At 38.5% G+C, this 57,671-nt stretch carries 59 protein-coding genes and 2 pseudogenes (2 of these 61 only partly in view); 38 read left to right on the plus strand and 23 right to left on the minus strand.

The features are described 5' to 3' along the window. Positions 1-276, minus strand: the 5' portion of a protein-coding gene (locus CYG50_RS06775) for an outer membrane lipoprotein (RefSeq protein ID WP_036958672.1). 192 nt of this gene lie to the left of the window's left edge; the window shows 276 of its 468 coding nt (coding positions 1-276); it begins with the start codon at positions 274-276; the stop codon falls past the left edge of the window. Between the two features lie 532 nt (positions 277-808). Between CYG50_RS06775 and anmK the strand changes: the two genes are divergently transcribed. The 4 genes from anmK to pdxY all read left to right on the plus strand — a co-directional run bounded on the left by anmK (position 809) and on the right by pdxY (position 5,138). Next, positions 809-1,930: an anhydro-N-acetylmuramic acid kinase gene (anmK, locus tag CYG50_RS06780; protein WP_181489844.1), complete on the plus strand. Its 1,122-nt coding sequence runs from the start codon at positions 809-811 to the stop codon at positions 1,928-1,930. Positions 1,931-1,950: 20 nt separating this feature from the next. Beyond that, entirely contained in the window at positions 1,951-2,604 is a 654-nt protein-coding gene (gene pdxH, locus CYG50_RS06785; RefSeq protein ID WP_102139692.1) for a pyridoxamine 5'-phosphate oxidase, read from the plus strand. A gap of 161 nt (positions 2,605-2,765) precedes the next feature. Continuing rightward, positions 2,766-4,040 (plus strand): tyrosine--tRNA ligase, encoded by a 1,275-nt coding sequence (gene tyrS, locus CYG50_RS06790; protein ID WP_102139691.1) that lies wholly within the window; start codon positions 2,766-2,768, stop codon positions 4,038-4,040. Positions 4,041-4,274: 234 nt separating this feature from the next. Further along, a complete protein-coding gene (pdxY, locus tag CYG50_RS06795; RefSeq protein WP_102139690.1) occupies positions 4,275-5,138 on the plus strand; it encodes a pyridoxal kinase PdxY in 864 nt (287 codons plus the stop codon). A gap of 54 nt (positions 5,139-5,192) precedes the next feature. On the opposite strand, the gene gstA is transcribed toward pdxY, so the two are convergent. Then, positions 5,193-5,798, minus strand: a complete 606-nt coding sequence (gene gstA, locus CYG50_RS06800; protein WP_102139689.1) for a glutathione transferase GstA — start codon at positions 5,796-5,798, stop codon at positions 5,193-5,195. A gap of 304 nt (positions 5,799-6,102) precedes the next feature. Between gstA and CYG50_RS06805 the strand changes: the two genes are divergently transcribed. After that, positions 6,103-6,969 (plus strand): DUF817 domain-containing protein, encoded by an 867-nt coding sequence (locus CYG50_RS06805; RefSeq protein ID WP_102139688.1) that lies wholly within the window; start codon positions 6,103-6,105, stop codon positions 6,967-6,969. Positions 6,970-7,027: 58 nt separating this feature from the next. On the opposite strand, the gene sapF is transcribed toward CYG50_RS06805, so the two are convergent. The 7 genes from sapF to pspF all read right to left on the minus strand — a co-directional run bounded on the left by sapF (position 7,028) and on the right by pspF (position 14,831). After that, on the minus strand, positions 7,028-7,831 hold the full coding sequence (sapF, locus tag CYG50_RS06810; protein ID WP_102139687.1) for a putrescine export ABC transporter ATP-binding protein SapF: 804 nt from the start codon (positions 7,829-7,831) through the stop codon (positions 7,028-7,030). Beyond that, positions 7,832-8,827: a putrescine export ABC transporter ATP-binding protein SapD gene (gene sapD, locus CYG50_RS06815; RefSeq protein WP_004910464.1), complete on the minus strand. Its 996-nt coding sequence runs from the start codon at positions 8,825-8,827 to the stop codon at positions 7,832-7,834. After that, entirely contained in the window at positions 8,827-9,717 is an 891-nt protein-coding gene (gene sapC / locus CYG50_RS06820) for a putrescine export ABC transporter permease SapC (RefSeq protein WP_102139686.1), read from the minus strand. Before sapC ends, sapD begins: the two co-directional genes overlap by 1 nt. Beyond that, positions 9,704-10,669 carry a putrescine export ABC transporter permease SapB gene (gene sapB / locus CYG50_RS06825; RefSeq protein WP_102139685.1) on the minus strand — a complete coding sequence of 322 codons (966 nt, stop codon included), beginning with the start codon at positions 10,667-10,669 and terminating at the stop codon, positions 9,704-9,706. The genes sapC and sapB overlap by 14 nt, the downstream gene beginning before the upstream one ends. Further along, a complete protein-coding gene (gene sapA, locus CYG50_RS06830; RefSeq protein ID WP_102139684.1) occupies positions 10,666-12,351 on the minus strand; it encodes an ABC transporter substrate-binding protein SapA in 1,686 nt (561 codons plus the stop codon). Before sapA ends, sapB begins: the two co-directional genes overlap by 4 nt. Positions 12,352-12,716: 365 nt before the next feature. Further along, complete coding sequence (locus tag CYG50_RS06835; protein WP_102139683.1) at positions 12,717-13,322, minus strand: hypothetical protein; 606 nt, start codon at positions 13,320-13,322, stop codon at positions 12,717-12,719. A 492-nt stretch (positions 13,323-13,814) separates the two neighbouring features. After that, the gene (pspF, locus tag CYG50_RS06840; protein WP_102139682.1) at positions 13,815-14,831 is read right to left on the minus strand and encodes a phage shock protein operon transcriptional activator; all 1,017 of its coding nucleotides are present in this window, start codon (positions 14,829-14,831) and stop codon (positions 13,815-13,817) included. A gap of 279 nt (positions 14,832-15,110) precedes the next feature. On the opposite strand from pspF, the gene pspA reads away from it, so the two are divergent. From pspA to CYG50_RS06885, 8 genes are all read left to right on the plus strand, one after another. Beyond that, positions 15,111-15,776, plus strand: a complete 666-nt coding sequence (gene pspA, locus CYG50_RS06845; protein WP_004263893.1) for a phage shock protein PspA — start codon at positions 15,111-15,113, stop codon at positions 15,774-15,776. An 80-nt stretch (positions 15,777-15,856) separates the two neighbouring features. Then, complete coding sequence (pspB, locus tag CYG50_RS06850) at positions 15,857-16,087, plus strand: envelope stress response membrane protein PspB (protein ID WP_004263897.1); 231 nt, start codon at positions 15,857-15,859, stop codon at positions 16,085-16,087. Then, positions 16,087-16,443 (plus strand): envelope stress response membrane protein PspC, encoded by a 357-nt coding sequence (gene pspC / locus CYG50_RS06855; protein WP_004263899.1) that lies wholly within the window; start codon positions 16,087-16,089, stop codon positions 16,441-16,443. The genes pspB and pspC overlap by 1 nt, the downstream gene beginning before the upstream one ends. A gap of 344 nt (positions 16,444-16,787) precedes the next feature. Next, on the plus strand, positions 16,788-18,185 hold the full coding sequence (locus CYG50_RS06865) for a YcjX family GTP-binding protein (protein WP_102139680.1): 1,398 nt from the start codon (positions 16,788-16,790) through the stop codon (positions 18,183-18,185). Further along, on the plus strand, positions 18,182-19,237 hold the full coding sequence (locus CYG50_RS06870; RefSeq protein WP_102139679.1) for a YcjF family protein: 1,056 nt from the start codon (positions 18,182-18,184) through the stop codon (positions 19,235-19,237). The genes CYG50_RS06865 and CYG50_RS06870 overlap by 4 nt, the downstream gene beginning before the upstream one ends. Before the next feature lie 240 nt (positions 19,238-19,477). Next, positions 19,478-21,037, plus strand: a complete 1,560-nt coding sequence (tyrR, locus tag CYG50_RS06875; RefSeq protein ID WP_102139678.1) for a transcriptional regulator TyrR — start codon at positions 19,478-19,480, stop codon at positions 21,035-21,037. A gap of 5 nt (positions 21,038-21,042) precedes the next feature. Next, positions 21,043-21,468: a hypothetical protein gene (locus CYG50_RS06880; protein WP_102139677.1), complete on the plus strand. Its 426-nt coding sequence runs from the start codon at positions 21,043-21,045 to the stop codon at positions 21,466-21,468. Between the two features lie 226 nt (positions 21,469-21,694). After that, positions 21,695-22,069 carry an ATP-binding protein gene (locus CYG50_RS06885; RefSeq protein WP_102139676.1) on the plus strand — a complete coding sequence of 125 codons (375 nt, stop codon included), beginning with the start codon at positions 21,695-21,697 and terminating at the stop codon, positions 22,067-22,069. A 79-nt stretch (positions 22,070-22,148) separates the two neighbouring features. Here the strand turns inward: CYG50_RS06885 and tpx are convergent, their stop codons facing one another. Continuing rightward, a complete protein-coding gene (gene tpx / locus CYG50_RS06890; protein WP_102139675.1) occupies positions 22,149-22,652 on the minus strand; it encodes a thiol peroxidase in 504 nt (167 codons plus the stop codon). A 752-nt stretch (positions 22,653-23,404) separates the two neighbouring features. On the opposite strand from tpx, the pseudogene CYG50_RS06895 reads away from it, so the two are divergent. Then, positions 23,405-24,994, plus strand: a pseudogene (locus CYG50_RS06895) (peptide ABC transporter substrate-binding protein). A 342-nt stretch (positions 24,995-25,336) separates the two neighbouring features. Next, complete coding sequence (gene zntB / locus CYG50_RS06900; RefSeq protein WP_102139674.1) at positions 25,337-26,320, plus strand: zinc transporter ZntB; 984 nt, start codon at positions 25,337-25,339, stop codon at positions 26,318-26,320. 260 nt (positions 26,321-26,580) lie between these two features. On the opposite strand, the gene ttcA is transcribed toward zntB, so the two are convergent. Both ttcA and CYG50_RS06910 read right to left on the minus strand, forming a co-directional pair. Then, complete coding sequence (gene ttcA / locus CYG50_RS06905) at positions 26,581-27,495, minus strand: tRNA 2-thiocytidine(32) synthetase TtcA (protein WP_102139673.1); 915 nt, start codon at positions 27,493-27,495, stop codon at positions 26,581-26,583. A gap of 249 nt (positions 27,496-27,744) precedes the next feature. Beyond that, positions 27,745-27,903 (minus strand): annotated as a pseudogene (locus tag CYG50_RS06910) (IS3 family transposase); the annotation flags it as partial. An 836-nt stretch (positions 27,904-28,739) separates the two neighbouring features. Here CYG50_RS06910 and CYG50_RS06915 point away from each other — a divergent pair. The 3 genes from CYG50_RS06915 (at position 28,740) to CYG50_RS22885 (ending at position 31,339) form a co-directional block, all read left to right on the plus strand. After that, positions 28,740-29,927, plus strand: coding sequence for a NupC/NupG family nucleoside CNT transporter (locus CYG50_RS06915; RefSeq protein ID WP_231068364.1), 1,188 nt, complete (start codon positions 28,740-28,742; stop codon positions 29,925-29,927). 23 nt (positions 29,928-29,950) lie between these two features. Continuing rightward, complete coding sequence (locus tag CYG50_RS06920) at positions 29,951-30,874, plus strand: nucleoside hydrolase (protein ID WP_102139671.1); 924 nt, start codon at positions 29,951-29,953, stop codon at positions 30,872-30,874. Between the two features lie 324 nt (positions 30,875-31,198). Next, positions 31,199-31,339 carry a hypothetical protein gene (locus CYG50_RS22885; protein WP_166265209.1) on the plus strand — a complete coding sequence of 47 codons (141 nt, stop codon included), beginning with the start codon at positions 31,199-31,201 and terminating at the stop codon, positions 31,337-31,339. A 90-nt stretch (positions 31,340-31,429) separates the two neighbouring features. Here CYG50_RS22885 and catA read toward each other — a convergent pair whose 3' ends face one another. The 3 genes from catA to CYG50_RS06935 all read right to left on the minus strand — a co-directional run bounded on the left by catA (position 31,430) and on the right by CYG50_RS06935 (position 33,528). Beyond that, on the minus strand, positions 31,430-32,071 hold the full coding sequence (gene catA, locus CYG50_RS06925; RefSeq protein ID WP_102139670.1) for a type A chloramphenicol O-acetyltransferase: 642 nt from the start codon (positions 32,069-32,071) through the stop codon (positions 31,430-31,432). Positions 32,072-32,262: 191 nt separating this feature from the next. After that, positions 32,263-32,505: a helix-turn-helix domain-containing protein gene (locus tag CYG50_RS06930; RefSeq protein ID WP_102139669.1), complete on the minus strand. Its 243-nt coding sequence runs from the start codon at positions 32,503-32,505 to the stop codon at positions 32,263-32,265. Between the two features lie 327 nt (positions 32,506-32,832). Next, the gene (locus tag CYG50_RS06935; protein WP_102139668.1) at positions 32,833-33,528 is read right to left on the minus strand and encodes an aspartate/glutamate racemase family protein; all 696 of its coding nucleotides are present in this window, start codon (positions 33,526-33,528) and stop codon (positions 32,833-32,835) included. Between the two features lie 288 nt (positions 33,529-33,816). On the opposite strand from CYG50_RS06935, the gene CYG50_RS06940 reads away from it, so the two are divergent. The 8 genes from CYG50_RS06940 to CYG50_RS06975 all read left to right on the plus strand — a co-directional run bounded on the left by CYG50_RS06940 (position 33,817) and on the right by CYG50_RS06975 (position 39,189). Next, positions 33,817-34,227 carry a hypothetical protein gene (locus tag CYG50_RS06940; RefSeq protein ID WP_181489840.1) on the plus strand — a complete coding sequence of 137 codons (411 nt, stop codon included), beginning with the start codon at positions 33,817-33,819 and terminating at the stop codon, positions 34,225-34,227. A 382-nt stretch (positions 34,228-34,609) separates the two neighbouring features. Continuing rightward, positions 34,610-34,798, plus strand: coding sequence for a stationary-phase-induced ribosome-associated protein (sra, locus tag CYG50_RS06945; RefSeq protein ID WP_102139667.1), 189 nt, complete (start codon positions 34,610-34,612; stop codon positions 34,796-34,798). Positions 34,799-34,999: 201 nt separating this feature from the next. Next, entirely contained in the window at positions 35,000-35,800 is an 801-nt protein-coding gene (locus CYG50_RS06950) for a YaeF family permuted papain-like enzyme (RefSeq protein WP_256372925.1), read from the plus strand. A gap of 329 nt (positions 35,801-36,129) precedes the next feature. Continuing rightward, positions 36,130-37,059, plus strand: a complete 930-nt coding sequence (locus CYG50_RS06955; protein WP_102139717.1) for a Gfo/Idh/MocA family protein — start codon at positions 36,130-36,132, stop codon at positions 37,057-37,059. 80 nt (positions 37,060-37,139) lie between these two features. Then, a complete protein-coding gene (locus CYG50_RS06960; protein ID WP_102139665.1) occupies positions 37,140-37,577 on the plus strand; it encodes a VOC family protein in 438 nt (145 codons plus the stop codon). Between the two features lie 115 nt (positions 37,578-37,692). Then, entirely contained in the window at positions 37,693-38,121 is a 429-nt protein-coding gene (locus CYG50_RS06965) for a universal stress protein (protein WP_102139664.1), read from the plus strand. A gap of 125 nt (positions 38,122-38,246) precedes the next feature. Next, positions 38,247-38,582 (plus strand): hypothetical protein, encoded by a 336-nt coding sequence (locus CYG50_RS06970; protein WP_102139663.1) that lies wholly within the window; start codon positions 38,247-38,249, stop codon positions 38,580-38,582. Positions 38,583-38,751: 169 nt separating this feature from the next. Then, the gene (locus CYG50_RS06975) at positions 38,752-39,189 is read left to right on the plus strand and encodes a universal stress protein (RefSeq protein WP_102139662.1); all 438 of its coding nucleotides are present in this window, start codon (positions 38,752-38,754) and stop codon (positions 39,187-39,189) included. A 53-nt stretch (positions 39,190-39,242) separates the two neighbouring features. On the opposite strand, the gene CYG50_RS06980 is transcribed toward CYG50_RS06975, so the two are convergent. Further along, on the minus strand, positions 39,243-39,536 hold the full coding sequence (locus CYG50_RS06980) for a DUF5339 family protein (RefSeq protein ID WP_036958707.1): 294 nt from the start codon (positions 39,534-39,536) through the stop codon (positions 39,243-39,245). A 243-nt stretch (positions 39,537-39,779) separates the two neighbouring features. On the opposite strand from CYG50_RS06980, the gene CYG50_RS06985 reads away from it, so the two are divergent. After that, positions 39,780-40,181: a hypothetical protein gene (locus CYG50_RS06985; RefSeq protein WP_229597572.1), complete on the plus strand. Its 402-nt coding sequence runs from the start codon at positions 39,780-39,782 to the stop codon at positions 40,179-40,181. Here the strand turns inward: CYG50_RS06985 and CYG50_RS06990 are convergent. Then, positions 40,178-40,819 carry a TetR/AcrR family transcriptional regulator gene (locus CYG50_RS06990; protein WP_102139660.1) on the minus strand — a complete coding sequence of 214 codons (642 nt, stop codon included), beginning with the start codon at positions 40,817-40,819 and terminating at the stop codon, positions 40,178-40,180. The genes CYG50_RS06985 and CYG50_RS06990 overlap by 4 nt on opposite strands. A gap of 200 nt (positions 40,820-41,019) precedes the next feature. On the opposite strand from CYG50_RS06990, the gene CYG50_RS06995 reads away from it, so the two are divergent. From CYG50_RS06995 to phoH, 4 genes are all read left to right on the plus strand, one after another. Further along, positions 41,020-41,832, plus strand: coding sequence for a threonine/serine exporter family protein (locus tag CYG50_RS06995; RefSeq protein ID WP_102139659.1), 813 nt, complete (start codon positions 41,020-41,022; stop codon positions 41,830-41,832). Next, on the plus strand, positions 41,823-42,293 hold the full coding sequence (locus CYG50_RS07000; protein WP_102139658.1) for a threonine/serine exporter: 471 nt from the start codon (positions 41,823-41,825) through the stop codon (positions 42,291-42,293). The genes CYG50_RS06995 and CYG50_RS07000 overlap by 10 nt, the downstream gene beginning before the upstream one ends. Before the next feature lie 276 nt (positions 42,294-42,569). After that, positions 42,570-43,544: an endonuclease gene (locus CYG50_RS07005; protein WP_375373118.1), complete on the plus strand. Its 975-nt coding sequence runs from the start codon at positions 42,570-42,572 to the stop codon at positions 43,542-43,544. Between the two features lie 492 nt (positions 43,545-44,036). Continuing rightward, a complete protein-coding gene (phoH, locus tag CYG50_RS07010) occupies positions 44,037-44,822 on the plus strand; it encodes a phosphate starvation-inducible protein PhoH (RefSeq protein WP_102139656.1) in 786 nt (261 codons plus the stop codon). 71 nt (positions 44,823-44,893) lie between these two features. Here the strand turns inward: phoH and zinT are convergent, their stop codons facing one another. The 5 genes from zinT to CYG50_RS07035 form a co-directional block, all read right to left on the minus strand. Continuing rightward, positions 44,894-45,538: a metal-binding protein ZinT gene (gene zinT, locus CYG50_RS07015; protein WP_102139716.1), complete on the minus strand. Its 645-nt coding sequence runs from the start codon at positions 45,536-45,538 to the stop codon at positions 44,894-44,896. 218 nt (positions 45,539-45,756) lie between these two features. Then, positions 45,757-46,596, minus strand: coding sequence for a siderophore-interacting protein (locus CYG50_RS07020; RefSeq protein WP_102139655.1), 840 nt, complete (start codon positions 46,594-46,596; stop codon positions 45,757-45,759). Positions 46,597-46,810: 214 nt separating this feature from the next. Then, positions 46,811-46,942: a DUF2474 domain-containing protein gene (locus CYG50_RS07025; protein WP_306821397.1), complete on the minus strand. Its 132-nt coding sequence runs from the start codon at positions 46,940-46,942 to the stop codon at positions 46,811-46,813. A gap of 4 nt (positions 46,943-46,946) precedes the next feature. After that, on the minus strand, positions 46,947-47,957 hold the full coding sequence (cydB, locus tag CYG50_RS07030) for a cytochrome d ubiquinol oxidase subunit II (protein WP_102139653.1): 1,011 nt from the start codon (positions 47,955-47,957) through the stop codon (positions 46,947-46,949). Further along, positions 47,947-49,284: a cytochrome ubiquinol oxidase subunit I gene (locus CYG50_RS07035; protein ID WP_102139652.1), complete on the minus strand. Its 1,338-nt coding sequence runs from the start codon at positions 49,282-49,284 to the stop codon at positions 47,947-47,949. Before CYG50_RS07035 ends, cydB begins: the two co-directional genes overlap by 11 nt. Before the next feature lie 246 nt (positions 49,285-49,530). Here CYG50_RS07035 and CYG50_RS07040 point away from each other — a divergent pair, with 246 nt between their 5' ends. Both CYG50_RS07040 and CYG50_RS07045 read left to right on the plus strand, forming a co-directional pair. Beyond that, complete coding sequence (locus CYG50_RS07040) at positions 49,531-50,955, plus strand: aminotransferase-like domain-containing protein (protein ID WP_102139651.1); 1,425 nt, start codon at positions 49,531-49,533, stop codon at positions 50,953-50,955. A gap of 95 nt (positions 50,956-51,050) precedes the next feature. After that, the gene (locus CYG50_RS07045) at positions 51,051-51,617 is read left to right on the plus strand and encodes a HutD/Ves family protein (protein ID WP_232368186.1); all 567 of its coding nucleotides are present in this window, start codon (positions 51,051-51,053) and stop codon (positions 51,615-51,617) included. On the opposite strand, the gene CYG50_RS07050 is transcribed toward CYG50_RS07045, so the two are convergent. Further along, positions 51,614-52,225, minus strand: coding sequence for a LysE family translocator (locus tag CYG50_RS07050; RefSeq protein WP_102139649.1), 612 nt, complete (start codon positions 52,223-52,225; stop codon positions 51,614-51,616). The two genes, CYG50_RS07045 and CYG50_RS07050, sit on opposite strands and share 4 nt — an antisense overlap. A 160-nt stretch (positions 52,226-52,385) precedes the next feature. On the opposite strand from CYG50_RS07050, the gene CYG50_RS07055 reads away from it, so the two are divergent. The 5 genes from CYG50_RS07055 to CYG50_RS07070 all read left to right on the plus strand — a co-directional run. After that, complete coding sequence (locus CYG50_RS07055; protein ID WP_102139648.1) at positions 52,386-52,859, plus strand: Lrp/AsnC family transcriptional regulator; 474 nt, start codon at positions 52,386-52,388, stop codon at positions 52,857-52,859. Between the two features lie 572 nt (positions 52,860-53,431). Further along, positions 53,432-54,517: a radical SAM protein gene (locus tag CYG50_RS07060; protein WP_238706827.1), complete on the plus strand. Its 1,086-nt coding sequence runs from the start codon at positions 53,432-53,434 to the stop codon at positions 54,515-54,517. A gap of 34 nt (positions 54,518-54,551) precedes the next feature. Beyond that, positions 54,552-54,797, plus strand: coding sequence for a hypothetical protein (locus CYG50_RS23430; protein ID WP_238706828.1), 246 nt, complete (start codon positions 54,552-54,554; stop codon positions 54,795-54,797). Continuing rightward, entirely contained in the window at positions 54,787-55,476 is a 690-nt protein-coding gene (locus CYG50_RS07065; RefSeq protein WP_102139647.1) for a TorD/DmsD family molecular chaperone, read from the plus strand. The genes CYG50_RS23430 and CYG50_RS07065 overlap by 11 nt, the downstream gene beginning before the upstream one ends. Positions 55,477-55,505: 29 nt before the next feature. Continuing rightward, a protein-coding gene (locus tag CYG50_RS07070; RefSeq protein ID WP_102139646.1) for a molybdopterin-dependent oxidoreductase crosses the window boundary here: on the plus strand, positions 55,506-57,671 show its 5' portion. It continues 417 nt past the right edge of the window; only the first 2,166 of its 2,583 coding nucleotides appear in the window; the start codon lies at positions 55,506-55,508; the stop codon falls past the right edge of the window.

Below are 57,671 nucleotides of genomic sequence, written 5' to 3' on the forward strand. Positions count from 1 at the left end.
AGCACCTGCAGCTGTTGCTAATGTGTTACCTGTACCACCACCGATGGTGTTACCTAATAACCCACCAAGAACAGCACCACCAATTGCGCCAATTACGTTACCGTCTTCACCAGCTTGAATAGTCACAGGGCGAGCATTCAGAACAGTACCATAAGTCACAGTCTGTACCTGTTTCGCATCCTTGGCAGAAATAGTATCACCAGAAAGCGTACTGGTATTGACACAGCCTGATAAGGCTGCAACTGCTACAACACCTACAAAAACTTTCTTAAGCATAAGAACTCCTATGAGATTTGCTGTCTGTGGCACTAACATAGCATCGTATATTTGTTTTCACCATAAATACAACAAGTATCAAAATAATGGTATTAAAAAGCGATGGTTAGATTACCGATTCTGATTTAAATAGAGCGTAAACACTAGGTAAAATATCTCAAATTCGTGATTATTTCATTCAATAAGGCACTCTTTGTTAAATATTCACATAGGGTAGTCAATTCATGAGCATCATTTCGCACAAGTTGCCAAACAGGGTAAGGCTTTAAACTTTAACTGAAGCGCGAAACAGTTATGCTGAGCTGATCAATGCATTATGTACCATAATATTGAAAATGAAAATTTCAGACATTAAAAAACGACTTTTTTATTTGGTTTGTCTAGCAATTTTTAGTTTTAAAGTACTTATTTATTATTCCTGCGAAGCGCTCCGAGAAATTGCATCGAATTGTTGACAAAATTTGTCATCAAAGCACAATCTTTTGTAGCTGAATATTGTAAAGTTAATGTGCACTCTGAAGGAACAAGAATAATGATGAAATCGGGTCGTTACATAGGCGTTATGTCAGGAACTAGCCTAGATGGTGTTGATGTCGTTCTTGCCGCAATCAGTGACAAATTTGTCGCAGAGCAATCCAGTTTGAGTGTTGCGTTTCCCATCGAGTTAAAAAAACGAATTCTAGATATATGCCAAGGGCAGGCAACAACGCTATCAGAGGTTGGTAAAATTGATAGAGAGCTTGGCTCTTTATATGCAGATGCGATAAACCAACTTCTTATTCAAACAGGGCTAACAGCCGAAGATATCATTGCGATTGGTTGTCACGGTCAAACTGTTTGGCACGAACCTGATGGCGAACAGCCTTTTACTATACAGTTAGGTGATAACAACCGTATTGCAGCTTTAACAGGGATCACAACGGTAGGGGACTTTCGCCGAAGAGATATGGCTTATGGTGGGCAGGGAGCGCCTTTAGTTCCCGCATTTCACTTAGCTGTTCTAGGGCATTCTACAGAAAAGCGAATTGTACTGAATATTGGTGGAATTGCTAATGTGACAGCTTTATTACCAGGGGCTTACGTCAAAGGCTACGATACAGGACCGGGAAATATGTTAATGGATACCTGGAGCTGGCGTATCCAACAAAAAGCATTCGATAAAGATGGTGAATGGGCAAGTCGTGGTCAAGTTAACCATGTATTACTAAAAGCCATGTTAAGTGACCCATATTTTAGACGTTCCTCGCCGAAAAGTACGGGGCGTGAATATTTTAACATGCAATGGTTAGAACAGCATTTAGTTCATTTTCCATCAATCTCAGCGGATGATGTGCAAGCAACTCTGTGCGAATTGACTGCGGCCTCTATCGCAGAGCAAGTATTACTATGTGGTGGTTGTGAGCGCTTAATAGTCTGCGGTGGTGGAGCAAAGAATACTTTTTTAATGCAACGAATGGCCGCTTTGCTCCCGGGAACTGAAGTGGCGCCAAGTGATAAGTTTGGTTTAAGTGGGGATGATATGGAAGCTTTAGCATTTGCATGGCTAGCAGCACGAACGATATCAGGTCTTCCTGGAAATTTGGCATCCGTTACTGGAGCAAGTCAAGAAACTGTGCTTGGGGCAATATACCCTAAAAATACCGATAAAAAATAACAGTGGTGAAGGATACAAAAATGAACGAGCTAGGTGAAATAGATCTTGCATCGGTACGTCGTGAATACACCAAAAGTGGGTTGAGGCGTAATGACTTAACACCAAACCCACTGACGCTTTTTGAACTATGGATGAAGCAGGCATGTGAAGCTCGATTGAGTGATCCAACAGCCATGTGTGTTGCTACTGTAGATGAAACCGGGCAGCCCTACCAACGTATTGTACTATTAAAACATTTTGATGATAAAGGCTTGGTATTTTATACCAACTTAGGTAGTCGAAAAGCACAACATTTAGAGAAAAATAATAAAATTAGCCTACATTTTCCATGGTATCCATTAGAGCGCCAAGTTAATTTCACTGGGGTTGCTGAGCGTTTGAACCCTATTGAGGTTGTCAAATATTTTCATAGTAGGCCGAAAGACAGCCAGATTGCAGCATGGGCATCAGCGCAATCTTCTAAAATTTCAGCGCGTGGTATTTTAGAAGGGAAATTTTTAGAACTAAAACAAAAATTTAAGAATGGCGATGTCCCATTACCGAGTTTTTGGGGGGGGTATCGAGTGGTATTTGATAGTGTTGAATTTTGGCAAGGTGGGGCGCACCGTCTACACGACCGTTTTTTATACCAGCGAGAAGGCGATGGCTGGAAAATTGATAGATTAGCCCCTTAGGATCATGTTTTTTAGCTGGCACTTAATTGATATGCGCTTTATGCTATAGCTTCATTTAAGAAAATTGACAAATTACACTGGTGAGTTTTTGACAAGCCTCTCAAACTTACTGGTCATTCAAACTAATATAGATAGACAAAATACAACTGATGGAGTCATTGATGTCTAGCAATAACCTGATTAAACAATTGCAAGAGCGGGGCCTCGTTGCCCAGGTAACGGATGAGGATGCGTTAGCAGAGAGACTGGCGCAGGGCCCTATCTCTCTCTATTGTGGCTTCGATCCTACCGCAGATAGCTTGCATTTGGGACATCTGGTTCCTTTGCTGTGTTTAAAACGATTCCAACTAGCCGGGCACAAGCCTGTGGCGTTGGTAGGTGGCGCAACGGGCCTTATTGGCGATCCGAGCTTTAAAGCTACTGAACGTAAATTAAATACCGCAGAAACCGTTCAAGAGTGGGTAGGAAAAATCCGTAACCAAGTTTCACCGTTTTTAAGTTTTGATTGTGGTGATAACAGTGCACGCCTTGCTAACAACTATGATTGGTTTGGCAAAATGGATGTACTGACTTTCTTACGTGATATTGGTAAGCACTTTTCTGTTAACCAAATGATTAACCGTGAGTCTGTTAAGCAACGTTTAAATCGTGATGACGTTGGTATCTCTTTTACTGAGTTTGCCTATAATCTTTTACAAGGTTATGACTTCGCAAATATGAACAAAGAGATGGGTGTAGAACTGCAAATCGGTGGTTCTGACCAATGGGGTAACATCACTTCGGGTATCGATTTAACTCGTCGCTTACACCAAAACCAAGTATTTGGTATGACGGTTCCTCTGATTACTAAAGCAGACGGTACTAAATTTGGTAAAACTGAAGGTGGCGCAGTTTGGTTAGACTCCAAAAAAACCAGCCAATATAAATTCTACCAGTTCTGGATCAACACGGCAGACGCTGACGTTTATCGCTTCTTAAAATTCTTCACATTTATGGAAATAGATGAAATTAATGCACTGGAAGAAGAAGACAAAAATAGTGGTAAGGCGCCTCGAGCTCAATATGTATTAGCGGAATTGGTTACTAAACTAGTACACGGCGAAGAAGGGCTAGCAGCAGCGAAGCGTATCACAGAAAGCTTATTCTCTGGTGCAGTATCTGATTTAACTGAAGCTGATTTTGAGCAATTAGCTCAAGATGGTATGCCTTGCATTACATTAGAAGCAGGCGCTGATTTACAGCAAGCCTTAGTTGATTCAGAGTTGGTTCCTTCTCGTGGGCAAGCAAGAACGGCTATTAGCTCTAATGCGGTATCTATTAATGGCCAAAAACAAACAGAGCCAATGTATGTATTCTCTGATGCAGACCGTTTGTTTGGTCGTTATACATTGATCCGTCGTGGTAAGAAAAACGACTGTTTAATTAATTGGAAATAGCTCTGACTAACCTTTGTAATATCAGCCCGGAATTTTCCGGGCTATACTCGTCCTATTTCAAATTGCATAGGTGTTGATTGCGCTGAGTTCTCCGCATTACATACGGATCTACGCTCGTCGGGTCATCTTGCCATGTTACTTACATGCAATTCGAATTATTTGGAGTGTATTCATATTTGCAACGGGTAATCACTGATTTCTCTTCATTCGACATAACAATTCTTTGGGTTCTCAATGAAAAGCGTATTATCAATTCAATCCCATGTTGTTTTCGGCCATGCAGGAAACAGTGCCGCCGCATTTCCTATGTGCCGGATGGGCGTAGATGTGTGGCCACTTAATACCGTACAATTTTCGAATCACACACAGTATCCACAATGGACTGGAAGTGTTTTTCCTGCCCAGCACTTAACTGATATCGTTGATGGATTAGCTAAAATCCATAAATTAGAGATTTGTGATGCTGTATTAAGCGGTTATATCGGCTCAGCTGAGCAAGGAGATGATATCCTTGCGATCGTGAAAAGAGTGAAGGCAGCCAACCCGCAAGCCCTCTATTTTTGTGACCCAGTAATGGGGCATCCTGAGAAAGGTTGCATTGTGGCACCTGGTGTTGCTGAATTCCTTTGTGAGCGAGCGCTGGCTGCTTGTGATGTCATCGCACCAAATTTACTAGAGTTAGAAACATTAACGAGTAGAACAATTAAAAGTGTAGAAGAAGCCGCTCAAGCTGCTCGCGAATTGTGTCACAAAGGCCCTAAAATTGTTCTTGTTAAGCATTTAAGTCGTGCAGGGTATCGTGCTGATCGTTTTGAAATGATCCTTGTAACAGCAGAGCATACTTGGCATGTTAGCCGTCCTCTCGTTGATTTTGGTGAAAAGCAACCTGTCGGTGTTGGTGATTTAACCAGTGGTTTAATGTTGGTTAACTTATTGAAAGGTGAGCCCTTAGATAAGGGGCTAGAGCATGTTGCAGCAGCGGTATATGAAGTGATGATAAAAACCAAAGAAATGGGCGAGTATGAGTTACAGCTCGTTGCGGCTCAAGACAAAATGGTTAACCCTGAACATAATTTCTGTGCAACACAATTAGATTAAATTGATTTGTATTATCGAAAATAGCGCTCTATTGGAAGAGCGCTATTTTACCGATTAAATTAAACCTTCCGCTTTTAATGCATCTTGAACATTAGGGCGTTTAGCGATTTTAGCAATGAAATCTTGCAGGTGACTCAGGCTAGTTAAATCAAGCCCTACGTGTTTTGCCCAGTTACTCACAGTGAATAAATAGGCATCTGCGACACTAAAAGTATCACCAGCAAAGAAAGCTTGCTTAGCGAGTACGCTATCAACATACTCAAATTTATTAAACAATACCTTACGTACAGTATCTTTATACTCTTCTGGCGTTCCTGGTGTGAATAAAGGTGAGAAAGTTTTATGGAGTTCTGTCGAAATAAAATTCAAAGCTTCTAACTGGTGATAACGTTTCATCGAACCTGGAAGCGCGATTAGGTTACGATCTGGTTTTTGATCTGCAATATATTGAACAATAATTGCACCTTCTGTAAGTTGTTCACCATTATCCAGCACTAAAGTGGGTACTTGACCTTTCGGGTTTATCGCTAAAAAGTCTTCACCTTTCTCTGTTTTTTTCTCTTTTATATTCACTCGTTCAATACTGAAATCTAAACCAGTTTCACGCAGAATGATGTGGGGAGAAAGTGAGCAAGCACCGGGAGCGTAATATAATTTCATCATAAAACTCCTAAATTATTGAGTTAGCATTCATATGGCAGATAAACACATATCACTTAAGTATATCATCACTTTCTGTTAACGAATTGCCATCAAGTGTGAGTTAAAAAATAAAACCCAAAATCGGACTGAAATTATCGTTAATATAAACAAGCAGAGTACAACCAGTGTTTAAAACTATAAATGATAAAAATACATAAATCTAAGATAGTTACCTTATGTAAGGAAATACTATTTTGTTAAACTCCTCACCTTGTCTTATGAAAAAAATAAACCGAATAATAAGTAACAGGTGAGTAAATAAATGACCAGCTTGTGTCAAAAATTGAATTTTTTAGGAAAACTAGACCAAATTTTAATGGCTCATCAGCCAAATAAGAGCCATGGGATTAAACGTTTTCTATTAGAGTTTTGGTTTTTCGGTTTAATTAATGCTCGTTCCTGTTTATTCGCTGGATTTTTCTTTTTAGCACTATTCTTGGTACCCGCTAAAGGGCTAATTGGCATACCTCGCTATGATGTGCTACTAATTTTTGCGGTTATTTTTCAAGGATTGTTGGTTTGGTCAAAACTAGAAACTTGGGATGAATTAAAAGCGATTTGTGTTTTTCATTTAGTCGGTTTTATGATGGAACTGTTTAAAACATCAGCAACAATTGGTTCATGGCAATACCCGGATGAAGCCTACACAAAACTTTGGGGGGTTCCTTTATTTACTGGCTTTATGTATGCGGCAGTAGGGAGCTATATCATTCAGTCTTGGCGGTTTTTTAAAGTAAGAATTGAACACTACCCACCTTACTGGATGGCAACAGTAGTCGCTCTGGCTATTTATATTAATTTTTTTAGTCATCATTATATTGATGATTATCGCTGGTATTTAGCTTCATTTATTATGGGATTGTATGCACGTAGTATGGTTTTTTATACTCCGCTTGATAAAGAACGAAAAATGCCATTATTGCTCGCATTTATGCTAATTGGCTTTTTTATTTGGCTGGCTGAAAATTTTGGGACATTTTTTGGTGTTTGGCAATATCCAAACCAAATTGGTGCTTGGTCAATGGTACATGCAGGTAAGTGGGGGGCCTGGTCACTGTTAGTGATTGTTACCTTTACAATTGTTGTACATCTTAAACATATTAAAGCCAATGTGACGATAGCCCGTTAAATAACAAGTTTAATTCATTGTCTGTGAAGAATTTTATCCACAGACAATGAATTAACGCTTACAAGTCTTGCCGCCAAGCATCAATCGACAAGGGTTCACCGAAGTGACTTTCAATTAACCGGCGGGTAACGTCGTGGAGAGGGGCGGCTAAAACTTCTGCGGTATTACCACGCTCAACAACTTCGCCTTTATCCATGACAAGCATTTTATCGCTGACGTGCTTCATCATCCCTAAGTGCTGGGTAACATAGATAAATGCAATATCTTGTTTTGCTTGTAAATCTAGCATTAAATTGATGATTTGCGAGCGCATAGACATGTCTAACGAAGCCAATGCTTCATCAGCAATAATAATCTCGGGTTGTAGAATAAGTGCTCTTGCCAGTGCAATACGCTGTTTTTGCCCTGATGCTAACATATGCGGATAGTATTCAGCGTGGTCAGCAAGTAACCCGACTTGGCGAAGTGTTTGAATAATGCGCCTTTCACGTTCTATACCAGTCAAGTCAGTGTTTAATTTTAAAGGGAGTTCAAGCGTTTGACCAATACGTTGTCTTGGATTTAGGGATGTACTTGGATCTTGGAAAATCATGCGAACACGCTGACAACGGTAGCTATAATCGCCAAAATTTAGGCGTTGACCACGAATGAAAATATCGCCGCTGGTGGGTTCAACAACACCTGATAACATCCGTGCAAGCGTTGATTTCCCTGAACCATTGGCACCAATAATAGCTAATGTTTGGCCTGCCTGTAAGTTAAAGCTAACGGGCTTAACAGCTTGCAATTCGTGCCGATGAAATAGGCCTTCACGAAAACGGAAAGTTTTAGTGAGATTACGGACTTCAAGTAAAGTTTCCATTTAAGATTGCTCCTCGGTGTTTAGCGGGTAATGGCAAGCAACGAGGTGGCCTTTAATATTGCGCAGTTGAGGCGCATTGATACAAGTGCGTTGTGCATAAGGGCAACGGGGGCCAAGGCGGCAACCAATAGGCAAATGCTCAAGAGAAGGAATTGCTCCGGGTAACGTATTTAATCGTCCTTTGTGGGGAAGAGGGCTTTCAAAATCAGGGATTGAGCGGATCAACGCTTGGGTATAAGGATGGCGTGGCCGTTGCAGAATATCTTCAGGTGTTGCGCTCTCAACCGTTTGCCCACAATAGAGTACGTTAATGCGATCAACAAGTTTTGACATCATTTCCATATCATGGCTAATGAGCAAAATCCCCATATTATTGTTTTGATTTAATTTATCCAATAAACGGAAAATTTGTGCCTGAGTGGTAGACTCCATCGCATTGGTAGGTTCGTCAGCGATTAATAACCGTGGTTGGTTAGCTATCGCAATCGCTATCATGACTTTTTGACATTCACCATCGGTGAGTTCATAAGGGTAACTGCGCATGATATCTTTATGATCTTTTATCCCCACACGGTGTAACAGTTCTATCGCACGGCGTTTACGCCAATTAAAACGCTGCCACCAGCGGCCTTTATAAGTCCAACCTGGGATTGATTGAATAAGCTGTTTGCCGATATCAGCGGCAGGGTCGAGGCAAGACTGGGGTTCTTGAAATATCATAGAGATATTATGGCCAATTAACTTGCGACGTTTACGTGGGCTGAGTTTTAGTAAGTCAATGTCTTGAAATCGAAAACGGTCGGCTTTTACACGAATGTTATCTTTAGTTACGCCACAGATAGCTTTCGCAATTAGGCTTTTCCCAGAGCCTGATTCGCCAACTAAACCTCGGATTTCCCCTTCAGATAATGTCATGGATACGCGATCAACAGCTTTGACTGGGCCATTGGCAGTCATAAATTCGATAGTTAAATTGCGGATGTCTAGTAGTGGCATTATTCAACTCCCGCGTTGATGGCACGGTGTAGCCCATCCCCTAAAAGGTTAACGAAAAGTACGCTTATCATGATAGCAACACCGGGTAAGATAACCGTCCAGGGAGCAACGTAGATAAGTTCTAAAGTATCTCCTAGCATGGCGCCCCATTCAGAAGATGGAAGTTGTGCACCTAAATCAAGGAAACCTAAAGCGGCAATATCTAAAATGGCAATTGAAAGTGCCCGAGTTAGTTCAGTTACGAGAATAGGGGTGATGTTTGGTAGTACGGTATACCATAAAATAAAAATGTTTGAAGCGCCATCAAGGCGTGCGGCAACAATGTACTCTTTATCTAACTCATCATGAACAGCGACATAAATGGTTCTTACCATCCGTGGAATTAATGCAAGGCAAATGGCGAGCATCGCATTTTGTAGGCTAGCGCCCATAAATGCGACGACAATAATAGCCAGTAATAAAGACGGAATTGACAGTAATGTATCGAGTATATGGTTGAAAATTGCAGATTTTAATCCACGAGTCATCCCTGCTAAGCAGCCCAGAACTAACCCTATCAGTGTTGCTACCAATGTGACTAAAATAGCCGCACCAAACGTTGATTTAGTGCCAATTAATAGCCGACTCAGAATATCGCGGCCAAGGTCGTCAGTCCCAAAGAAGAAAGCAACATCACCATAATGTGACCAAGATGGTGGTGTTAATTGGTAACCCAAAAACTGTTGATCTAGTGCATAAGGCGCTAGGTAAGAGCCAACAAAGCATAAAATTAATAAAACTAACACACCAACAAATCCCACCATAGAAACCACATCTGATGAGAAGATATTCCATACCACACGTGTTGGGGATGGCATTTTTTGTTCACGATAAAAATTATCTGAGGACATACCAATCCTTATGTTTTAATGGGTCCATCATGGCGCCTAAAATATCAGACAACACATTTACAGTAATCACTAATGCGCCAATTAGCATTACGCCAGCAGAAATTGCGGAGTAGTCTTCTTGGCGGATTGCTGTCACTAACCAACGGCCAAGCCCTGGCCAGTTAAAAACGAGTTCGGTTACCATAGTTAGTGTCAACATGGTGGAAAACTGTAACCCAAGTTTAGGAATAATTGGGGGGATAGCATTATGGAAAATATGGCGACGAATGATTTTAATTCGTGAAAGCCCTCGAATAGCGGCCGCTTTGATATAATTTTCACTGGCGATTTCTTCGGTGCTATTGCGTACTAACCGAATAACCTCTGTTGTAGGCGCCAGCGCCAAAGTAAGAACAGGTAACACCATGTGTTCAAGTACATTGATAATCATATCCTTACGATAGGGCGAATCAGAAAGCCATGCATCAACCAAGGCAAAGCCAGTCACTGTTTTTAAATTATATAAGAGGTCAATTCGACCAGATACAGGTAGCCAGCCTAGATGTAATGAGAAAAAGAGGGTTAAGACTAGGGCGAGTACAAATACAGGGACAGAAAATCCTAATAAAGCAAAAACACTGATAGCAATATCTGCGGGTTTGTTACGCCAAAAAGCAGCAATGATACCCAGTGGTATACCTGTCGTTAAAGCAAAAATAAACGCTAAAATGCACAATTCCATTGTTGCAGGGAATGTATCTCTTAATTGTTCGCTGATGGGTTCCCCGTTGATACTTGAAACACCAAAATCAAAATGGAGTAAGCCTTCAAAATAAAAAATGTAAGCGTCAATAAGTGAGGCGCCACTCAATGGGGCATTGGGCGTAAAATAGCTTAAGCTAAAGCTGACTAGCGATAAGAAGAACACCGTGACTAATAAAAGTAAAAAACGACGCAGTGAATAAATAATCATGGTTGCTGCCTCTGTTTTTTCGGAGAAACTTTCTCAGCCTGTTCCATTTCTCGATACACACCAGCAAATGAGGTATTACCAAACGCACTGATCATTAGCCCTTTTATATCATAGCGGTAGGCTTGTAAACGTAAAGAATAGGCAAGCGGTAAGACGGGTAAATCCTCCCCTAAAATTTGCTGTGCTTGGTGGTAGTAATCTATACGTGCGGCTAATTGTTGCGTCAAGAGTGCCTTATGTAAGATTTCATCAAAGGCGGGGTTACACCAATGGCTTAGGTTGGTTTGGGAACCAATTGCCGCACAACTCAGTAGCGGACGGAAAAAACTGTCTGGGTCATTACTGTCAGTTGTCCAGCCCGCTAATGTCATATCATGGCTTCTATCCATTAATTGGTTTTCTTGGAATCGGCCTTCGACAGAACGGATATTCATAACAATACCCACCTGTGCCAAGTCCGCTTGAATAAGCTCAGCCATCTTAAGTGGGCTTGGGTTATATGATTGAGAGGCGATTGGCACCCATAAATCTAATTTTAGATTTTCTAATCCCATCTCTTTGAGCATTTGTTTGGAAAGCTCGGGATTATAATCGGTGATCTTTGCTTGGTTGTCATAAGCCCATGATGCTCTGGGTAAAATAGACGCGGCTGTTTCTGCTGTGCCATAATAGATTGACTGCATAAGACGCTCATTATTAATTGCATAAGCAATGGCTTGGCGCACTTTTAGTTTATCTAAAGGGGGTTTACTGGTATTAAATGCGAGGTAGGCAATATTCATCCCAGAGCGCATAGAAATCCGCAAGCGTGGGTCATCTCGTAATACTTTTAATTGGCTTGCTGCAGGGTAAGCTAGAACATCACATTCCCCTGTGAGTAATTTCGAAATACGGCCAGTTCCTCCGGCTCCCATATCAACAACCACTTCTTCCATACGTGGTAATCCCTTCCAGTAGTTATCATTTCTGAGGAGCCTAACGAATTGCCCTGCTTGGTAGTCATCTAAATGAAATGGACCCGTACCTACAGGCCGCCAATCGATCAGCTCTTGGCGATTGATACTTGAAAGGTAATCGGCATACTCGGATGAAAGAACAGGAGCATAGTGGGTTGCCAAGTGCCATAAAAAAGACGCATCAGGTGAGTTCAAACGGAACTCTACTGTATGGTTATTTATTTTACGTATGCTTTGGACACTGTTGGCAAACTGTAAGCTATCAAAATAAGGGTAACGCCCCCCATTAATATAGTGATAAGGCTGGTTTACCTCAAACATGCGGGAAAAACTAAACACAACATCATCGGCATTCATATTGCGCGTTGGTGTAAACCAAGCTGTGTTTTGGAATTTAACATCTTTACGCAGGTATAAACGATAAGTCGCACCATTATCGAGAACTTCCCATCTCGCGGCCAGTTCTGGAACCAAGCGATAGGTAAATGGGTCAACATCTAACAGGCGATCATAAATTTGAGCACCTAGAGGGTCGACAATCAGCCCGCTACTGACTAGCTGTGGATTAAATGTGGTAACAATCCCATTTACACAGTAAATAAAACCTTTTTGGCGTATGTCTGCAGGGACCTCGTTAGCCACAATATCGGTAAAGCGCTCTTGGTTATTAAGCGCTTGTGCAGACACAGATATGATAAATAAAAACCAAAGAGTTAATAGGCGCATACCACTGACATCGTTAACTAGAATTCACCTATTGTAGCGTAAAAATGGGGGGACAGGGTATAAGCAAAATTTAGCCAAACAAAGTTTAAAAATTAAGCAAAAAAGGAAGGTGTTAGTATAATGATTAACTTAAATTATTATACTAATCATTGAAGTATGTCTTAATGAGAAAAAATCTCATTAAAAAGCTTTACAAATGACACTGATAACGATTATCATTCGTTTTGTCACTTAAGCTAAGTGCTTATGTAGACAAGGCATGACATTGCTCACATTGCTTCCAGTGTTTTATTTAATAGCCAGCTTGGGTGCTGGCTTTTTTTTATGTAAAAATAATGGAGCCTGTTTTACATTGTTTTTTGCTATTACTCTAAACCCACATAGTGTAGGTCTTCATCGGTCACTTTACCTTGGAGAGTACAAAAGAAACGAACAACACCTCTTTGCTCATCTTTTTCAATAATCAGCATTTTTTCAGCAGCATTCGGGTCTAAGTTGTAGTCTTGCGTTGCGTATTCGTTAAATACCCATTTACCCTGCAAGTTGTGGCGGATCATCGGTGAGTAGATGTAAGTATTTCCCACCTTTATAATAGCAATCTTTGATGAAGTATAGCGGACAACCTCTTCGAGGCTTTGAGTGGTTTCAAATCCCCAAAAATAGTATTGACCACGTAAGCCTAAATAGGAGAAGTCATCATATTTATCAAAATTACTATAGCTAACAAAAAAACGGTTAAAAGTAACAATACCTGTTGGTGAAAAGTTGAGATCAACAGAAATTTGTTCGCCGTCACCTAATTGCCTATTTTTCAATCTGTTAGATACATCGTTTAAAACGGGGTACTCTTTTATTTTCTCGAAAAAAGCAGCGTCACAGTAAGAAAATGTTCTCATCAATGATTCCGCATAGACTACAGGAGATAACCCTAGAAGAAAAAAGGTGATAGCGAGTATATTTATATTCTTCATAATAGGCTCCTCATATAATAAAAATCATATTAATAGAGATATCATATAAATATATTTCGCACAGTAGTTAAATATGACAAGGTGTAAAAATAGTTTAATAATTTAATATTATTATTAATTAAATATAGACTTAAGCATGGATGTTTAATTAACTAAATGTGCTGAATATCCATGACATTTATATATAATGGTCAGTAAAAATGACTAGTTATCATTGTTTTGTTATTTTTAACTCATTGGGTGCGTAAGTTGAGGTAATAACTATTTATTTTTTTGAATTTTATTTAACCTGTTGATATTTAATGATTTTATTTGTTTTGTCTATATTCTTTATCGGGTTTTATTAGTTGGGGATAATAAAGAATTCTTGAAACTAAAATATGGAACTGGAAATATTTAGTAATAAAGATAAGACAATATATTTAATTTTTACTTCTTAAGTATAATACAGTAGTCCAAACAATAAACTTGTATTTTTTGGACTGTCAGTTATTAAATTTCAATATTTATTTGATGTTTTTTTATTAACCCCCGCAGTTGGTCATAGCTTAATGATAACCGTTGTGCAGCTTTACGTTGATTAAAATGGCAATCAGTTAGTGCTTTTTCTAATAACGCTTTTTCAGATTGCTGTTGCCACTGACGTAAATCACAAGGTAATGAAGGCAATATTGCCTTTTGTTGCTGGGTAGGTTGTGAGGGCAGAATATTTGGTGATTCATGTAATTCAGCGAGTTTTTCGCCAAATGGGTTAAAAATAATATTATCAACGGGCTCAGCTCGGTTTCCATGGCGGTATACTGAGCGCTCAATGACATTTTTTAATTCGCGTACATTACCTGGCCATGGGTAGTGTTGCAGGGCCTGTTGGGCATGCTTTGTAAAGCCTGTAAAGTGTGAACGCTTTAATTCACCACACATTAAAATGGCAAAATGTTCTGCTAACAATAAGATATCAGGCTGTCGTTCACGTAATGGGGGAAGGCGAATAACATCAAAAGCCAGCCTATCTAAGAGGTCAGCTCGAAAACGGCCCTGTTTGGCAAGTTCGGGTAAATTGGCATTTGTGGCACAGATTAAACGCACATCTACGTGTAAAGCTTGGCTTCCACCGACTCGCTCAAGTTCACCATACTCAATGACCCGTAAGAGTTTTTCTTGAACTGACATAGGTGCTGTAGCAAGCTCGTCAAGAAAAAGAGAACCTTTATCTGCTCGTTCAAAGCGCCCTTGATGGCGTTTTTGAGCACCTGTAAAAGAGCCCGCTTCATGTCCAAATAATTCAGAATCCAGCAAATTCTCATTGAGTCCGCTGCAATTGAGAGAGATAAAAGCTTCTTGCCAGCGTGGAGAGAGGTAATGAAGTCTATCTGCGATAAGTTCTTTACCTGTGCCACGTTCACCGATAACCAAAACAGGCTTATTGAGTTGTGCGAGTTCAGAGGCTTGTTCAAGTACATCGAGAAAATTACTTGAAACGCCAAGAATAGGTTCATTGGTTTCTTTCATGGTTTTTTTTACCAATAGTTGGTCTAAAATGCCGATAATTTAACTATAGACTAAAATGATTTTCAGGGGAAGCTTATAATTATTCTCTTTAAAATCATATTAATATGAATTAATTTAAAAGTTGGCACGCGAATTGCTATTTTAAATATGTGAATAGCAATTGCTAAATACAGCAACATGCGAATTGTTGTTAGACTTACGGAGCGTCAGGTATGGGTTGGAAGCCAAATCAGGTCGAGGCGCTACAGAATGATTAAATCCATCAAGGGGATATAAATAATGGGTATTTTTTCACGTTTTGCCGATATCATTAATGCAAACATCGCTTCTTTGTTAGACAAAGCAGAAGATCCGCAAAAAATGATCCGTCTGATGATCCAGGAAATGGAAGACATGTTAGTTGAAATCCGTTCAACATCAGCACGTACTTTAGCAGAAAAGAAAGGTTTAGAGCGTCGCATTGAAATGGGCGAAAAACAAGTTGCTGATTGGCAAGAAAAAGCAGAATTAGCGCTGGTGAAAGATAAAGAAGACTTAGCGCGCGCAGCACTGATTGAAAAGCAAAAAGTGAGTGCGATGGTCGATACCTTAAAACATGAGCTGATAATTGTTGATGAAACCTTGACTCGCTTGAAAGGTGAAATCACAGAATTAGAGAACAAACTGCAAGAAACTCGTGCGAAACAACAATCAATGGTTGTTCGTATGGAAGCAGCACAGTCTAGTCGTAATGTACGTCGCCAATTGGATAGCGGCAAACTAGATGAAGCAATGGCTCGTTTTGAACAGTTTGAACGCCGTATAGACCATATGGAAGGCGAAGCTCAAAGTTATGGTATTGGTAAACAAAAATCGCTGGATCAACAGTTTGCAGAGTTAAAAGCAGACGATGAAATAAGCGCGCAATTAGCAGCGCTTAAAGCTAAAATCAATAAAGATCAGTAATAGTTATTTTGATGCACTGGTACGTTAGCCATATCGTATCAGTGCCATAGATAGGTTAACCATATGTATAAGGATATGTGATGGGCTACGTTTTTCTGTCTCTCGTATTAATCATTTTTCTCATTTTTATTCTGCCTATTTGGCTGTGGCTACATTACAGCAAAAAAAATAGTGGGCAGGGGAGTCAGCTAACTGAAAATGAAGTACAACGTTTAATGCAATTAGCAGAGCAAGCATCACAGATGCAACAACGCATTAAAACGCTTGAAGATATTTTGGATGCAGAACACCCAAATTGGAGGCAAAAATAATGACTCAATTTCGCAACCGCAAACTTTATCGTTTAACGGATAGACGTGTGTTCGGTGGTGTGTGTTCGGGTATTGCTGAGTACTTAGAACTTCCGGTTGCTTTGGTCAGAGCATTAGCCGTATTGGCCTTATTTGTAAGCTTTGGAATTACATTGATTTTATATATCGTGATGTGTTTTGTCGTAGAAACGGCTCCAAGTGGCTACCGTTCACAGCAAGATATTGGCCCAGAAGTTAGCAGCTTGATTAACCAAATCGATACACAATTAAAATCAGGTGAAATGAAGCTACGCCAAATTGAAAGATATGTTACATCAGATACTTATACAGTGAACAGTAAATTTCGAAATCTATAACAAATCGTATCGCCATCACATGATAAGGGATTAGGTTTTAAAACCAAATCCCTTTTGTTTTTTATTAATAAGTGAGTGAAGTATGGCAAATAACGTTCTTTATCGAATCAAAAAATTTGCAAAAAAACGTCTTCTGCAAAAAGGCATTCGACTAGCAGTAGTGTTGCTTATTTCTTATAGTCCTGCCGGGGCCGTAGGAAGAATAATTAAATTATTGACGAGTAAATGGTTGCTTAATGTACTCATTAAACGGTTAACCTAATACAGTTTGTTTTATGCTAAATTATAGTACGCAATATGACGTAAAATGGGTTTAAATTGAAAGGATAAGTCTTGGGAGGAGCATGAAACGACTGCACAGTGAATTAACCGATTTGATGAATAGAAGTGTTGATCGTCATGTTAGGCTCGCAGTAACAGGGCTTAGCCGCAGTGGAAAAACTGCATTTATTACTTCATTGGTAAATCAACTATTGAATGTGAATGCGGGCGCGCGGCTCCCTCTGTTTTCTGCTGCGCGTGATAAGCGGTTGTTAGGGGTTAAGCGGATACCTCACCGTGATTTGTCGGTACCTCGTTTTGCGTATGATGATGGGATTGCATCACTTTATGGGGAGCCACCACAATGGCCAACACCAACAAGGGGTGTAAGTGAAATACGCCTTAAATTGCATTACCGTTCAGAAGACTCTTTTTTACGTCACTTTGTCGATAACTCATCATTGTATTTAGAAATTGTCGATTACCCCGGTGAATGGTTGTTGGATTTACCCATGCTAGATTTAAATTATTTAGCGTGGTCTGAGCAAATGAACACCTTAATAAAGGGAAAACGCGCGCATTTGGCCCACTCGTGGCTGGCATTGTGTGAGAAATGTGACCCCTTAGCCCCAGTCGATGAAAACTTACTCGCTGAGATTGCCGCTGCCTATACCCAATATCTAGTGGAGTGTAAGGCCCAAGGCCAACATTTTATCCAACCTGGCCGCTTTGTTTTGCCTGCTGAATTAGCTGGAGCGCCCGCACTACAGTTTTTCCCATGGCCGAATGTGGCTAAATATGGCGATAAAAAGCTCGCGCAGGCAGGCAAAAACACCAATATTGGTGCATTGCAGCAACGCTATCAATATTATTGTGAACATGTCGTAAAAGGCTTTTATCGTGATTATTTCCAACGTTTTGACCGGCAAATTGTTTTAGTTGATTGTTTACAACCCTTAAATAGTGGGGTTGATGCTTTTAATGATATGAGAATGGCATTAACACAATTAATGCGCAGTTTTCATTATGGAAAGCGCACATTACTGAGGCGTTTATTTTCGCCATGTATTGATAAATTACTCTTTGCGGCGAGCAAGTCAGACCATGTAACACCAGACCAACATGCAAACCTAGTGGCTTTGTTGCAGCAGTTAGTGCAAGAGGCGTGGCAGCATGCCGCATTTGAAGGGATCAGCATGGATTGTGTGGGTTTAGCGTCAATACAAGCAACCGAAAGTGGCCTTGTGGATTACAAAGGTGAAAAATTACCTGCATTAAAAGGGGATCGGCTAAGTGATGGCCAACCGTTAATGTTTTATCCAGGAGAGGTGCCAAAACGACTACCTAATGAGCAATTTTGGCAAACACAAGGTTTTCAATTTGAAGATTTCAGACCAAGGCCAACGCCAATGGATCAACCATTGCCACATATTCGTATGGACAGTGCGCTTGAATTTTTGTTGGGAGATAAACTGAAATGAATGAACCCTTAAAACAGCGTTTAGATTTCGCTGAGAATAGTGAAAATAATACGAAAGAATCGCTAAAAAAAGCCCAAGTTTTTGATGAACGAGAGCTCGAAAAATTTACCCCAGTCTCTCTGGAAACAGAGCAGGACAGCCAAGAGGGAGAGGTTGAAAGCCTGATTAACGAAGCGCTAAAACCAAAACGGAGTTTTTGGCGGAAATTAGTTGGTGCGGCCGCGGGGATTTTTGGTGTCAGTGTCGTTGCTCAGCTTGGCGTTTGGATCCACCAATCATGGGTAACACAAGATTGGATGGCATTAGGTGTCGCCGCTGCGGGTGGCTTAATCGTCGTAGCGGGTGTCGGGTCAGTTGTTGGCGAATGGCGGCGATTGTATCGCCTAAGAGCGCGTGCGGAGGAGCGGGATTTTGCTCGCGAATTATTGCACAGCCATGGCATGGGGCAAGGAAAGGTTTTTTGTGACAAACTGGCAAAGCAATCTGCGTTATCAATGCAGCATCCAGCGATTGTTAATTGGCAAGCCACTCTCCATGACTCTCATAACGATAGAGAAGTTGTTGAATTATATAGCCGAATGGTTCAGCCTATTCTTGACGAACAGGCTCGTAAAGAGATTAGTCGTTGTTCCGCAGAATCGGCCATTATGATTGCTGTGAGCCCGTTAGCGCTGGTGGATATGGCATTTATTGCTTGGCGAAATATTCGTTTAATTAATCGGATCGCGGCAATCTATGGTATTGAGCTCGGTTATTACAGCCGAATTAGGCTGTTTCGTATGGTGCTGATTAATATTGCCTTTGCTGGGGCATCTGAATTAATTCGTGAAGTGGGGATGGACTGGTTATCTCAAGATATTACCGCAAGGCTATCAACACGAGCAGCACAAGGTATTGGGGCTGGTTTGTTAACTGCGCGTTTAGGTATTAAGGCCATGGAGTTATGTCGACCGCTACCTTGGATTGAAAACAAGCCACGTTTAGCCGATTTTCGCCATCAGTTAATTGGCCAATTGAAGAATGTTATTCCAAGTAAAAAAGAAAAAGTGTAGAGAAACATCGTTGGCAGGGTGAGTTGACAGTTTTTACTCACTCTGCAGCATCATTTGTTGATTAATGTTTTTATTGTTATTTCAAGTCACAAAAAATTGAGAAAAGCTGTGATTTTATTTGTTGATGGCTACAAAGCTTACAGGCTGTCAACAATTTGTGACACAAACACTGTATTCCCTTAATGTTTAAAGCTAAAATACCTTCATTCTCTCGGCTTTTTTTGATAAAGGTTTCTATCCATGCGCCTCGAAGTGACCTGCCAAGACCGTATCGGTTTAACGCGTGAATTACTTGATCTGTTAGTCCTACAAAATATTGATTTGAAAGGTATTGAAATATCTCCCCAACGTAGGATTTACCTAAACTTTACCCCTGTGGATTTTCAGGTATTCAGCACATTGATGGCAGAAATACGGCGTATTAATGGCGTTATTGATGTTCGCCGGATTTACTTTATGCCATCAGAAAGAGAGCATAAAGCAGTTTGGGCATTATTGAACTCATTCCCAGAATCTGTTTTGTCTATTGATAATAAGCTAAATATTGAGTTAGTTAATCCAATGACATTGCAATTATTTGGCTATGATGAGGCAAAAATTAGAGAAAAAACCTTTTCTCAGTTAGTTGGCAACCAAGGGCTAGCACGTTGGTTTGAACGAGAGTTACCCGAAGCTTATACAGAAAAAGTCGTGATTAAAGGCCAAGACTACTTGATGCAAGTGACGCCTATTATTTTGGCAGATGAAAATGGCAAATTCCATTGCACAGGAGCCGTATTATTATTGAAATCGGCTGAGATTTTAGATAAGCAACGTCAACAAGTCGTCGAAGTGGATGGCAGCGGTTTTGAACAAATTATTGCAGTTAGTCCTGTCATGGCAAATGTCGCTGAACGCGCTAAACGCGTTGCTATGTTGGATGAACCATTATTACTTGTTGGTGAAACGGGGACAGGGAAAGATATCCTAGCGAAAGCTTGTCATTTGCATAGCGCTCGAGGAAAAGAACCATTTTTAGGTTTAAATTGTGCTTCGATGCCCGACGATGTTGTAGAAAGTGAATTATTTGGTTATGCGGCAGGTGCGTACCCAAATGCAGTTGAAGGCAAAAAAGGTTTTTTTGAACAAGCAAACGGTGGAACGGTGTTGCTTGATGAAATTGCTGAAATGTCGCCACAAATGCAAATTAAGTTGTTACGTTTTTTAAATGATGGAACATTTAGGCGTGTAGGGGAAGAGCGGGAAGTTAAGGTTAATGTCCGTGTAATTTGTGCAACCCAGAAAAATTTACCTGAATTAGTTGCAGAAAAAAAATTTAGAGAAGATCTTTATTATCGTTTAAATGTACTCACATTAACTATCCCACCATTACGTGAACGTAAAGAAGATATTTTGCCGCTAACGAAAACATTTGTAGGCAGTTTTTCAAAAGAGCTTCATATTGCTGAACCTAAATTGGCACCTTCGCTGATAGAATATCTAAGTAGCTATTCTTGGCCGGGTAATGTAAGACAACTAAGAAATGCGCTTTATCAAGGGTTAACCCAACTTAATGGCAATATATTAGATGCAGAGAATATCCAATTACCTGATGTAGTAAATCCTCCTGCACTGGCTTTAGATTCACTCAATGGCTCTTTAGATGAAATAACTAAACGCTATGAAGCGTCAGTCTTAGCGCGTTTGTATCGTGATTATCCGAGTACCCGCAAATTAGCTAAACGTTTAGATATTTCTCATACGGCAATTGCCAATAAATTGAGAGAATATGGCCTTAATACGAAAAAAGAGCAAAACTAAATTAAATGAATAAAAGGATAACTCGCGTATTGGCGACAATAGGGTTGGTTTTAAGTGGCTCTTGCATTGCGATAACAATACCTGATCATGGTTTGAGTAAGTATTGCCAAGATGTAGTGCGTACAATGGATGAGGTTTATGAGAATGGGGCGCTGACTCAATGTTATTTTAAAGACTTATCTTTATTAGAGGCCTACACACAATATAGAGCCTTATTAATTGATGGAAAACAATTTCTTATTGAGAATTTAGAGAACAACCGGAATATTGAAATGCCTTGCCCATCGGAGGGATGTATTGCTATTCGTTACCATTGGAATGGTGATCAAAACTTGAAAATTGAACAAGAATTTGCTGGGGGAGAAACTCATCTCCAGTTTGTTCAAGATAATAAAGGGACAGCTCTCAAAATTATTCAATATCCTGATTAGTACTACTTGATGGCCCGATAGAGTAAGCAACAGAAGTGAATATTGGGCTTTTTCAAAGATATTGCTGCCTATCTTTTATTATTTATCTTTTATCTCGCGTTTAATATAGCAAAACCCTACTAATACTATTGCTAATTGGTGAATTTTCCTGCTATATAACAAAGACAGCTACTGTTTTAGGGTACCGTAATCTCATCTGATGGGTTTCAGCCTACAAGGAGTTGCCATGGACCAATTCACGATTAATTTTGTTGTAAATCGTAAGTTACGCGAATACATGAGCCAGAGTCATTATAAAAATGATATGTTTGAGTCTGCAGCTTCAGCTGCCGAACTTTATCTAATGAATAAAGCCGCAGTAAAATACTTAACGAAGAAAAATCGGTTTACGTGGGAGGCATTGGTAAAAAATGGCCATAAGCCTCGAGATCTTATTATTGATATTTTGACATCTTGTTGCCCCGTAACTCAGGACCAAGCCTTAAAAGTATTGAGCACGCTCTCTCATACTTTGATCTCTATAATGAGTGACAATAAGCTGTTTGCGAATGTTGTTAATGCGAAGAACCACCAGCCGCTGTATTGGGCTCATGTGGATTAGTGTGGTGTTTATATTGGTGAATGAAGCGGGAAATTCCCGCTTCATTATTAATGGTAGTGAATTAAATGATATGAAAAGCTTATTTTAAGCTATTTAATGCACTATCGTAATCAGGTTCTTCAGTAATTTCAGGAACTAATTGGCTATAGATGACGTTGTTGTTTTCATCTAAGACAACAACTGAGCGTGCGTTAAGGCCTTTTAATGGGCCACTAGCGATAGCAACACCGTAGTCATTAGCAAATGAATCGCTACGGAAAGAAGATAGCGTAACGACATTATCTAAACCTTCTGCACCGCAAAAGCGGGCTTGTGCGAAAGGTAAATCCGCCGAAATACATAATACTACAGTGTTATCTAAATCATTCGCTAGTTGGTTAAATTTGCGAACCGAGGCAGCGCAAACACCGGTGTCTACACTTGGGAAAATATTTAAAACTTTACGTTTACCTTCATAAGTTTCCAGCGTTGCTTCGCTGAGATCTTTGGTGACAAGGGTAAGGGGTTTAGCTTTAGAGCCCGCTTGTAAAAATACACCATTAACTGTGATGTCATTACCTTTTAATTTAACTGTCTGTGTCATGAATTTTTCTCCCGTTCATAAAGTGAGCCACTGTTAACTTAATCTATCTTCTAATAAAAAAGCTTTGCGATTAAAGTTTTTTTAATGGGCAGTTACACAGTGCTGAGTTTTACATTTTTACTAATGACCAAGTTTTATACAGAAATCTTATCTCTTACCTTGAGCCCTACAGGGGGAGAGCTAGGCAACATTACATTCTTTTTATTACAGTAAGCTGCATCATCATATAGCAACTAAGCATTTATCAATGCTTGCGCTTTTTGTGATGCACGCTTTTAAATTGCCTAATGAAGTGTAACAAAAGAAATTCTGTCTGTATTGGTTTCTTGAGTCATTATTTAGTTATCGGAAATGTGGTAAGGATATGCTAGTTTATTATTCTATAGTACGAATATTAGCTCATGTATATTTAGACCGGTAAATCAACTAATTACACAGGAAATGTGGATTTTTGAAATATGAAAGCATATGATGAATTAAGATAAACTACAGAATAATTCAGTTGTATTGCTGTTTGATACTACCTAAGTTAAGTATGTTTTTTACTCTATAACCTTATGTTTTTTATCGCTATATGAGTATTCGGCTCAAATAATAATTTACCTAAATGAAACTTAATCAGTAAATGCAGTAGTGTTGTTAATAATAGTATCTTCACGTGAAATCACTTAACTCAGCTTTTAGTTAACCTTATTTATATTAACAAGATAGAAAATACAATGCATAAACGTTCATTTACATCTTTAACTGTTTTGATTTCTTCAATTTTATTTACTACACCAGCTATTAGTGCGGTGATACCTACGGGCACAGTTTTAGCTGAAAACCAAGAGGTTACACGTCATTTAAAGGATGAACCTGCGTCTTTGGATCCAGTAAAATCGGTGGGGTTAACGGAAGCGCAAGTCATGCGTGACTTATTTGAAGGGCTGGTTAACCAAGATGACCATGGCAAGCCAATTGCAGGGGTAGCTCAAAGTTGGAACACGGTAGATAACCGTATTTGGACTTTTACACTGAGGTCGGATGCTCAATGGTCAAACGGTGACCCTGTCACGGCTCAGGATTTTGTGTATAGCTGGCAACGACTTGTTTCACCAGGAACATCATCACCGTTTGCTTGGTTTGCAGCATTAGCCGGTATTAATAATGCGCAAGATATCATTGATGGAAAATTACCCGCTGATCAGCTAGGTGTTGAAGCGGTTGATACGCGTACATTAAAGGTTACTTTAAATAAGCCAGTACCTTATTTCCCGTCATTGGCGGCTAATTTTAGTTTATTTCCTGTTCATCAAGGAACGGTTGAAAAGTTTGGTAATGAGTGGATAAAAGTAGGTAATCTAGTCGGGAATGGTGCCTTTGTTTTATCTGATAGAGTGGTTAATGAGAAAATTGTTTTAGTTCCAAATAAATATTATTGGGACCATAAAAATACCGTTATTACCAAAGTAACATTTATCCCGATTAACCAGGAATCTCATGCAACAAATCGTTATTTAGCAGGTGACTTGGATATTACCGAATCATTTCCAAAACAACGCTATCAAAAATTATTGAAAGATATTCCTAATGAAGTGTTTACACCAGACCAATTAGGGACTTATTACTATGCTTTTAATACCCAACGGGCACCAACAGATGATGTCCGTGTCAGAAAAGCTTTATCTATGGCAATTGACCGCCAATTAATTGCGAATAAGGTATTAGGCACAGGGGAAAAACCCGCAAATTATTTTACGCCTGATGTTACCGATGGCTTTAAGCCTGAAAAAGGGCTTTACAATAGCTATTCACAAAAAGAATTAGACCAGCAAGCGAAAGTATTATTACAACAAGCCGGCTTTGGTCCAAATCAACCGTTAGAGTTAACACTATTATACAATAGTTCAGAAAATCATCAGAAAATTGCGATTGCAATTGCCTCTATGTGGAAGAAAAAACTAGGGGCTGAGGTCAAATTAGTTAATCAAGAATGGTAAACCTATATAGATAGCCGTAATACAGGAAATTTTGATGTTATACGAGCGTCATGGATAGGTGATTTTAATGAACCTTCAACATTCCTATCACTACTTACTTCCCAACATAGTGGCAATATACCAAAATTTAATAACTCAATATATGATGATATTATCGCATCAGCGAGTATTGAAACAAATGCGCAATTACGCAACCGCTATTATAATAATGCGGAAGCAATCATTGCGGAAGAAGCTCCAATTGCACCCATTTACCAATATACCAATGCACGCTTGATTAAGCCTTGGTTGAAGGGGTATCCGATCAACAACCCTGAAGATGTCGCTTATAGCCACAGTTTTTATATTATTAAACATTAAAATAGGTGTTCAGCCTGTACAAGGTGCGGGCTGTTTTTTCTGAATGGAAGAAAAAAGCTCCTTCCTCTGGAGAATGGGAAGGAGGACCAAAAAAGGAATAAACACTACCCTTATATAATAAAAAAATCATCGTGAACTTTATTGTTCGTTTGTGTCAATTATGTGATTTTCTTTAGCAAATATGGCGATATTTTGTTACTTGTAAGACCACCTCAATTTTATGGTTGTTTATCTTTTTTTTTGTAGTTCAATCTAGTGATGACTAATGCGCCTTTTGAAAAAATTGCAAAATTTTAGCTGTTCGATTACAAATATCATATGTAAAAAAAAGGGAGATATTGCATGGGGTTGATTTATGGTTCGTTATTCCAACACTCAAATCCGGTACATGCATTTCAGTTAAATGGAGATGGTGGGTTGCTTCCCATCGACGTGAATGCCAGCGCGAATCAGCAGTCTCCGTTCTGGCTTCATTATGACTATAAGGATCCGCAAAGTTTTAATTGGATCCAGCAATCAGATCTCTTCAATGAACAGGTGAAGTCCGCTTTATCCGGGCATTCAGGACGTTGGAGATTGATCCGTGTTGGTGATGGTATTTTATTAACATTGCAAACATTAAATACCAATGCGGGCCAACGGCCTGAGCAATTAATTGCATTTAGAGTATTTATTAATAACCGAATAATTATTTCTAGTCGTCATCGAAAAGTAAATTCCTTAGATCCTGTTATTGATGACTTAAATCAGGGAGTAGGCGCGCAAAGTACGGGTGATTGGTTAGTTGAGGTTGCTGATTCTATTACAGATGAAATAAGTGATTTTACTGATTCTTTGCATGAGCGTTTAATTGATATGGAAGACTCCATATTAAATGGCGAAATTCCTGATAGAGGGGAATTTGCATTACTTCGTAAACAAATTATTGTGATCCGCCGTTATATGGCCCCGCAAAGAGATATGTTTTCCCGTTTGACAACGGAAAAATTACTTTGGTTAGATGAAACGGATCGCCGTCGAATTCAAGAAATTTCTGACCGATTAGGGCGTTGTATTGAAGATCTCGATGGTTTTATTGCCCGTACAGCGATTATTTCTGACGAGATAACGAATATGATGACTGAAATGATGAACCGGCGTATTTATACAATGTCATTAATGGCCATGATATTCTTACCAACAACATTTTTAACGGGTTTATTTGGTGTGAATTTAGGGGGGATCCCCGGTAATGAATTTCGTTTTGCCTTTAGTGTATTTTGTGTTTTATTAGCCGCCTTGATTGGAACTGTATTGTGGTGGCTAAGAAAAAGCCGATGGCTCTAATATTGATGACTTATTTGTTATAACCGGACCTAGTTTGAGATAAATCAATAAAACTACAGAGGTTTTAGTGCAGTATTAGTCCTGCAGGTGAATGCAACGTTGAGCGATGAACGTTGTGCTCCATAATTGTAGTTTTTCTCATATTGAGTTCTTATACAGAATAATTGACCACTGTAATGCCGATGTAATTTACATCGGCTTTTTTTTGCATTAAATCCGAGTAAAAAATAACCTCCAAACGAGGAGGTTATCAACATACATTATTTTACTTCAATAATATCAAGACGTTCTGCTGAAAAATCAGGTTTGTCATCTTCATCTATAAATGGCTGGAGAGGTAGTTCTTCTTTGTCAAACGCAAGATCACCGCCATTGATAACGTCATCTCCATGAGAAATATTTTTGAAGTCGAATAACTCGGTATCACATAGATGAGACGGAACAATGTTTTGAGTGGCGCGGAACATGGTTTCGATTCGGCCTGGATAACGCTTATCCCAATCACGTAGCATCTCTTTAATAACTTGACGTTGTAGGTTTGGTTGAGAGCCACATAGGTTACATGGAATAATCGGGAACTCTTTAGCCTGCGCAAAACGCTCAATATCTTTTTCCCGACAGTAAGCCAGTGGGCGAATAACAATGTGCTTTCCGTCATCACTCATCAATTTAGGTGGCATACCTTTTAACTTACCGCCATAAAACATATTTAAGAACATGGTCTGTAAAATATCATCACGGTGGTGACCAAGCGCAATTTTAGTTGCGCCTAACTCAGTTGCTGTACGATACAAAATTCCACGACGTAAACGTGAGCACAGTGAGCAGGTTGTTTTCCCTTCTGGAATTTTTTCTTTTACGATCCCATAGGTATTTTCTTCAACAATTTTGTACTCTACACCAAGGTTATCAAGGTATGCAGGTAAAATATGCTCAGGGAAACCGGGTTGCTTTTGGTCCAAATTAACTGCAACTAATGAAAACTGGATAGGGGCACTTTTTTGCAAACTTTGCAGTATGGAAAGCAGCGTGTAACTATCTTTACCTCCAGACAAGCAAACCATTATCCGGTCACCGTCTTCTATCATGTTAAAGTCAGCGATTGCTTGGCCAACATCACGGCGAATTCTTTTTTGCAACTTGTTTAAGTTGTACTGTTCTTTATTTGTCGTCATTCTATACTGTTCTATTACTGGGGGGTTATATTGCTGATAGATAACTGTACATTCGGCTTTTAAATTATTATTGTTCTATGTTTAAAGCCTAATCAGCGAGATTTATAAAAAGAAGCCCATGATAGCAGAACCTGAGGGAAGAGTGATACCAGTTCGTTCAAAGAGGTGAAAATCGGAGCCCACTCACCGTTATTAGAGTCACATAAACTTAACGTTTTCTATCCGTTGATGGTATGCCTCCAGTTTTAGCTTTAAACACTCAAGCCCCGTGATAACACGCTCTGTAGGTAATGACGTATTAACTCCAATTGCTAAACATTCGCGGGTTCCTTCATCAATAATATTGAGTGCTCTAAAGTGTTTACTGCAATATAAACTGTTATGCATGAAACCCAATACCCATTGAATAATCGAATTTTTTTCAGCATGACCTCTGCAATGGTTATGGTAGAGGATCTAATTATAGTTGTCTTATTTTTGGGGGAATGGACAATTACTTTTATTTTAGATATAGAATAAACAATTTTTCAATTACCATCGTTCATTTTGTTAATTTTATAAAGTATATCTTTTTTATATTAGAAAAACACAACTATATTGTGTCCTACTTATTCTTATATAGTATAAGTAGGATTAATAATGAATAAGAAGTAAGAAATAAAAAATTTTATCTACTGGTGATTTTTATATATTCATCAATAAATGGGAATATTAGTAACTTAATAAACTGTTAATCACGGTAGGAACTATATTGGCATTATAGGACCTATATTTGTGACTCTTAGATAGAACATATTTTCCATTTTTAATTATCAGGCTTTTCAATTCAGAGGAAATAATAGCGAGATGGAGTGAGTGTGTTATTACAGGGTTATAAGAATTTAATGCTGTAATAACAATAAGATATTGAATCGAAATGTTAGCTAATTAACGCTCTGACTTATTTGTAAAAAGAGAATCTTTGATTTTTAAATTTAGTTTATAAATGCGATGTGATTCACATTTTAAGTATTATGTATCAAAAAAAACAAAACAGATGTGTTCATTTGAATTATTATGTTTTTGCACGCTTAGGTTTTGAACTATCAATATAACTATAAACTAAATGTAAATGCTTAAATTCATATTTTTAAGCAGGAACATATGTTGAAACTAAAATTTAAGTTTCTTTGTTTTCAATTGGTGGGGTAAGGAGATATTAAATCAACTAATCATGATTAAAATCTATTAACGTGGTGATATTTATGAAATATCTTATATTCTTTTTTAGTCTAATTTTTGTTTTTCTTATAGCGTATTTACTTAGTTTTAGTAAAAAAAACATAAAACATAAGCTTCCATCAATACTAATATTGCTAACATTGGAGTTTATTGTTGCAGCTATTATGCTGAATACTACAATTGGGCTTGCTACTCTTGACGGTATAGCATCAGGTATTCATTATATAATTAACTATGCTAATAAGGGGATTGATTTTGTTTTTGGCGATATAAGCAGTAAAACCTCTATGGTGTTTGTTGTTGTCGCTCTTTTACCTTTGATTTTTATTTGTTCGATAATTGGTATACTTAAATATATCGGCGCCTTAGACTTAATTATTAATACTATAGGTTTTCTAATTAACAAAATATCTAAAGTCGGAAAGTTAGAGTCTTTCGCTGCTATTAGTGCGGTGATAGTCGGAATGATGCCTGCTTATGTATCAATTAAAGATTATATCCCAAGGCTATCTAAAGCACAGATGTATACTATTGCTGCATGTACTGTCTCAACAGTAGATATTGCATTGCTAGGCGCGTATACACAAATGGTTGAGCCACGCTATGTTTTTATAGGTGTTAGTCTCAACTTCTTTAGTACTTTTATTATTGTTTCTATTATTAATCCAAGTGAGCCCACAGATATTGCAAGTTGTCCTTTGGGGGCAAATAAAGGTGAAAGGGGTTCATTTTTTGAAGTGTTGACAGATCACATGCAGGATGCCTTTAAGCTTATTCTTGCAATTGTTCCTATAATTATTGGTTTTGTCGCCTTAATTAGTATGTTGAACGATGTTTTTTTAAATATTTTAGGAATTAGTTTTCAAGGAATTCTCGGCTATATTTTTTCGCCTTTAGCTTTTATTTTGGGTAGTTCATGGGATGAAAGTGTTAATTTTGGAACAATTATAGCAACTAAAATTTTATCGAATGAGTTTGTTGCTATGATTGACTATATGAAATTAACAAACATTACACCACGAACGGATGCAATTATGTCCGTATTTTTAATATCATTTGCAAATTTCGGTTCTATCGGAATGATTATCGGTTGCGTCACAAGTATAAGCCGAGAACATGGAAAAATGATTGCATCAAATAGTTTTAGATTGATTGTTGGCTCAACTTTAGTCAGTTGTTTATCAGCGACGATTGTTGGTATTTTTGTATAAAATATAAATAAAGGAGTAATAAAATGCACAAAATAATAATAGACTGTGATCCTGGTGTAGATGATGCAGTTGCTATTTTTTTAGCCTTAGCTTCTCCAGAAATAGAATTAATAGGCATAACCACCGTTGCAGGGAATGTTGAATTAGAAAAGGTTCACAGTAATGCACGACAATTACTTGCATTAGCCAATAGGCAGGATATTCCTTTAGCGAAAGGTTGTGAACGCCCACTAATGTCTAAAAGTGGGAGTAAAACTCATGTTCATGGTACTGATGGTCTAGCTGGAGTATTGCTTCCCGCATCAGATTATCAAAATTATTCTGGTCACGCCGTAGATTTTATTATTGATACGGTAATGTCAAATCCAGGTGAAATAACATTATGCACAATGGCTTCTCTTACTAATATTGCAGTCGCTATCATCAAAGAACCAAAATTAGTCGATAATGTAAAAGACATTGTAGTCATGGGAGGAGCTGCATTTACACAGGGGAATATAACGCCAGCTGCTGAGTTTAATTTTTATGTGGACCCCCATGCTGCTCATATCGTTTTTGATAGTGCACGACATATTACTATGCTTGGTCTGGATGTAACAAGTAAGGCTGATATAAGAGCTGGTTTGTGTAGTCCTTTGGAAAAAGGTGGCCTCATCGCTCAGACTGTTGCTGAAATGTGCCGAAGATATGCAGAGTTTGACCCATTTCTCCATGATCCCTGCGTTATCGCATACCTCATTAAACCTGAGATTTTTTCAGGTGTTGACGGTTCAATTACTATCGAATATGAGTCTAATAAATTATTCGGTCATAGTTTTGCTTACACATCTACCACCATTAATCATGACCCAAAAGCTAAATATAATGAAGCTAAATGTAAAATTATTACTGACGTTGATACATCGAAATTAATATCTTTAATTACAGAACGTATCATAACTCTTTGAGGTAAAGAGTAGCAATTGGAATCTAAGTTGACATTTATTTAAAATAAAGAGACTTATTATGGGTAATGACTCAGTAATTAAGTGATTGTTTGGCCAATACCTTGGAGAATTATTTTCTACAGTTTATTTAAGTTGTGGCATTCTCTTGTTGATAGATAATTGTACATTCTGTTTTTAAGCTATTATTGTTATATACTTAAAGTCTAATCAGCGAGATTTATAAAAAAGTGGAAAATATATTGGGAGTGGTACCTTCTTTATAATCTTTATCTTATTGTTTAAGCAATAAGAAGAACTTAATATATAAGAAAATACGGAGGACATATGCCAGCAGCTGACCCTATTGAATTGGTTTCTTCTTTACTAGCTAGTACCATTAAAATGGTAATTACGCCAACAGAATATTTTTTTCAAAGTAGTGCTATTGGGGATGCTATTTATATAAGCTTGTTATTTTTTAACTAAAAATGATGAAAGTATCATCACAATGAGGCTAATCTGATACACATGAAGGAAGTACTCGCTTCCTTCATGGTGGAAAGTCATACGGGGATACTAACGAGGTAATTCATCACACAATTTTTGTAAAGTAGTTAAAAATTTACCCACATGGAAACCATCACAAACAGCATGATGTACTTGTACTGCTAAGGGAAGCCATATTTTATTATTTTCACTATAGTATTTCCCCATAGTAAAAATAGGAGTGAAAGCGTTAGTAATATCTGCAATATTTAGATTAAAGCTATCGAATGAAACCCAAGGCAAAGATGATACATAGAATACATTTTCAATTTGCTGTGATTGAGGCTGCAAATTGAGATTATCTTTATGTAATGCTAGTTGCTGGTGATAGTTCTCCATAAACACTGTCATTTCTGAAGAGTACTCACACCATAAGGAAGAAAAAGTTTCAGTATCTTTATGAAAGATAGTAAAGCTGGGGTTAACTTCATCCCACAAAATAAGCTCACCATTTCTTTTGGCAAATCTAAATTCTTTATAGGTATTAGCTACCCGTGATAATAAATAAATTACCGAGGGGTAAAATTCATATCCATTTGAATTTATATGCTTTTTAAAGTTGGTAATATCTATTTTCGTTGTTAAACTAAACCCACAATTTATGGTCTTTTCGTAGGTGTTGTAATGTTCCTTACGTAACCATGTCTCTATATTAAATTTAGTATAGTTCATAATTTATCCTTCTAATAAGTTAATGTGATTGTTATTAGAAGGGGAACTTCTCTGTTTTCAATTGATTCATAATGATTTTTTATATTATGTTGAAGTTATACTTGTATTTTAACTAGCCTACTTTTGTTTGTCGAGGTCTCTAATTTAACTCCTTCAATGCAAGGCACAATTTGCGTGATAGCACCATGTATTCATACACATGATTGTGCGTTGACGTAAGTATCAAAGAAAGTTTTGATATCTATATTGAGTATTTTAGATAGTACCATTAGGTGCTCAATAAATATGGAGAGAGTCCCATCTTCATATTTTATGTATGATTTTTCAGGGATAGATATTAATTCTGCCATTTCTTTTGTCGTAATTTGATGTTCTATACGCTTTTGCTTAATGAGTTCACCGAGTACTGCATTGCCAACATTATTTTTATTCATAGTAACCTGTTATAAGTTTGGTTTTGGTTTTTTTATTATCTTAGATGGAAATTAATATTCAATGGGTAATAATCTGTAAGTTTAAGAGGAAATAAACCTAAGTTCTTAAGATTAAAAATAAATTTCATAAGGTATAGTAAATAATTATAAAGTAACATTGTTGTGTTTTATAATCTAAAGGTGAAGGTTAATAGATATGAAATTCTATTTAATGGCATAAAATACAATTTTCCACTTAATGATATGTTAATTTTGATACAGTTATTTAACAGAAACTATCTTTAACAATAATCATTAAAGACAGAATCTATTGTTCGTTAATATTGATTAAACAGATAGCGCGAGTTCTACAGCTTTTTGAGCATGAATAGCAGTAGTGTCAAATATATCTACTGTTGTATCATTTTGATTAACAAGTAATGTTATCTCAGTGCATCCTAAAATGATACCTTCAGCTCCACTTTCTACTAGGGATGCCATTATACGCTGGTATTCTTTTCTAGATTCATCATTGATTTTCCCTAAACAGAGTTCATTATAAATAATATCATGAACTATTTTTCTATCTTTTTCGCTGGGTATTAATACATTCAAATTAAAATTATCAATTAACCTTTGTTTATAGAAAGGTTGTTCCATAGTAAAAGCAGTACCTAAGAGCCCAATTTTTTTAATACCCGATTGTATAATGCGTTCACCTGTTGCATCGGCTATATGTAATAAAGGAAGACCCGTTTGAGACTCAATGCGTGGTGCGACTTTATGCATGGTATTGGTACAAAGAACAAGAAAATCAGCACCTGCAAGCTTTAAACGATCTCCTGCATCAGCTAAACATCGCGCTGCTAAATCCCATTGCCCGCTAGATTGATACTGTTCTATTTCAGCAAAATCAACACTATATAAAACAACTTTAGCAGAATGCAAGCCACCTAGCTGTTGTTTTATGCCTTCGTTAAGCTGTTGGTAGTATAGTAATGTTGATTCCCAACTCATACCACCAATAAGGCCTATTGTTTTCATTCTTTGCGTTCCTATTATTGTGTCGTTTTCTTACTATACTGATTGCCTACAAAGAAAAACAAGAGAAACGAGGTAAATTTCTCTAGATGATTAAGGGGAGAAAACAGTTGTAATATTAAACACAATTTAACATTACATATCAAAGGGTTTTTGTATTTAACTTATTGAGATAAAAAAAGGATAAATATAGAAAATTTTACGTTTTAAAGATGGATTTAAATTGATATCTGGTTATTATCATAATGAACATTATTTCTACAAAATTGGTCATATATGGTGATAATAAAAATGAATTTCTTCAAAGTAATCATTGCAATACTTATTTTTGGTGCTGCATTTCTGTTAGGAGCACTATATATGAAGCCGACCCAATTGAGCTTAGTTGAGCAAGTGAAAAAGAATGTTTATGATGTTTTAGCGTATCCACAAGCCGCAAAATTTAGAAATATTGAATATCATTTTTCTCGCTACACAGCGGATAATGGTAAGGTGGGTTATGTTTGTGGGGAGGTTTATCGATATAAAAATGATAAGCCTGATGGATTCAAGCGCTTTATTGTTAAATCGTATACTAATGATGAAGGCCGCATGGATATTTCAATTCCCTTTATTGACGGAGGGCATGAAATACTATTGCCAGAACAAGTTAATCAAATTTGGAATGATAAATGTTCGAGTCCTGCTTCACCACTAGAGTAAGGAATTACGTGTGCTAATATTTTTATAGCACACGTTTTAGGTTACTTTTCGTGGCCTAGGCTAGACGATATATTTCAATACAGTGGGGCAGGTGGCCATTTTTTGGGACTATTTTGTAAGAATATAGATTCAAATAGTTTTTCAAGGAAATTGAATATAATTTTTGAATAAATAGAGAAATACCACAGATCACATAGTAACGCCATGAAACTAACAAATAAAACTGGATTATATATTACTAGCTTAGTGTTATACTAAAGATGTTACACTTTGTTTTGTTATTATTATGAAACAAAAAGAAGCCTTTGTGGTCAACGATGACTATATTTTTTGATGTTCATTTTTTAATGAATTTTTAATTTAGTAGTTTAAGGAGTCGATAATGGTTAGTAATAATAATGCACGTCGTTTGTTAGGTATGCCTTATAAATTAAGTCGCTCTAAAAAAAACATACGTGTTTCGCTGAGTTCTAAAGATAATTCCACAGTTGCAGTGCAAAAGAATAAAGCGACAGAAAAGAAGACATATCATTCAGTAACTGTTTTTTACCCAGAATATGTTATTAGTTAATTGAATGAATGTAACCCTCTAGTACTCACTAGGGGGTTAAAGTTATTTAATCAGAACTGGAATTTTCTTATTAAATTACATTATCTCATTTCAATATTCCCCATATGAGTCATTGCCTGAGTTTTCTATTATAAAAATTAACAGTAGTCATAAAATAGATTAAGCGATATTATTCGCATTAATTAAAAACTAAAAAGAAAGATGGCTATCAGGTGTTGTAGAATGAAATTTTTTTGTTACCTACTATTTTTATTTTGTTTCTCTCTTTTAGGGTGCTCTACTCAGTTTAAATCCGATGAAGAAACTAACCGTTTAAAATTTAATATTCAACACGCAAATACGGTTCCTATTAAGGACTCTGTAGAGACCTTGGCTGTTTCTGATATGTTGCCAGGTGATATTCTTTTATCATCTGCTACAGGGTTAAATTCATGGGGAATTCGGTTATTTAGTATTAGCGGGGTAAGCCACGCATCTATTTATCTGGGTTTGGGGGAGGTTGCTGAATCTGTTGGAAGTGGGGTTAGGATCATTACGTTAGACCAAGCAGTGAAGGATTCTAATAACATGGTAGTGTTGAGACAAGCTGGTTTAACATCATTACATGCAGAAAAATTACGCGAATTTTCAGTTCAAAATAATGGAAATAAGTATAACTATAAAGGTATTGTGATGATTGCTCCTTGGATGATCACAAAAAGAGTATGTGAACTTCCATTAATTGGTGAAACGATACGTAATTTTTGCTTAAAAACATTAGCGACAGTTCAATTAGGCGATGATATAGACCAAGCTAATGGTTTCTTTTGTTCACAGTTTGTCTTAGATGCTTATAAGTATGCGGGTATTCCTTTGTTTGAGGGGAATTCATCATGGATAACACCTGCGGATATATTACATATGCGTACAGGTGATGTACCGACTTTCATGCCAACTCAACGTTTATCGTATGTTGGACATTTGAAATCATGGAGCTTTAGCAGTGCAATACGCAGAAAATAGTGTGTAATTAAACTAAAAAAAAGGCCAACATATAAAGTTGGCCTGCTAAACTGGAAGCAATGTGAGCAATGTCGTTTGTGATAAACCTGAGTGATTTACTCAAGTATTCACGAAGTAAAAGATAACCATTCTCATTTAAGAAATCAACCCCTTTTTTTATGTAGTTAATTCTTTCCTTTTTTTGCCTCAATACGTTTTTTATTTATAAAAAACAATGCATTGTAGGTTTAACTCTAATGAAAATTACTTTTCGAACAAAAAATTTTTTTAAAAAAACACATTAATGAGATTATTCTTCCTGAGATTAATCATTAATAGGCGTGTTTATGATGCGAAAATTAAAGGTAGGTGTAGTCGGCTTAGGAGCTATTGCACAAAAAGCGTATTTACCAATCTTAACTAGAGAGGAAAACTGGGAGTTGATTGGCGCTTTTTCGCCTAATCAATTGAAGGCAAAACTGATTTGTGACAGTTATCGTATTCCTCTGTTTAGTAATATTGATGCACTTGCACAGCAATGTGACGCTGTTTTTGTTCATAGTGCGACGAAAAGCCATTTTGAGGTAATCAAGCGGCTATTAGATGCAAACGTTCATGTCTATGTTGATAAGCCATTGACTGAGTTAACGGAACAGTCTGAGCAATTAATTGAATTAGCAGCGCGGAGCCAGAAAATGTTAATGGTTGGATTTAACCGCCGCTTCTCACCGTTTTATATGTCAATTAAACAAGATATTAAAAAAATCAGGTCTATTCGTATGGATAAACACCGTATGGACAACGTAGGGCCGAGTGACGCTAGATTTACTTTATTAGATGATTATTTGCATGTCGTTGATACTGTATTATGGATAGCGCCAAATCATGCAGAGTTAATCAGTGGTAGCATTCATAAAACAAATGCTGACGAGTTGTTTTATGCAGAGCACCATATGCAAGCGGGTCACTGTTGGATAACAACATCGATGCATCGCAAAGCAGGAAGTCAACAAGAGCAACTTATTGTGATTGCAGAGGACAGTATTCATCAAATAACCAATATGAACCACTGGTGGAGTGAAAATGTGGTTGGTATTAGTGAGAAAAAACCCGCTAATTGGGATTCAATTTTAGTTCAACGCGGTTTTGATGGCGCAATTCGTCACTTTGTTGATTCTATTTCAAATCAAACTCAACCGTTGATCAGTGGTGAAGAGGGCTTGAAAGCCCAACGCATGGTTGAACAAATGATATCTACAGCGAATAAAGTCAGCGATTAATTATGTGATAGGGTAACCGTAATTATCGACTCTATTAAACGTTAAAATTTTGGTATCTCATGATGATATAGGAACACCGGATGATACATTTACAAGAAAGCTCTGACGTATTATTTGTTGCAGGGTTTGGCCCGATAGTGACTGACTATAATAAAAGCCATTCTTTTTATCTTGAGTTGTTAAAGCTACCTTTAAAGCCAATAGAAGAAGGGAGCCAATATTTGACTTGCGAACAAGAAGGGCTTGAAGGAGTTAAACATTTTGCACTTTGGCCTATAGAACAAGCAGCCCAGTCGTGTTTTAGGCAAAGTGAATGGCCTGAAAATATACCGATACCACAAAGTTGGATGGAATTTGAGGTTGTTGACATCGAAAAAATCACGGACAGTTGCCTTAAGGACGGTTATATCTTATTAGTTAATAACCGAATGGAGCCTTGGGGACAAACAGTAACAAGGTTATTAAGCCCAGAAGGTATGTTAGTTGGTTTAACGGTGACGCCATGGCTAAGAGAATAACCTGCTTTTATTTGTAGCTAGAGATCTCATTTATCTTTGTGGATAAGAGACATTTATTAGTAATTGTTTATAATTTTGTTGTAGAACTTCATTTTAACTATTTTTAGGAGGGGTTATGTATAAAACGATTCTGGTCCCTATCGATTTAACAGAAGATGAATTAACCAGTAAAGCCGTTCGTCATGCAGTTAATTTAGCAAAACAATCGGGTGCTAAAATTCATCTTATTCATGTTTTACCCATTTCCTCAGCAATTATTAATGCGTACGCTTTAGGTTACATGGAAATAAAAGACCGTGCGACAGTGAAAGCAGAAGAAGACATGAAAATGTTAATGGATTCAATTGATTTACCTCACGATGACGTTAGTTATACGATAACGTTTGGTTCTCCACGAGATGAAGTGATTAATACAGCAAAAGACATTAGTGCAGATATTATTGTCATCGGCTCTCGTCGCCCAAATATTACAACTCATCTTTTAGGGTCAACTGCCGCAGGTATCGTGCGTTACGCGGAGACATCAGTGTTGGTTGTACGTTAATAATTAGAGGAGAGCCTGCTCATAGGGTAGGTTCTTTTTTATTTCATTATTGGTATTTCCAATTTTATTAGCTTTATCACTCAAGTTGATTGATCTTACTTATAACAAGGTGAGTTTGAGTCAGTATGGAAAAGTTTTCGCAAGAATTACTGCGTGTTGAACACTTTGTTCTGAGAGTTTTGCGTTTTTATTTACTCGGACTTTTGATTTTTTTTCTTGGGTTATTACCCGGTATCATCGGTTTTTATGTTATTGAAGGCCACTCAGCTGTTGAGTCAATGCTTAATGCGTTGTCTATGTTGAGTGGACAAGCTATTGAGCCGGCTCCTATTACACGAGGAGGTCGTTTCTTTATCGCTATTTATGGTTTATTTTTACAAAGCGTTTTTATTATCAGTATTGGATTAATTGTAACTCCTTTCATTCATCGCATTTTGCATAAATGGCATTTAGAAGAATAATTTTTTGTTGTAATAGTAAGGGGCTTCACAGCTTTTTTAGTGTAGTAAGACTATACTTTGAAAGATTAAAAGGAAAATATTCACCCGCTACGCCTAATAATTAAGTTGTAAAAATACACAACAATACAACTTGAATAAAAATCTAAACATAATTAATAAGGGGCATCATATGTATCAAACAATTTTGGTTCCCGTGGATATATCTGAAGATGTATTAACAGATAACGCATTAAAACATGCTATTTATTTAGCAAAAATCTCAAATGCGAAAATTCACTTATTTCACTCAGTTCCAGATGTTTCAAGATTTTCAATGAGCTACAGTTATCATTATGATTTATTGTCTTCATTTGCTAAAAAAGCTCTTGAGCGTTCAGAAGAACAGCTAAAAGAAATCATTGAAAAAATTGATTATCCGTCAGATAAAATCTCTTATAAGGTTGAGTTTGGCTCACCACGAGATAAAGTTTTATCAGAAGCTGAGGCAATTGATGCTGACCTTATTGTCATCGGCTCACGCAATCCAAGTATTTCAACGCATTTATTAGGTTCAAATGCTTCAGGGATTGTGTCCTATGCGAAGATCTCGGTACTCGTCGTTCGATAAAATAAAAATAGCCTGCTAGCAGGCTATTTTTTGTCTATTAAGAGCGAATAAACCTAGGGGGTTTTAACCGCTTCTTTGGCTTGCTCAATTGCTTTAAGTGCTTGGCTGCAAGCTTGCTCTTGTGCATCATCAGGGTAACTAGCAAGGGCTTTTTTCGCTTCTTCTAATTGAGACTTCATTAATGCAATCTGTTCACCTGCATTGGCTTCATCTTTATACTGTTCTTCGGCTTGCTTAACAAGGTCGTTCATTTCTTTGAAATAAGTATCACAGGTTGCACCTGCATTTGCATTAAATGCAGTGAAAGCCATTAATAGACTAAATGCAATCGGAAGAGTTTTTTTCATCGTATTTTCGCTTTCAAAATTCATAATATCGTCAGAATAACACCCCATATTCAAAAACGCACTATTCGAACACGTGAATGTTTTTAACTGATAAGTTTTTTCTACATATTGAGAATATTCCTGTTGGTCACTAACGACAATAGCATAATTTGCAAAATACAAATGATAATCACTCTTGACTGAGTGCAATGTAAAAGTGTACATTTAAGTACACTTTAAATAATGATAAAGAAAGAGATGATTATGATGAATAAAAATATGATAAAAACAGAAAATTGGCCGATCTGTGAGATGAATATATTTCCCTCTACTATGGATGAAACACGTTTGTGGTTAGAAGAGATGGATATGTTATTGGCGAGAAGAAATGAATTTGTCTTGATATACCCGCCAGTGGTTAAAAAAGAAAAACCATCATCAGAAGATATGCAAAGTATGAAATATGTGCGTCGTTGGTTAAAAGACACTAAAGAAGCGATGGAACAGCATTGTCGCGCCCTAGTTGTTACGTTACAACCCGATGGCCGAGATAAAGAGGAGATGGAACGCATGGCACCTATGCTGTCTGCGTTATATGGCCCTCAGGTTTTAATCGCAGCGGATGGAACAACAGCAAAAGAGCAGGCCCAATCAGTTTTAGCCTAGTTGATTGTGTGTTTACTGATTTTACGGATATAGCTGGCGATGATATCAACAGACATAGCAATTTGCTGTTGAATAAATTCATCGCTGGGCTTGAAATCAGCAATACAGAAAGTGGTGATAAAGACATCCGCTTTTAGCATTTCTAGGTAACGCGAAGAAATACTTAATAATGTTTTTTCATCCACTTTAACATCAGGAAGTAAAGCTAATTTTTGTGTTAATAAGCGATAGCTTTTTACTGGGCCTTGCTCAAAAAACGCGTGCGTTATTTCAGGGAAACGGTTGTATTCACCTAATATTAACCGATATAACCCAATGGATTCAGGCTTAAGTACATTTAATAAAAATCGAGAGCCATAAAAAGAAAGTATGGACTCAATCGTATCTAATGGGGGCATTTTTTCATCAGGTTCTTGAAAAATATCATCAATCATAGATGCAATAACAGCGGCAAATAACCCTTCTTTATCCCCAAAGTTTTTATATAAAGTTGTTCGAGAGCCCCCAGCTCTTTCAATAATCATATCCAATGTTGCGCCTTCAAACCCATATTGCAGAAAAATTTCAGTTGCCGCAGCGATCAAAGCCTGTTGACGACGTCGGCCTTTTGGGGTTTTAGCTGTAAGAGGGTTATTCATGAATGGTTAATCCTGCTATTTGTCTTCAAATAAGAAAGTAACATAACAAATTTTACTGAAATAGTTTAAATCACGTGACCTCAATCATAGATTTACCTGAAAGAGATCATCATTTAAGCTGATATTTGTCTTTATGATATTTATAAAGATTAACATGTTTAGGATGATATCTGAATGGTTGTCATAATGTTGGGGGCAAGATGACAGAGCATGCATTAAATGAACAAAAAATAGACCAAAATGATCCCGTTAATCAGCAACGTGAAGTAACTCGGCTCTGTATTGAGTGTGGTTTATTGTTATTGCAACATGGTGCTGAAAGTATGCTCGTCGAACAATTGACGACTCGTCTGGGAATTGCGCTTGGGGCAAGTCAAGTTGATAGCGCTATCTCATCTAATTCATTGGTTTTAACCACTATAATTGATGGCCGTTGCTTAACGTCAACGCGACGTATTATTGACCGTGGTATAAATATGCATGTTGTTACTGAAGTTCAGCATGCAGTAATTTTAGTTGAACACCATTTATTAGACCGAAAACAATTACAAAAGAAATTATCATCAATTAAACCGTTACGTTATCCTCGATGGTTAATGGTTTTGATGGTGGCTTTATCTTGCGCTTGTTTCAGCAAGTTGAATGGCGGAGGGTGGGAGAGTGCGTTAATTACATTTTTAGCCAGTGGTTGTGCAATGTATGTTCGGCAAGTATTAACCTCCCATCAAATGAACCCGCTAATTAATTTTTGTATTACTGCGTTTGTCGCGACAACCGTTTCCGGCTTATTACTGAAAATACCGTATTTGGCGGTCACAGAAACGATTTCGATGGCTGCCAGTGTATTGCTTTTAGTTCCAGGCTTTCCATTAATTAATGCAGTCGCGGATATGTTTAAAGGGCATGTTAATACAGGATTAGCGCGCTGGACAATGGCGAGCCTTCTTACTTTGGCTACCTGTATTGGCGTTGTATTAGCAATGACAGTCTGGGGTTTAAAAGAATGGGCATAGAATTTCTATTCTCTTTATGTGAGAAAATGCTATTAGCCGCTATACCGGCCGCGGGGTTTGCGATGGTATTTAATGTGCCTGTAAGGGCATTGAAATATTGTGCCTTATTAGGTGCTATTGGCTATGGTTTTAGAATGATACTGATGACACTCGGCTTGCAAATTGAGTGGGCAAGTTTTCTTGCGGCAATTTTAATTGGTATTATTGGTATTCAGTGGTCGCGTTGGTGGTTAGCCCATCCTAAAGTGTTTACTGTTGCCGCCGTGATCCCAATGTTCCCAGGTATTAGTGCCTATATTGCAATGATTTCAGTAGTAAAAATATCGCAATCTGGTTATGACCCTGAATTAGTTGAGGTCTTAGTGACTAATTTCTTAAAGGCCTCCTTCATTGTTGGAGCTTTGTCTATTGGTATTTCTTTACCTGGTTTATGGTTATATCGCAAAAGACCAAGTGTGTAATTTTTAAGGGATGGCTTACGGGTATTCCTGCTATATCCGTTAGTCATACCTTGCTCTTTTACTAATAAGAGTTAGAAATTCTATTAAAGCTGCATAAATTCTGATGTGGTGGTGAACTATAAAATTGAGTCATCGCTGATATCATTAATGCTACTATTTGATTAGAATATGTGATATTTCTTCTTATACATTAATGTGTTAGAGGAAAAACTAACGCATTCATTTAAATTCTTCGCATATATTCTTATTAGTGGTGTTATTTTGAAACAATTTAGCTTGTCCAAATATTATCAATTCGTTTTTTCGGTTCTATTATTTATTTTTTCTGCTTTTTCATTTTCTGCACCAAATTCATTTACTGAAGCCAAAATGCTGAGTAAAACTCAGGTTTATGCAGATCAAAACCACCAAGGTGAGGGAACAATATACTGCGGCTGCCAGTGGGAATGGGTAGGAAAAAGCGGGGGGAAAGTCGATTTAGCCTCTTGCGGCTATCAAGTGCGTAAACAACAGAACCGAGCTGAACGTATTGAATGGGAGCATATTGTCCCTGCATGGGTGTTTGGTCATCAAAGACAATGCTGGCAAAAAGGGGGGCGAAAAAACTGTGTGTCTAGTGACCCTATTTTTGGCCGAATGGAAGCAGATATGCATAATTTAGCGCCTTCTATTGGTGAGGTGAATGGTGATAGAAGCAACTTTAGTTTTGGGCAATTACCTACTAATACGCCGTACCCATACGGAATGTGCCGCAGCCGAGTTGATTTTAAACAAAAAGTCTTTGAACCAAGGAATGAGGCTAAAGGGCAAGTAGCCCGAGTATATTTCTATATGCATGACCGTTATAACTTGTCTATGTCACGTCAACAGCAACAGTTATTGATGGCGTGGGATAATAAATATCCTCCAACGTCTTGGGAAATCAAGCGAGATAATCGAATTGCTAAAATGATGGGGCATCATAACCCATTTGTGACAGGGGAGAAAAAATGGAGTTTAAACCATAAAAATGGGGCAGAAGGAGTTAATATTTCTCCAGTTTCACCTTTGATTCAGACTAAGATAATAGAAAATAAATCTATTGTGCCAGATATGGTTGAAATTAAAGGGAATAATAATTCCAAAAAATATCATTTTTCACATTGCGCTAGCTTCAATACCATTGCCGATAAAAATGCAGTTATCTTCACTAATGAACAAGCAGCTAAAGCCGCAGGTTTTGAGTTAGCGGGAAATTGTAAAAGACGCTAATTATCTTGTAAGCCACAGTAGTTAATTCACTGATTACTGTGGTTTTATTTCTTGTTTTTATGCGTGATAACGAAAATCTTTAATAAACTTCTAAAATTTTGTTGGAAAAATGTTGCATTATTAAAAAAAATGACGCTATATTTAAAGCAAATGAAAACTGCAATAAAAACATGGACTCATTGAGGTACAAAAAATATTGTAGTTTGTCATATTACTGTCATATAGATTCATTAGTTTAAAAGTATCGCTGCTACAGGAGAAACTAATGGGAAATACGTGTTTATTCACACGAATTCGAAGCCGGTTATCACTCCATCATGAAATTTCCATGGTGAGATTGGTAACCGGTTTTTTTATTAGCCGACTTATGGCACCAAGTTACAGCCACAATCGATATTTGACCATTAACTTTGAGCTTGAAGGGAGCTCCTCTCTGTTTGGAATAGTCCGTCATTTGAATTGACATCACTGATACCGGGAAGGGTTAATACTATGAGTAGACAGAAAGCTGCAACAAAGGTACGTCGTGAAATGAAACGTTCATCACGTAAAGAGCGTTCAGGTCGTTTTGATATCAATAACGTCGCATCATTTGCTGAATATACAGGCATTGAAGCTATCGGTATGGCAAAAGAACGTCGTGATGAATCCCCTATATTACCCAGAAATGAAGCTCAAAAACTCTATATTAATTCCATTAAACATAAGCAACTCATTTTTGCGAATGGTGAAGCGGGTTGTGGTAAAACCTATATCAGTACTGCACTGGCGGCTGATGCGTTAATTCATAAAGATATCAACAAGATTATTGTAACAAGGCCCGTTCTTCAAGCGGAGGAAGATCTCGGTTTTTTACCGGGTGATATGTCAGAAAAATTTGCACCGTATTTTCGCCCTGTTTATGACGTATTGGTGAAAAGACTGGGGGCATCCTTTTTGCAGTATTGTTTGCGTCCTGAAATTGCCAAAGTGGAAATAGCGCCATTTGCTTATATGCGAGGCCGAACATTTGAAAATGCTGTCGTGATATTAGATGAAGCTCAGAATGTTACCGTCACTCAAATGAAAATGTTTTTAACTCGGCTTGGTGAAAATGTGACGGTGATTGTCAATGGTGATGTGACCCAGTGTGACTTGCCTGAAGGTGTGTCCTCAGGGTTAGCTGATGCATTACAACGTTTTAGTAGTGATGAAATGGTATCAATGGTGAACTTTACTATTGAGGATTGTGTGAGGTCACAATTGTGCCATAAAGCATTGCTGGTCTATAACGATTGATCAAGATATTCATTAATCCTATGCCCTACGATTTGCTTGCAGGGCATAGGTTAAATTATAGGGACAACTGATTAGTGGTAGAGCATTTCATGTACGATTTGCTCATCGGTAAGAGTATATGGGTAATAGGTTGGCCAATTTTCTAGCTGGCTTAATAATTTTTCCTGGGATTCATTTCCCATATACAGGTGGAAATGCCCTGAAGTCTGAGGCTCAATAATATGGTCACTAAATTGGATAAATTTAGGTGCTTTTGAGTTTGCATCTTTGCATTCAAACAAGTAACGAACACCTTTTTTCCCTGAAGTATAGTGCAGAATTTTGTAACCCGCGTAGTCATATTTACAGCTGCTTACGTTCCCGTTTTGGGTAAATTCAATAACATCATTTTCAATGCCAATACTGTTAACATCAGTGGCATAGCCTTTTTTATAATATTCACGATACTCTTCAACCGTTTTGTCTTTATTTTTCTTGGCCTTACTTTCTAGAACCTCATCAAGCTTTCCATTTAATAGCAATGGATTTACAGATTCCCAGATGCCTTGCCAATCACTAAGAGATCTATCTTTGACATCAGTATCTTCAAAAATCCCTTTTGAAGCTTGTAGCGCTTTCTCTGATTGTGGATGGGAGTGACTATGTGAGCCATGAGCAACAGCGGTATAACTAGTGATCGCTAATGCAATATAAAGACTAGTTTTTAAAATTGCCATTTTGTACACAGTGGTTTTCCTATTTTTGTAGTGAATATAAAGATTATAAAAAGCTATTGCGTTATAACATAACATTCGATGGTATGAAAAGTATTTTAGGGAGTTTATTGTTGGGGAAAATAATGGCTAATAATTTGATGAAGGTAGGCAAGATCAGGAAATAAGTTCGCTTATTAGCATTTATAGACCAACAAGCGAACTAAATATTTGAATTGAAGTTAATCGTCAGGGTTATCCATTACAGCATGGCGCTCATGATGGTAACCTTCCTCATCATAGCCATATCGCCAATAAGGGATTGCATAGATATCATCACGGCCAAAACCTTTTTCACGACGAATATAACGACGCAGATCACGAATAATTTGGTCTTCACCCGCAATCCAGAAAGCGCAGTCGCTGCTTGGGATCACCCAAGACTTAAACGTGCTAATTAATTCAGCGGTTTTGGTGATATCACCACAAACCCAAATCACTTCAACTTGTTCTGGTTTTTTCAGTTCTCTCACGTCTTTTGGGTTATCTAACCGTAGTACAACTTTGCCTTGGGCATTCGCTGGCATTTTCTCTAATAATGCGGCGATAGCGGGTAGGGAACTTGAATCACCAGCCATAAAGTAGTGTTGCCTTGCAGGCAATAATGGGTCTGGGCCACCTGGATTGGTAATACCCATCCAATTTCCGGGCTTTGCATCCCGAGCAAATAGATATGCAGGGCCAGTTGCGCCATCGTGCATAGCAAATTCAATATCTATCTCGCTAACTTCTGGACGGATGGCTCTGACGGAATAAGTACGAACAAATGGGCGAGGTTTGTCTTCTGGCCAGCTACGGCCTTCTTTACTTAGGATAGGGAGTGCGGGCTGGCTGATTAAATCAGGGGCTAAAAATATTTTCAGATGCCCACCTTCACAATCTGTTGGGTATGTATTGAGTCTTTCACCTGTGAAAGTAATACTACGAATAGATGGGCTGATATCGGTAATGGATTTAACTTGAATAAGCTGTGGTGGAGCCGGGCGATAGATGTTTTTTTCAACAGGTTGTTCAGTGGCCACGGACGATCTCCTTTATTAATGATAATTTTATTATATGGTAATTATTATCATTATCATGAATAAATTTGTAAGTTGCAACCGCTAGTGAGTGATTGGGGGCGGATATTTATGAAGAGAGATTTTCAGCAGAAGATAGGGCAACTCATAGTGATGAGCCATTGATTTTAATAAAAATGCCGTATGACTTTTAGTCTACGGCATATAGAAAAGTTAATTACTTCACTTTCATTCCAGCGGCGGTCATCATCAATTTAAATACTGACGAAAATGCAAACAATGCGAGTACACTTCCGAACCAGATGATAGCCATCCAACCGAGTTTTTTCCACCAAGGAGAGGCACTCACGCTATCAGTGGTAGCCTTGCTCTGGGGTAATTTTTCCTCTGAAGACATAGTAACTCCAATAGGTATAAACCAAAATAACAGGAATGATGAATAACGCACCGACTAACATAAAGCCTAAACTTTCGGATGGGCCTGCAGCATCACGGAAACTGACTGCGGGTGGAATGAGTGTCGGCCAAATACTGATGCCTAAACCAGTAAACCCAAGGAAAATTAACATTAAAGCCGCTAAGAATGGCACGCTATCGAACCGTTGGCGCTTAGCACTTTTTAGTATCAACCAAGTACAGCCTAATACCAGTAATGGAACCGGTAAGAAGAAGAACAGATTTGGCAGGGTGAACCAACGCTCAAAGACTGCGTCATTTAACATTGGGGTCCAGAAGCTGATCACTGCTATGACCGCTAACATCAGTAATGTTAATGGCCGTAGGACACGATACATGGTGCTACGTAAGTGGCCCTCCGTTTTCATGATCAACCAACCACAAGCTAATAGCGCATAAGCAACGACGAGGCCAAATCCGCAAAACAGTGGGAAAGGTGAGAACCAATCGAAATAACCACCCATGTAAACACGGTTTTCCACATGGAAGCCTTGGATAAAGGCACCAACTACCACACCTTGAACAAAGGTGGCAAAAATTGAACCCCAAATAAAGGCGTGATCCCAATGGCGGCGGTGTGATTCATCCGCTCTAAAGCGAAACTCAAAGGCGACACCACGGAAAATCAAGGCCAATAACATGAAAGTTAATGGAATTGACAACGCATCAAGGACAATCGCATAAGCGAGAGGAAAAGCACCAAATAGTGCAGCCCCACCTAAAACCAACCAAGTTTCATTGCCATCCCACACAGGGGCAACGCTATTCATCATCAGATCACGGTCTTGGCTGTCTTTTAGCGCAGGGTAAAGGATCCCAATGCCTAAATCGAACCCATCCATAACAATATACATCAACATACTAAATACGATGATGACAAACCAAATGAGAGGTAAATCAATGCCCATGAGCTGCGTCCTCCGCGATGCCTTTACGAATTAATTTCATCATGTACATGTAGCCGATACCGAACACCCCACCGTAAACCACAAAGAAGGCGATTAAACTGATACTCATGTGCATTTCACCATGTGCACTGACTGCATCAGAGGTTCGTTGTAGCCCATAAACAACCCATGGCTGTCGGCCTATTTCTGTTGTAAACCAACCCGCTAAAATGGCAATCAAACCAGAAGGAGCCATGACGAACATAAAGCGTAGGAAGGTTTTGGATTCATACAGGTTTTTACGATAACGTAGCCATAAACCCCAGACTCCAGCCGCGATCATTAATAAGCCGAGCCCGACCATTACGCGGAATGACCAAAACACCATAAACACGTTAGGCCTATCTTCTGGCGCGTATTCTTTTAACGCAGGCACTTGTTTGTCGATACTGTGGGTTAAAATCAGGCTTGCTAAATAAGGGATTTCGATAGCAAATTCTGTTTTTTCTTTTTCTTGGTTTGGTATACCAAATAAGATAAGCGGAGTGGCTTCTCCAGGTTTATTTTCCCAGTGACCTTCCATTGCAGCCACTTTAACAGGTTGATGTTTAAGTGTGTTTAGCCCATGAGCATCCCCGATTAAAGCTTGAACTGGGGCTAAAATCAAAATCAACCACAGGGACATGGAAAACATTTTTTTCATGGCGCTGGACTTGTTGCCTTTGAGCAAGTGCCAAGCCGCAGATGCACCAATAAAAAATGCCGCTGCAAGGAATGCTGCGGTGGTCATATGCAACAGGCGGTAAGGGAAAGAGGGGTTGAAGATAACCGCAAACCAATCAACGGGAACAATGCGCCCATCAATAATTTCAAAGCCTTGCGGTGTTTGCATGAAACTGTTGGAGGCTAGGATCCAGAACGTGGAAATAATCGTTCCCAACGCGACCATGCAAGTGGCGAAAAAATGTAATTTTTCACCTACACGGTTCATTCCAAATAGCATAACGCCAAGGAAACCGGCCTCTAAGAAGAATGCGGTAAGCACCTCATAAGTGAGAAGCGGCCCTGTAATACCCCCTGCAAAATCTGAGAAAAAGCTCCAGTTAGTGCCGAATTGGTATGCCATGACCAAGCCAGAAACAACGCCCATTCCGAAGTTAACGGCAAAAACTTTTGACCAAAAATGGAACAGTTTTATATAGTCTTCATCACGAGTTTTAAGCCATAAACCTTGTAGCACCGCAAGGTAACTTGCCAGCCCAATAGTAATGGCGGGAAAAATAATATGAAACGAGACCGTAAAAGCGAATTGTATACGGGCAAGTTCCAGCGCAGTTAGTCCAAACATATTGACCCCTGAGTGGATATGTTAATGGCACGCAATATTTAACGTTCTGATGAGAGCAATTGAGGCGCTAATCCTTAGCAAAAGGAATTGCTCACAACGGAGTGCAAAATAACCGCAATCCAACGAAAAATTTTTTGTGCTTATAGTTAAAAAAAGTCAGGTGAATGTGTGGATAAGTAGAACATGAGACGATAAACTATAATAGTAACAATTATTGGGATATTAACTATAACAGTTGAGGCGGCTATGACGAGATACGAACAATTAGCAGCGCAAATTCGTCAGCAAATTGAAGACAATATCTGGCAAGTGGGCGACAGATTACCTTCATTGAGGGAAAGTGTTAAACAGTCAGGCTTAAGTTTAATGACTGTAGTGCAAGCATACCAGTTGCTTGAAAGCCAAGGGTGGGTCGTTGCTCGCCCGCAATCAGGGTATTACGTGGCAAACCGTAATAACGCATTTGCTGCCGCTAAAGGAGGAAAAGGGCTACATTTGAATGAAAATGTAGAGATTAACGCCTCTATTTTTGGTGTCCTACAGGCTTGTAAGGACCCGAATATTATCCCATTTGGCTCCGCATTTCCAGAGCCTGCCTTATTGGATGACCCAAAACTCGCGAAGTCTCTTGCGTCTGTCGCTAGGCGTTTATCTAAATTTAATACACCAGCTAATTTGCCACCTGGTAATGAACAACTGCGCCGTAACATTGCTCAGCGCTATGCAACTCAAGGGATCCATGTCGCTCCCGATGAAATCGTGATCACAGCAGGGGCAATGGAATCTTTGGTTCTGAGCTTACAATCGGTGACTCAGCCCGGGGATTGGGTGGTTATCGAATCTCCTGCATTCTATGGTTCACTTCAGGCAATTGAGCGGTTAAAACTTAAGGCGATAGCCATTAAAACAGACCCGCTATTTGGTATTGATCTTGACGCATTAGAGGATATTGCGAGCAAATATCCAATTAAAGCCTGTTGGCTAATGACGCATTATCAAAATCCATTAGGCGGAACGATGCCGCAAACAAACAAAAGACGTCTGGTAGATATCCTTAATAAGCATCAAATTACTTTAATTGAGGACGATGTCTATGGGGAACTTTATTTTGGCAGCAAACAGCCGATACCTGCCAAGGCACTAGACACCAAAGGTAATTTCTTTCATTGTTCTTCATTTTCAAAATGTTTAGCCCCGGGGTATCGCGTGGGTTGGGTGGCCGCCGGTCAACACGCGACAAAAATTCAACATTTACAAATGATGAGCACCGTTTCTGCTAGCGTTCCCACGCAATTAGCTATTGCGGAGTACTTATCATTAGGGGGATATGACAGTCACCTGCGTAAACTGCGTTTAACAATGGAGCAACGTCAGCACCAAATGTTGAGTGCAATAGCAAAATACATGCCTCCATCAGTAAAAGTGAATACACCAAAAGGTGGGTATTTTTTATGGTTAGAATTTGAGCCACCATTTAATGCTATTCGTTTATATCAGCTCGCATTAAAAGAGGGGATTAGCATCGCACCTGGCAGTATGTTTTCCACAAGCGACCAGTTTAATCATGCATTTCGCCTTAATGCATCGTTTACATGGAATGAGAGGGTGGAAGAAGCAATGAAAACATTAGGCCGCTTATGTCACTTTTTAATCAACGAGAGGCGTGATTAGTCACATTATCGTTGCTAATTCATTGCTTAGAAAGATTAACTTTGCGAATCTAAGTATTAATCTAAATGTATTAGCAGCAACAGATGGGAGGTAATGTGAAAATAAAATGTTTTGATATAAAGGAGTTACCTATCCTGAATTGGCATGATGGTGCGGGGACTAGCCAAGAAGTATTTTGCTGGCCTGTTGCATCAGACTATTCATTACGCGCAAGTATTGCAACCATCGAGCAAGATAGCTATTTAAAGCGCTATGCAGAAGGCGAAAGGCTGGTGGTATTGTTGAATGACCAGCCTCTTCTTTTAACTGATACCAAAGCGTTTGAGTGCCGGCTTGAACGCGCTGGTGACCATGCTCAATTTTCAGCTCAGCAATTTTGCGCAATAAAAGTCTTACAGCCATCAGTTCAGTTAATGAATTTTATTTTTCGAGGTGATCGGTGGGGGGCTAAAAGTTATTTCATCACTGAAGATTATAAATTACCCGCCAACCAAGCGGGATTAGTCTACGTACTAAAGGGTGAATGGGACATTTCAGGGGCAAATTGCCATCTTCTGGCCCAAGGGCAAGGCGCGTGGTGGTTACCTGATATCGGTGAAGGAGAGATTAAACCACTTAGCACCGATAGCAAGTTGATCTGGATTGAATTATTACCTCGCTAACTGGTCGCTAAACCAATAGCCGCTAGTGTTAGCATGCCACCTGCAACACCTTCGGTTATACGGCGTTTTTTATCATTATAAGCGCGCTTATTATGCATGGATGCAAATAGTGCACCTATCACACCGTAGATCACGACACATGAAAGTATAAAAGTGGCTGAGAGTATCAAGGATTGAACGGCGACACTTTCTGTCAGCTTAATGAAGTTTGGTAAAATAGCGAAATACACCAGTAACCCTTTAGGGTTAAGGAAGCTAGTCAGAAAGGCTTTACCAACTACCGCTTTTGTCGACACAGTTTGAATTTTTAGCTCTCCAGCTCTCATCGCAGATAACACCATACGAGCAGCAAGATAAGTGACATAAGCGACGCCAACCCATTTAATGGTGTAGAAAATCATGGGGGATGCTGCAACAATCGCGGCTAAACCAAGCGCAGCTAGGATCGCATGTGCCCCATAGCCCAGTATAATACCTAAATTAGCTTTCAAGGCCGCTGAGGTTCCTCCCGATAATCCTTGTGCGGAAATAAACAGAATATCTGGGCCTGGTGTGCATACCAAGGGAATGACGGTTGCGCTAAATAAGAGTAAGGTCTGTAACTCCATTCTAATTCCTCATTGTTGTTCGTCGTTATTTTACGCAACTGGCCAGTAGCGATAAAATTATAGCGATAATCCAATGATATTGGATTTTTTTATTGCTTTAAAACAAACAAAAATTGGTATTTAATATCATTAATTAATATAAAATTGAGGTTGGGTGCCAATGAAGCAAAGTGAACTGAAACTGGATGCTATTGATAGACGTATCTTACAAGTTTTACAAAGAGATGGAAAAATTCAGAATATTGAATTGGCGAAAGAAGTCGGCCTTTCTCCGTCTCCTTGCTTACGTCGCGTGAAATTGCTTGAAGAAGCTGGGGTTATCAAGCGTTATGTGGCGGTGCTGGATGGGAGTAAAATTGGAGCGGGTCTTTCTTTATTTGCACGTATTTGGTTTAAAACACAAGATGCTAAGACCATCAACCAATTCGTTGAAGACATTAAACAGATGCCTGAAGTTGTAGAATGCCATTTAATGGCAGGGGAATGTGATGCATTGATCCGTATTGTGACACAAGACCTAGCTTCTTATCGTCGTTTTCATGCAGACCATTTAACACAAATTAGCAGCATTCAGAGTATTAAGACGGAGGTGCCAATGGAAACGGTGAAAGTCACTTATGCTTTGCCGCTTTAGAATAGTGACTCGGTTTTATTTATTAGAAATAATTATTTTTATAAGACAAAATTAATTAAATAATACAAAAATGAATAAATAATTAATTTTTGAATTTCAATTTTACAAATTGAAATATTATTACGTTATTTTTAATATTGATAGATTAGTTTGATTCTCTCTTTTAGATTATTATCTAACTGGTTATTTTATTTTTATATAACGATTTGTTTATTTGATGAGATAACTCTTATATGTTCACAACGCTGTTGAGTAATAGCTTACTCATGACGAAAGTGCTATCTAATTAGTTGATATGTAAATAATGAAAGGGAAGTTTTTTTGATCCTGCGCAACATCACTTCACGTTAATTACTTATACTGTTAATAATCCAAAATTAAAATAATGCGAATATTTCTTATTTAAAAAATATTTTCAATTTAATCGGTAACGATGTGAGTCTTTATAAGCATTTTTCTAATTGTCACAGGTATTGTAATACCCGTCTATTAATTGATTATTTGTGATCTGAGTCTAATTGAAAATTCACCGAATAATAGAAATTATTTTCTCATAAATTTAAGGAAAATTTATGATTTATCCTATTACTGATAGAACAATATCTACAGTAAATAATCAAAAATTTAAGCGTTATGCTATCCGCTATTTAGATATTGAACAGCAAACACAGCAGGCAATTATAGAATATGGCCTCAATTTTGAAGCGCCTTTTGAACAGCAACGTGAGATTGAACAACTCAAACTAGATATAAAAAGTAAAGGCGCAATTTTTGCGAACAATGGAAAAAGTATACATTGTAATTGGCTATCAAGTGCTTGCGTACAATGTCGTACAGGAGAAGGGAGCCACACAACATTTTTGTCCTTAAAATGCCATCGCGATTGTTACTTTTGTTTTAACCCAAATCAAGAAAACTATCAGGAATTTCAACAGGAAATGCGTGATGCTATTGGGGAAGTTGACGCAATAGCAGAACAAGGTTACCCACTTACCCATATCGCGCTAACCGGGGGGGAGCCTCTACTTTTTCGCCAAGAAAGTATCGCATTTTTCCAAGCAGTCCAACAGAAATTACCTCAGACTCATAGCCGGTTGTATACAGCCGGTGACCCATTAGACCGAAATACCGCATTGGCTCTAGCGAAAGCAGGCCTACAAGAAATCCGCTTTAGTATCAAAATTGATGATCCTACAGAACGGATCACCAAAGTTTTACACCGTATCGCCTTAGCACGTGAGATTTTTCCATCAGTAATGGTGGAGATGCCTGTCATCCCCGGAACAGAAAAGCAGATGTATCAGTTACTTACTCAGCTTGATGATATTGGAATTGACGGTATCAATTTATTAGAGTTTTGTTTCCCACTAACAAATAGTGAAGCCTATCAATCTCGAGGGTTCAGGCTTAAAAACCCACCTTATGAGGTGTATTACAACTATTGGTATGCCGGTGGGTTAGCTGTTGCACAGAGTGAATTAGCCTGCCTTCGAGTTCTCAAATTCGCACTAGAAAATCAATTGTCTCTTGGGGTGCATTACTGCTCTTTAGAAAATAAACATACCGGGCAGGTATACCAAAACAATGCTTTTTTTGAAAACAATGAACAAATAATAGGAAAGCATTATTTTTTTTTCCTCTCAGGATTATTTTTTTAAAAGTGCCAAAGTCTTTGGTGACGATTGTGAAAAGGTGGCAGTTTTACTGACACACGCTGGTGTTTCTTATCATCAAGAATTACTGCATGGATTTTTGCAGTTTAATCCTGAGGCAATTGGCTTATTAACCCCACTAGGCAAAATACCTATCGCATTGACTTCCCACATTATTGAGCCCGATGAACAGGGAAATCCTTTAATTAAAGAAGTCCGAATTGAACTTACAACACCTACTGAATTTTTACTGACAGACCTGCAGGGAAATATTTATGACGAATGACGACCAAATTGTAGATTTTCTGTATGCACGTCAATTTGCTTATGACGTACTACGACGTTTGTTTATGGAAGAACCAACGCCTGAGCTATTAAATTATTTGAGAGACTCGGGGTTACTGTTATTTCCTTGTGATGAAGTATTACCCGCGATGAAAAACGCGATAAATGACATGCATAAAGACTTAAATACGAGGCAGTTACAAGCCAACAACGATGATTTCGAAAATTTGCATTGGGACTTTACTCGCTTGTTTATAGGCCCAGAAGCCCCGCCAGCATCGCCATGGGAATCAACTTATGTTTCTCGTGACAAACTGCTATTTCAAGAAAGTACGTTAGCAGTGAAGTCTTTTTATGAACAGTATGACGTTTATTTGCCAGAAGGTGATATGGAAGCCGCTGACCATATTGGCTATGAGTTAGATTTTATGTGGCATTTAAGTCTGCGCATTACTGAGCTTATTGACAGCGAAACAGACCCTGTTGATTGGCCCAAAGTGAACGCGTTATTACTCGGGTCTGCAACATTCTTGAATACCCATTTACTGGCTTTTATAACGCCGTTTTGCCGTTCAATGCATAACCACGCAGAAACATTATTCTATCGTCAATTAAGTTCATTACTTGAGCTTTTTTTACGTAATGATATTAAAAAAATCAATGAGTTAGTAAATTTATAATAATAAAACAAAATGAAGAGGTAAGAGCAATGTCAGAAAGACAGAAAATAGCCTTAAGTCGCCGTTCATTTATAGCATGGACATCAGCGGCGTCAGTGATGGCTACGTTACCGCTGAGTAAGCAATTACATGCGGCAACACCAGAGGAAGAAAAAGCGGTTGTGCAAGCTACTGACGCAGTCACTCAAGGAAAATGGAAGCCTGTGGCCTGCTGGCACAACTGTGGGGGCCGCTGTGTCAATAAAGCATTAGTGGTTGATGGCGTCGTTGTTAGGCAAAAAACCGATGATGTGGTTGCCGACTCCCCTGATTTCCCACAGCAACGAGGTTGTTTGCGCGGACGTTCACAACGTAAACAAGTCTTTGGCGCGGACCGGTTGAAATATCCAATGAAGCGTAAAGGTTGGGCTCCCGGTGGTGGGGATAAAAGCTTACGAGGACGAGACCAATGGGTGCGCATCAGTTGGGATGAAGCACTAGATATTGTGGCATCAGAATCGAAACGTATTAAAGAAAAATATGGTCATGAATCGATTTGGATCACCGGTGGTAACGGCGTTGAAATCCAAAGCGTTTATGCAAAGGCTGGTGGATTTGTTGGCGATTGGGGAACAACCTCATGGGGCGCATGGTTTGAAACGCCAGCTCATTTAGGATTACTTGAAGGGTTTTATACCTTTGGTACCAATGACCGTTTTGATATGCGTAACTCCCAGTTAATTGTGATGTGGGGAGCTAACCCTGCATGGAGTAGCCCAGGCAGCCCAACCTATAATTATTATCAGGCGAAAAAAGCGGGGGCACGCTTTATTAGTATTGACCCAAGTTATACGACTACAGCGGAATTAATGGATGCAGATTGGTACCCCATCAACCCAGGTACTGACCATGCTTTAGCTCTGGGTATTATGTCTGCGTTATTAGAAATGGACAGTCCTGACAACCCATTGATTGATTGGGATTTCCTGCGCCGTTGTACAGTTGGTTTTGATGAAAGTAATATGCCAGCAGGTGCAGATCCGAAAGGGAACTTCAAAGATTATCTATTAGGTACCCATACGGGAGAGCCAAAAACACCAGAGTGGGCCTCTAATATTTGCGGTTTGTCAGCTAGCGACATTCGTACATTAGCGCGTGAAATCGGGGGGACCAACCGAGTTGCATTACTTACAGGTTGGGCTCCTGCACGAATTCATAATGGTGAAGGATGGGTACAAGCATTCTCAACATTAGGCTTTATGACTGGCCATATGGGAAGGCCTGGCCGCATGACTGGCGTAAGCTGCCACTATGCTGCGGGGAATAATGGAACTCGTTTAGTCATGGCGGGGGCAAGTGGCTTGCCGTCAGTACCAAACCCAGTTAGCTTGAAAATTAACCACAATGAGCTTAACCGTGCATTACTAGAGAAAAAATTCCGCCAACGTGGTGTGGGGGATGTCGATACAAATATCCAAATGATCATTCATCCATTCAATGCCACGTTACAAACACGAGCCAATATTGCGCAGAGCGTTGAAGCTTATCGTAAAGATGTGGAACTGGTTGTGACTGCAGCTTATGTTCCACATACCTGTGCGAAATATTCGGATATCGTCTTACCCGTGACCACGGAGTGGGAACGTGAAGGAACCATATTAAATCCAAGTAATCGTGAAGTTATTATAGCTGCAGTGAATGTGACACCACCACTTTATGAAGCAAAAAGTGACCAGTGGATCGCCAAAGAGATAGGTAAACGCCTTGGTATTAATGTCGATGAAGTTTTTCCTATTTCTGAAAAGCAACAATTCTTCAATAAACTCAATGGTGCAACGATTATTGGTGAAGATGGTAAGACAACTGAGCCATTAATCACAGTAACTCAAGCGGATATTGATGAATGGCAAGTAACAGGTAAGCCACAACAAGGCCGAATTACCCTCAATGAATTTCTTACTGTTGGGAAATATCAAGTAAAACGCACTTCTGATGATAACTATAGTTATATTGCCTATGAAGATTTTATTCGCGATCCTCAAGCCAATCCACGACCAACACCGAGTGGCAAATTCGAAATTTATTGTGAAACATTAGTCGAAAAAGCCGATGAATGTGGCTGGACTAAATTACCGCCAATTCCTGAATATATCCCGTCTGCAAGCGGTTATGAAGCAAGTTTTAATGATTTCTCGAAGAAGGAAAAAGGGGATTAT

The sequence above is a fragment of the Providencia huaxiensis genome, assembly GCF_002843235.3.
GTDB classification, from domain to species: domain Bacteria; phylum Pseudomonadota; class Gammaproteobacteria; order Enterobacterales; family Enterobacteriaceae; genus Providencia; species Providencia huaxiensis.

Coding starts and splice junctions, on each gene's coding strand:
- CYG50_RS06985 (WP_229597572.1), top strand. CDS start 39,780: ATGATGAATAAAAATATGATAAAAACAGAAAATTGGCCGATCTGTGAG.
- CYG50_RS07000 (WP_102139658.1), top strand. CDS start 41,823: ATGGGCATAGAATTTCTATTCTCTTTATGTGAGAAAATGCTATTAGCC.
- CYG50_RS06990 (WP_102139660.1), bottom strand. CDS start 40,819: ATGAATAACCCTCTTACAGCTAAAACCCCAAAAGGCCGACGTCGTCAA.
- pdxH (WP_102139692.1), top strand. CDS start 1,951: ATGAACGAGCTAGGTGAAATAGATCTTGCATCGGTACGTCGTGAATAC.
- ttcA (WP_102139673.1), bottom strand. CDS start 27,495: ATGACGACAAATAAAGAACAGTACAACTTAAACAAGTTGCAAAAAAGA.
- CYG50_RS06920 (WP_102139671.1), top strand. CDS start 29,951: ATGCACAAAATAATAATAGACTGTGATCCTGGTGTAGATGATGCAGTT.
- tyrR (WP_102139678.1), top strand. CDS start 19,478: ATGCGCCTCGAAGTGACCTGCCAAGACCGTATCGGTTTAACGCGTGAA.
- CYG50_RS06805 (WP_102139688.1), top strand. CDS start 6,103: ATGACCAGCTTGTGTCAAAAATTGAATTTTTTAGGAAAACTAGACCAA.
- pspB (WP_004263897.1), top strand. CDS start 15,857: ATGGGCTACGTTTTTCTGTCTCTCGTATTAATCATTTTTCTCATTTTT.
- CYG50_RS06835 (WP_102139683.1), bottom strand. CDS start 13,322: ATGAAGAATATAAATATACTCGCTATCACCTTTTTTCTTCTAGGGTTA.
- CYG50_RS06960 (WP_102139665.1), top strand. CDS start 37,140: ATGATACATTTACAAGAAAGCTCTGACGTATTATTTGTTGCAGGGTTT.
- CYG50_RS06995 (WP_102139659.1), top strand. CDS start 41,020: ATGACAGAGCATGCATTAAATGAACAAAAAATAGACCAAAATGATCCC.
- CYG50_RS07055 (WP_102139648.1), top strand. CDS start 52,386: ATGAAGCAAAGTGAACTGAAACTGGATGCTATTGATAGACGTATCTTA.
- sra (WP_102139667.1), top strand. CDS start 34,610: ATGGTTAGTAATAATAATGCACGTCGTTTGTTAGGTATGCCTTATAAA.
- sapD (WP_004910464.1), bottom strand. CDS start 8,827: ATGCCACTACTAGACATCCGCAATTTAACTATCGAATTTATGACTGCC.
- tpx (WP_102139675.1), bottom strand. CDS start 22,652: ATGACACAGACAGTTAAATTAAAAGGTAATGACATCACAGTTAATGGT.
- pspF (WP_102139682.1), bottom strand. CDS start 14,831: ATGAAAGAAACCAATGAACCTATTCTTGGCGTTTCAAGTAATTTTCTC.
- CYG50_RS06930 (WP_102139669.1), bottom strand. CDS start 32,505: ATGAATAAAAATAATGTTGGCAATGCAGTACTCGGTGAACTCATTAAG.
- CYG50_RS06935 (WP_102139668.1), bottom strand. CDS start 33,528: ATGAAAACAATAGGCCTTATTGGTGGTATGAGTTGGGAATCAACATTA.
- sapA (WP_102139684.1), bottom strand. CDS start 12,351: ATGCGCCTATTAACTCTTTGGTTTTTATTTATCATATCTGTGTCTGCA.
- CYG50_RS06870 (WP_102139679.1), top strand. CDS start 18,182: ATGAATGAACCCTTAAAACAGCGTTTAGATTTCGCTGAGAATAGTGAA.
- cydB (WP_102139653.1), bottom strand. CDS start 47,957: ATGGGCATTGATTTACCTCTCATTTGGTTTGTCATCATCGTATTTAGT.
- pdxY (WP_102139690.1), top strand. CDS start 4,275: ATGAAAAGCGTATTATCAATTCAATCCCATGTTGTTTTCGGCCATGCA.
- CYG50_RS07035 (WP_102139652.1), bottom strand. CDS start 49,284: ATGTTTGGACTAACTGCGCTGGAACTTGCCCGTATACAATTCGCTTTT.
- tyrS (WP_102139691.1), top strand. CDS start 2,766: ATGTCTAGCAATAACCTGATTAAACAATTGCAAGAGCGGGGCCTCGTT.
- CYG50_RS06880 (WP_102139677.1), top strand. CDS start 21,043: ATGAATAAAAGGATAACTCGCGTATTGGCGACAATAGGGTTGGTTTTA.
- anmK (WP_181489844.1), top strand. CDS start 809: ATGATGAAATCGGGTCGTTACATAGGCGTTATGTCAGGAACTAGCCTA.
- CYG50_RS07040 (WP_102139651.1), top strand. CDS start 49,531: ATGACGAGATACGAACAATTAGCAGCGCAAATTCGTCAGCAAATTGAA.
- sapF (WP_102139687.1), bottom strand. CDS start 7,831: ATGGAAACTTTACTTGAAGTCCGTAATCTCACTAAAACTTTCCGTTTT.
- CYG50_RS06965 (WP_102139664.1), top strand. CDS start 37,693: ATGTATAAAACGATTCTGGTCCCTATCGATTTAACAGAAGATGAATTA.
- sapC (WP_102139686.1), bottom strand. CDS start 9,717: ATGTCCTCAGATAATTTTTATCGTGAACAAAAAATGCCATCCCCAACA.
- gstA (WP_102139689.1), bottom strand. CDS start 5,798: ATGAAATTATATTACGCTCCCGGTGCTTGCTCACTTTCTCCCCACATC.
- zntB (WP_102139674.1), top strand. CDS start 25,337: ATGGGGTTGATTTATGGTTCGTTATTCCAACACTCAAATCCGGTACAT.
- phoH (WP_102139656.1), top strand. CDS start 44,037: ATGAGTAGACAGAAAGCTGCAACAAAGGTACGTCGTGAAATGAAACGT.
- CYG50_RS06865 (WP_102139680.1), top strand. CDS start 16,788: ATGAAACGACTGCACAGTGAATTAACCGATTTGATGAATAGAAGTGTT.
- CYG50_RS06950 (WP_256372925.1), top strand. CDS start 35,000: ATGGCTATCAGGTGTTGTAGAATGAAATTTTTTTGTTACCTACTATTT.
- sapB (WP_102139685.1), bottom strand. CDS start 10,669: ATGATTATTTATTCACTGCGTCGTTTTTTACTTTTATTAGTCACGGTG.
- CYG50_RS07065 (WP_102139647.1), top strand. CDS start 54,787: ATGACGAATGACGACCAAATTGTAGATTTTCTGTATGCACGTCAATTT.
- CYG50_RS06940 (WP_181489840.1), top strand. CDS start 33,817: ATGAATTTCTTCAAAGTAATCATTGCAATACTTATTTTTGGTGCTGCA.
- CYG50_RS22885 (WP_166265209.1), top strand. CDS start 31,199: ATGCCAGCAGCTGACCCTATTGAATTGGTTTCTTCTTTACTAGCTAGT.
- pspA (WP_004263893.1), top strand. CDS start 15,111: ATGGGTATTTTTTCACGTTTTGCCGATATCATTAATGCAAACATCGCT.
- CYG50_RS06970 (WP_102139663.1), top strand. CDS start 38,247: ATGGAAAAGTTTTCGCAAGAATTACTGCGTGTTGAACACTTTGTTCTG.
- CYG50_RS06980 (WP_036958707.1), bottom strand. CDS start 39,536: ATGAAAAAAACTCTTCCGATTGCATTTAGTCTATTAATGGCTTTCACT.
- CYG50_RS07050 (WP_102139649.1), bottom strand. CDS start 52,225: ATGGAGTTACAGACCTTACTCTTATTTAGCGCAACCGTCATTCCCTTG.
- CYG50_RS07060 (WP_238706827.1), top strand. CDS start 53,432: ATGATTTATCCTATTACTGATAGAACAATATCTACAGTAAATAATCAA.
- zinT (WP_102139716.1), bottom strand. CDS start 45,538: ATGGCAATTTTAAAAACTAGTCTTTATATTGCATTAGCGATCACTAGT.
- catA (WP_102139670.1), bottom strand. CDS start 32,071: ATGAACTATACTAAATTTAATATAGAGACATGGTTACGTAAGGAACAT.
- CYG50_RS06955 (WP_102139717.1), top strand. CDS start 36,130: ATGCGAAAATTAAAGGTAGGTGTAGTCGGCTTAGGAGCTATTGCACAA.
- CYG50_RS06885 (WP_102139676.1), top strand. CDS start 21,695: ATGGACCAATTCACGATTAATTTTGTTGTAAATCGTAAGTTACGCGAA.
- CYG50_RS06975 (WP_102139662.1), top strand. CDS start 38,752: ATGTATCAAACAATTTTGGTTCCCGTGGATATATCTGAAGATGTATTA.
- CYG50_RS06915 (WP_231068364.1), top strand. CDS start 28,740: ATGAAATATCTTATATTCTTTTTTAGTCTAATTTTTGTTTTTCTTATA.
- pspC (WP_004263899.1), top strand. CDS start 16,087: ATGACTCAATTTCGCAACCGCAAACTTTATCGTTTAACGGATAGACGT.